Source organism: Thorsellia anophelis DSM 18579 (genome assembly GCF_900111395.1).
GTDB classification, from domain to species: domain Bacteria; phylum Pseudomonadota; class Gammaproteobacteria; order Enterobacterales; family Thorselliaceae; genus Thorsellia; species Thorsellia anophelis.
This window is the reverse complement of the sequence record NZ_FOHV01000022.1, coordinates 1-46,740: the sequence shown is the minus strand read 5'-3', so window position 1 is coordinate 46,740 and position 46,740 is coordinate 1. Positions and strand designations below refer to the sequence as shown.

The window sequence follows — 46,740 nt, the reverse complement described above, 5'->3', positions numbered from 1 at the left end:
CGAGTGCCCACACAGATTGTCTGATAAATTGTTAAAGAGCGTTCGGTATATTGACCGAAGGTGTCGGGAAGTTTTTTTCTCATCGACAGGGCGCGTATTATACTCACCCAATTTAGCGTGTCAAGTTAATTTTTAAAATTATTTTAACTTTTCTCGCTACGATTGCGTTTAAATTTTGCTATTTTATTTCACGAAACTTAAATCAACCGCTTGTTGGCTCTATTTGTTTATTCTGTTAAGAATTTGCTTAGTGGCTAACAGGCGGCGAATTATAGGCGATAATTTTTATTGCGCAAGTCTTTTTTAAAAATGAGTTCTCATTCGATTAAAAAATTTACAACTTAATCATTAAATGCTCAATTAGCTTAATTTTAGCTCTTTTATTTCGAAAAGATGATAATTATCGAGGACGTCTTTAAGTCTCATCACTTCATCATTTAGAGAAGTACAAATCGCAATATTATGATGATGACTTAATTTAAGTTCGGATTCATTCTCTAATAGCCATGCTGTTCTTCTTGCAATAGCAACTCCTGAATCTACTAAACGCGTTCCTGCAGGTAAAACTTGTAATAGTTCATCAGTAAGGAGAGGAAAATGGGTACACCCAAGCACAACTGTATCAGGCGCTTCTTTCATCAATAGCCAAGGTTGCAATATTCGTTTAAGTGCTTCTAATTCGACAGGCTTGCCATGTAATTTATCTTCCGCAATTTCTACAAGTTCTGATGTACCTAGCAGCACTATTTTAGCATCCGCAGCAAATCGCTCTATCAATTCATGTGTATACTCACGCTGTACAGTCGCTTTAGTTGCAAGTATACCAACAATATGATTGCTAGTCAGCTTAGCTGCAGGCTTAATAGCAGGAACAACTCCGACGATTGGAAATGAAAACTGTTCTCTTAATGGCGGCAAACTGACCGTACTTGCCGTGTTACAAGCAATTACTGCTAAAGATAATGGATATTGTTGCTCTACTGCAGTAACAATCTTAACAACTCTTTCTTTAATATACTTCTCTGATTTCTCTCCATATGGAAATCCCTCATTATCAAAAGCATAGATAAAGTGTAAATCGGGTAATAATTTTTCAATTTCTTGATACACAGAGAGTCCACCTACACCTGAATCAAAAATCAAAATAGTAGGTTTGCCTCGTGAATTAGAATTTGTATTCTCCACCGATAGAGAATGATCTGCCTGTTGGTTGATAGCCATACACCGTCTCTCTTTGCTGATTAAATATATCAGATATTCTACCACGAATTATAAACGATGGTGTGATTTCATGACTTAGGGCGAGATCAAATTGCTGATTTATGGGTAAAGTCACTTTTTTATTAGTGAAGCTATCGTTATCAAATGTCATATCTTCACGCTTATCTTCAACATGATAATTTAAAGTTACTTCAGTTCTATCTATAACCTTAGTAAGCTGATAATCAAGTTGTTTAGGCGCTCTTCTTACTAGGCGGTTTCCTTTATTTTTATCTTTCGCGTTAAGATAAGCCAAAGTTAAAACTTGATCCGCATAATCACTTTCAAGCTTAAACTCTAATTCACCACCTGAAATTTCGGCTCTACCTATATTAATAAACTGTTCTGTTTGATAATCAATCAGTTCAGTAATATTATTTTTATACGCTGTCACTCTAAAGCTAAATTGTTCAAATTCTCCCTCTAGGTTTATCTCTGCTTGTTTACTCTGCTCAGGCTTCAAGTTAATATTTCCACCATATTGGCTATACAATTGCATTAAATTGGGGGCTTTATAGGCATGGCCATATAACACACCTACCTTATAGTTTTCTAAAATAGGATAGCTTACACCAAAATGATAAGTCAGGTGATCACCAAATTGAGATTGATTATCATGCCTTAATGCAGTCTCAACAAGCCACTTTTCTAATTGGTATTGTGTAGTCATATAGACTGCTCGATTGTTTAAAGAAGAACGCTGCTTAGTGTTTGAATCAGATGGGGTTTGCTCAGTTATTTGTTGCTGCCATTCCCCCCCTAAATTAATTGACCCGTAGCCATAACGCCAAGTATTGATAAGCTGTATTTGATTTTGTCTAGCATCATCTAAAGAAGCGGTGATATCCTTACGCCCATTTCTATCATTATAGTTATAATCTTTTGTTTGATTATGACTTGCAATAAGTTGTATAGCATAACGATCTGTTTGCCAATACATTCTACCATCCAAATTACTACTTTCTAATGCTCTTTCATCAATTAAAGCCGTTGGATCAACATAAGAAAAAAAGCCATCATATTTATTGCGATTTTGAATGCCGAAAGCCCTAATATTTCCAGATAAGTGTTGGTTAAATTGATGTGCAATACCAAGCCAAGCAAAACGATTTTGATAGCCATCTTTATCAGGTTGCCTAATACTTCCAGCATCTGGCATATTCGCAACAGCATCGGTACCTTGACTCCTATTTAATCCAATTGCACCGTTCACTTTAGTCATTCCTTTCCCTAACTGTGCGCTAAGATCATACTGCTGAGTATCATGTGAACCTAGGGCTACTCTAGCACTTCCTAGATAATCATCGTTTTCTTCCGGGTAAGTGATAAGGTTTATCACCCCTCCGATAGCATCAGATCCATAAAGAGCGCTTCTTGCCCCTCTAATATATTCAATCTTTTGGATTAAAGAGAGTGGAATTTGGCTTAAGTCAGATGCGCCAGAGATATTCGCTTGATTCAATCTAATTCCATCAATCAAAACCAATACATGCCTAGATTCAGTTCCTCGGATAAATAAACTACTCTGCTGGCCTGTACCACCAGATTGCGCAACACTTATACCAGGCAATCTTTTAACAAGTTCAAGCACAGAATTTGCTTGTGACTGTATGATAGCGTCTCTTGTCAAGGTAATTGTAGGTGCTAAAACTGAAGATATAGGAGATAAATATCGACCTGAAGTTACCGTAATAACTTCATTATCAAGTAAATCATCATCAGATAGAACACATAGAGAAATAAGTAACATTGAAAGTAAAACTAACTTAAAAAAAAGAATAGTTGATTGGAAACGATGTGGGTTAACAGGTAATTGATCTGCTGAAGTTATTTTTTGAATAAAAAACATAAAGGAGCATCCATTGTAATGATGGATAGCGCGGTGAATCGGCAAGTAATTCGCGACTTACAATTCTATTGCGTAATCATACTGGCAGGTTTTCGGACTGAGAAGTTCAATGGCATCCCCATAGCGTAAAAAAATGACTTCCCATTTATTCTACTTATCACCGATTTAGTGTCTAAGTTTATCAAAACAGTGTCTGCGTGAGCATATTTTTTTACTTCTTACATTACCGCTGCGCGTCAGTTCTGGAATGACACCAGATTCCCATACACCAGAATGATAATATAAGCTCTCTTGCGATTAAATGCAACGAGTTAACTATCTACTTGCTTTTAAAATGGATTAGGTTTTTCTTATTTGTTGAAATAAATATTTATATGTGTTTGCTATAGCAAAATATCTTAATACAGAGGAAAAAGTGAGAATTGACCGATAAGCCGGGTTCTGTCTTGGACAATCATTCCTCTAGACCAATAATCACTCATTGGTTCAAGCAGTCTACCCGAGTTCCGTGCGGACCACACTTAACGAACTCCTATTTGACCTTGCTCCGAGTGGAGTTTACCGTGCCACGAACTGTTACCAGTCGCGCGGTGCGCTCTTACCGCACCCTTTCACCCTTACCTGATCTCTTTCGAGCCATCGGCGGTATACTCTCTGTTGCACTAGTCGTCAACCTAAGTTGCCCAGGCGTTACCTGGCACTCTGTCCTATGGAGCCCGGACTTTCCTCCCCCTTATCTGTCTCCCCTAGAGGACAACGATAAAGCAGCGATTGTCTAGTCAATTCTCATGTACATAGTAATCCATATTTGATACTGAGTAAACATAACATTCATTTTAATGAAAAACACTTATTTCTTAAGTGAGCTAAAATATTGACATCTTCCCCTTCCTAAAGGAGGGGGAGCCCAACTGCGGTTACTTTATTAACGCGATGCTCGACTTTTTTGTTACATAATTAGAAAGGAGCTGGCATTACTTACAACTAATTAAGGCTTCAATCATAATTGGGTGTAAAGTAAAGTCATGCCATCATTAGTTGATTATCTCATCTATACTGTTATTAATATAGGCGATAGCTTAAATAAAATACTGGGAGAATACGGGGAAACCTCTTAATGATTATCCGAAATCAGCATGCCAGTACATTTTAACCATACTAATATTTTATTAACTTGCTAAGCATTATAATTAGAGACTGAGTGCGTTTAAAAACTAGTCATTATACGGCTATATTTAGTGCAAATAAAATTATGGTCATCAACTCCTTAATGTGATAGTTTAGCAGAGATACTTTTTTGCGGCGGTAACCGTCGTAAAAAATAATAAACCAAAGAAAAGATTTGGTGTTTAGCAATCGTTAGTCATGCTAAGCACGAAACGATGAGAGTACCTTATAAGCGGTATACCATATCAGTTACAAAGAAATGGCTTATGGAGCAAGTGCACATGCGGTGAATAATACTATCAAAACCGATAAATTACTGCTGTTAACTACATATTTTTAAAATCAATACCCCATAAATTACTTGGGACGGCGTAGTTGCTTATATGCAACAGATGATGAATAATAGCGTGTAGATAAATAACTTCCGCCCATAGTGGTCGGTGGATTGTAAGCACTATCTATATCTGGTTTGTCGCAATATTTGTCGTTAGGAAATTCGCCTCATATCCACTTATATTCAGTGGGAAAACTTCCTTTCTGGCTTCGGAGATTGTTATTACCAGTTAAATTCAAGGGACATAGTACAACTAAACTTTGAACTGATAGCTTATCAAAAGATAGGGCGTTTGTTAAACACTATAAAAGAACTTGACCATTACACACCATAATTTTTATAATAAAGGGTGCGATTATCTAGAGCCTCAATATTGGGATTCTGTAAACTGTTTCTTTGAGTAAAAGCGTTAACTCGAATTTGATAAAGAATAAACCAAGGATTGACTGTATGCGTATTGCTAAATTACCTCTTTTAATATTTGCAGCTTTGCAGATGATTTCCGTATCTTCAATGCACGCAGTAGAAAAGGCGAGCGGTGATACGGGGCCAATTTACGGAAAAAAACCGACAGCTAACGCTGAACTAGAAATAATCAAAAATGTTGCTGGTACCGAAGTAAAAATTGCAAAAGATGAATCCAATTTGCAAACAGAACAGCCGACAACAGATTCTTCCACTGAATCACCGGTTTCACAATTAGACGAAAGCCTTAAAATCATAGATGCAAAATTAGAGCTACTGCCAAAAGATACATTAAATGATTTCACTAACTTCTTACCTAAAATCAATACAGCCACAGTTAAGGTCAATGATGCTGATTTAGATGGTTATGATGGAAGTGACCAACCTGTCAATGTGAACCTCGAATTAATCCTATCACAGGCGATTTCAGAATTAATTTTACCAGATCAAACCGCACCGAATGAAAATAGTCCAATTCAAAATTTAACTGCAACAAGTTCAAGTGAATTAGACATTCAAGATATTGCACCCACAGCACAACTTAGTGAGCTATACAAATCGATTAAATGGTTTCATGAAGATCGAACTAATCCAGAACAAATCATTGAAGAACCAATAGTATTACCTTTAACACAAGCGCTAAAAGATACCTATCCGGCTGAAACAATCAATGCCTATTTACCAAATGGTTTACCTGGAAAAGTTTGGACCGGTGAGAAAGGTGAACCTAACGAAAATGGGATCTCTCCAGTCATCTCAACACAAGGTATTCCTTTTGAGAATACAACCATACTTAAAAGTCCTAAATATCAGTTTAAAATTCCACCGCGCGCACCGTTTATTTTTGTACGTAATCCCTTTCCAATTAGTCGAGTCGCTGAACTGTATCAAAATCCAAGTTATATTAATAATTGGTGGGGAAATAATAATGGGATTACTTGGGAAAGACCACTTGAGCCAACTGCTGAGAATTGGCCCTTGAATGATTCGTTCAGAATTGGTAGCGATAATGATGTGATCAGTAATGTGTATCCATTTATTCAAGTCAAATCGATTGATCCGAATAATAAAGTCAACTTCCCAACCAACGGATTTAAAGGTGCAACATTTCGTGTTGTTACGCCGATGATGTATAAGAATTATACATGGACATCGAGTCACCCTAATTTAGCCAGTGTTGATCCAAATAGTGGCGTCGTAACGTTACTGGCACCACCCGCTAATGATAAAGTCGAAATTAAAATTACCGCTGTCCCTAAAGTACCATTAATCGATATTGATGGCATTTCACACGCACCTAATACTACCAATAATCCAACTATTGAGCATAGGTTTAGTTTGAAACGCTGGTTTATTCATTCTAGCGAAACGAGTGGTGGACAAAGAACCACGTCATTTAATGATGCCTATAATTCCTGTGTGAACTACGATTACAAAAAAGAGCAACCGTATGTTCCGCCTTTAGTGACCTCAATGACCGGTATATCACCAGAAACGGATGTAGGTAACTGGATTGATGGATATTTACCACCAAGAAATTTAACAACTGATCAGGAAAACCTAATCTCACTTTGGGAAGAGTGGGGGAATCCAGGTACGATTCCGATTAATCAAACATGGGTAACTGATGCTGAGGACTCCATTTTATATGATTTTAATCAATCAGCATTAGGCCCAGGTAAACGCATTGATTTAGCGAAATATCATGCGTACCCAGATGGCCCAAATTTTTATTATTTCCCTTTCTTCAATTCAACCCAAGGTACAGGAGTTGTTCTATATCCGGATTATTTAGACGGGTTTGCTGATTATGACTCAATACCAGGATATCCTCAGATTTATTGGGACACCGGGATTTTTCCATTTGCGGCATCACATGTTAATTTTAACAATGGTAAAGCAGGATTAAATGCTTCAGATCTCAGCCGGTTGAATTTTGTTTGTGTTAGAAATCTTAATGGCGTATTGGATACCCCTGCTGTACATGATCTTAAAGCTACCAGAAAAATAGAAAATGGGAAGACAGTTTACTCTGCAACATATAATTTCAGTGGTGTTGATAATCAATCGTTTTATGCATGGGTATCTGATGAAAATTATATTGCTCGTCCGATTCAATTATCAGATGAAGAGATTCAAACTACTAATGACATTGACGAATTGCAAAATCATCCTCTAAGTGAGTATTTTCAACAATTATTGGGATATGTAGTCACTGGGAGTGAAACTTTTGAATTCATATTAAGAAAAGTTGGCCCGAACGGTGAAATTGAACCTTATGTAGCCAAAAATCTGTCAGACAAACCACATACATTGTTTTTATTTGCTTACGATGGCGCTAAAGCGCAACAAGGACGTGGATGGGGGAATTTTATTGTTGCTGAAACTGGAGAAACGATTGAAACCGCCGAATTTGGTGCAATGATTGGTGCTAATCAATCAAGTCGAATTTATAATAGTCAGACCAACTGGCCTGATGATGCGCTAGAGTATATTCCTTGGTTTGAAGAAGCATTCTTGCAATTTTTTGGGAGAAGCAAAACAGTTTATATGAGTGATTACAACGTTGTCCCGCTAGAAGATATTGTTGTCACAGTATCATGGGATGAAGAGTACATAAGTAGGATGTCTACGGAACAAATTAACCGAATTAATCAATTAATGGGCAGTAATGTTACAAGTCCAGCACAATGGGAATTAAATCGTTTTATTGACGTTACCCTTTCTGAAGGTAATCCGCACAAAGGTGTGTTAAATGATCCAGAACGGAAACTGAGATTCCGTCAACCACCACCAATTATTCCAATTAAAGTGAGTGTAAGTTCCTCTGCAAATTATAATATTCCAAAACCGTTAGAGATTAGTTTTCTACCGAGTGTGTGGATGACAGGTGAAGGGGATATGAAGGCTAACAAAGTTGAAGCTTTAGATACATGTGAAAGAAAAGAGGATATCTTTTTCAGAGCAGGTAATCCAGAACCAAATCCTATCATTAGGGATCCATCTGTGGATTTGGCTAATTTAAGCGAAAAACAAAATGTTTACTCCGAATATTATCGATTTGGTGATGAGGGGCGTTTGTTTACCTTACCGCCAAGTATGAGACCTGAATTAGATCCGTATGTCCAAAGTTTTTATCCTTGGAAAAATGCAGCTTATCTACAACCAAACTTCTTCCTTGTCAATAACTCATCGATGGCGAAAGCTTGGTATAGCATGGCGTTATATGGTGGGAATTGGCTAGAAGCTTCAAATAGATGGGGAGGCTTTCCTGCTAATTTAAGATATTGGACGGTAGAAAACACTTATGGAGGAGTAGAAACACCTTGGGTGAGGGGCTCTTATGAAGCAACATATACAACAGAGGGGCGAGCCACAGGTTGGACAGCTTTCAATGCATTGGTGATGTGTAATGCACATATGGATAGCGACTTTAGAAAGCCTTATTTAACCGTTGCTGAACTTAAAGCAAATAATTTGTAAGCTCAAAGCTGATAAGTTACATGAGTTGTGAATGCTAAATTTAAGGTTTATTAAAATTATTTGCTTCCAGTTCATGACGTGACAACAATTTATAAAATTCTGTACGATTACGATCGGCCAATCTCGCCGCTTACGTCACGTTACCTTTCGTAATCTGGATCACCTTTCTCAAATAGTTGAGTTCAAATTGATTTCTTGCTTCTGTAAAAGTCGGCAGTGCGGTATTTTCACATTGAAGTGCTTGTTCAACTAAGGCTTCGCTAATGATAGGTACGGAGGTTAATGAGACACACTGCTCAATCACATTAACTAGTTGTCTAACACTACCCGCCCAGTTAGCTTAGGCTAGTCATGTCATCGTATCATTCGAAAACACGCGTTCTTTGATTTTGTTTGATTGAATATTTTACTTTTCGCTTATTTTTTGTATTAAATGATTAGCTAAAATTGGAATATCTTCTTCTCGTTCGTTTAATGTAAGGATTTTGAGATTGGCCACATTTAAGCGATACAACAGAGCTTCACGAAGTTCACGCTTTTCCATGACTTGATATGTAGTGATACAATTTTCTTGTAGGCAGTTATAGCTTATAATGACAATTAAATTGGAAAAATTACGATGATAGAACAAAATAAATCATGGTGCGTCGATGAAATTACACGCACATCAATATCATGATCACCACCTACCCTACCAGTCTAACTTTACGTTCTTGTAAAACCAGTAAAAGTTTGACTTTTAAAGACAAGAGTATATCACCAATTTCATCGAGAAAAAGGTATCGCCATTTGCCGCTTGGAATAACCCATCTCTTTGACTGACTGCGCCAGCAAATGCGCCTTTTGCGTGACCAAAAATTTCGGATTCAATGAGTTGTTCGGGCAATGCCCTGCAATTAATCTGATAATATTGCTTGAGCTAGCTTTGTGAATTGCTTTTGCGGGCACTTATAGATAGCTGTGGTTATTCAGCAATTTAATTTGTTAGTGCACTACAACACGAATACCATATTCTGCAATAATCTATTCAATACAGAACACCATACATTAAAGCGCAATTCTTAATTCAAGTGATTGTATTATAATTACTTTAAATTTCTCATTTCAAATTATACTCACCTTTGTACTCACTTTGGTAATTACTGGGATAATAGCCGAATGGAGCGTTTGAAAGGAGCGTTAAAACTAGATGGGTAACAAAACCTAGAAATGATAATTTAACGGTTTCTCATTAATATATAATTAATTATATCGTAAAATATTACAGTGCGATTAGGTCTCATAGTTATAATGGTGGCTTTACACCAAACAGATCTAAATAATTACATTGATAAACCTACAAGAAAGAGTCCGAAATTATTTGCCCACCACAAAACAACCTAAAGCCATCATAATGATAAGTCTGCCCCTTGTGGCATGAAACTTCATTGTTCCTTACGGAGGGTGAAAAGCATCAGTAGTAATGAGATTAATTGTAGGATCATATTTGTAGTGTTTTTCTCGTAGGGTTGGAGTTATGAAAAATTTAGGAGGGTATAAACTATATAGTGTATAATTCATTTAACAGGGCAACACTAAAGGAGTAAGCTATGTCACAAGCTAAAGTTTTTATGAATAATAACACTCAAAATGTGCGGTTACCCGTAGATATGCGTTTTCCAAAATCAGTGAGCTTAGTTACTGTAAGGGCTGTAGGAAATGAGAGAATCTTATCACCCATTGAAAATACATGGGATAGTTTTTTTCTAAATGATAAGCATGTATCAGATGATTTTTTACCAGAACGGGCAGAGCAACATCAGTCTGAGCGTGAGGGGTTTTAATGCTAAAATACCTGCTAGATACTAATATTGTTATCTATGTTTTAAAGCCCGCCCTATAGAATTGTTAGCTCGTTTCAACGCTAATACTAATCGAATGGCAATTTCTGTAATTACACTTTCTGAGTTATTGCATGGAGTAGAAAAAAGCACCTCACAGGAGAAAAACCTCCAAGTTGTTGAAGATTTTATTTCTCGTATTAGTGTTTTAGATTATGACGCTAAGGCTTCCGCTCACTATGGTCATATTAGAGCAGGGCTAGAACGAAATGGTACCCCAATTGGAATTAATGATTTACATATTGCGGGGCATGCAAGAAGTGCTGGATTAATACTTGTCACTAATAATCGCAAAGAATTTGATAGCGTACCAGGTCTCATTGTAGAAAATTGGTTAGATAATTAATTATTATACTTTAAAATTCATCACATGAAACATTTGAATGATGTGTTAATGGTTAAAACTATCAACACATCATTAAATGATCCAATCGCTACACATTAAAGTGCAACTCTCAATTCAAGTTATTGTATTATAATATCTTTAAACTTCTCTTTTTAAATTATACTCACCTTTGTACTCACTTTGGTAATTGCTGGGATAAAAGGCAAATATAACGCTTTTTTAGAAGCTGTAAAATTAAATGGGAGCGAAAGATTGGCTATGATAAGTTAACGGAAGCTCATTAAGATATATTAAATGATATCGCAAAATATTACAGGACCATCAGGACTTATGGTTATAACGGTGGTCTGGTCCCATGTAGTTCAGAACAATTGTTTAGGAAAATCTCTGAAAGAGTATTGAGCCTTAAAAATAACCTTTAGGTAATTATTAGGCTGTAGGTTATGAATAACTCTTGAGTTATAATGTTATAATTGGTATTATAAACACATGGTTTTATGTACTTTTCAACAAGGAGTGATTATGTGTTTGAACTAATTTTTCATCCTGAGGCTGAAGAAGAGATATTAAGTCTTGAGAGTAAAATGCAAGCTAAAGCTTTAGCAGCACTGGATAAACTTGAGGTGCAAGGAAATCATTTAAGGTACCCTGATACAGATACTATCCAAGATGGGTTGTTTGAATTGCGAGTAGGCAAGAAAGATATTACGCGAACATTTTTTGCTTTTGCAAAAGAAAAACGAATTTATATTTTACGTACGTTTGTAAAAAAAACGGCAAAAACGCCGAAAAATGAAATTAAATTAGCAATAAAACGATTAGAGGAATTAACAAATGAAAACTAAAGGTATCCCTTACTCTAAAGTTAAAGAAAAAGCTTTGATGAATAATGATGTATTAAACGCTTATTTAGTTGAAAAACTGGAAGAAGAAGTACAAGAGTTATTAATTTCCATGAAAAAAAGAGCAGGTCTTAATAGCACACAAGTGGCAGAAAGAATGGGAATTACACAGCCAGCGGTGAGTAAGTTAGAAAAAAATGCCAGTAAAGCAAGCATGAAAACACTGGAACGATACGCTTTAGCTTGCGGTACAAGTATAAGGCTTGTTTTGCAAGAACCGCCTCAATTAGGCTAATAAGGTTCCGTTTCCGAAATCTTATCTATGTTGAGATTAGTTTGTAAAACGCGTGTATCTTTAAGTTGAAATCGAAACTAGAAAGAAGAAATTATGGCCCTGTAACTAAATTAGTTAAGGGTCATTTCAAATCGTTATGTATAGAACACCAATAATCCATTCAATACAAATCGCTACACATTAATATGTAAATTCACAACATCACAATAAAAAATAGCCATCAAGATGCGTAGCCTAATTCATCTAAAGCCTTTCCATCAAGATAAGCAACTTTATCTTTAAGGAGTAATCGTCCATCAATAAACCACTTAATTACAAGAGGATAGATCTGATGTTCTTGATATTTAACTCTTTCAATCAACATTATTTCATCATCCCCTGGAAAAATAGGAACTTTAGCTTGTAAAATTACAGGGCCAGAGTCTAAACCACTATCAACAAAATGAATACTCGTACCATGTTCAGTATCACCATTCTCAATAGCACGCTTATGTGTATTCAACCCTGGATATTTGGGCAACAATGAAGGATGAATATTAATCAATTTACCAGTAAAAGTATGAACAAAATCGGCAGTGAGTATAAGCATATAGCCCGCTAAAACAACTAAATCAGGCTTATACTGTAGAATTTGTGCAGCGAGTTTCTTATCGAAAGCCTCTCTATCAGGATAATCCTTTGTCAATATCACTTGGGTTGGGATATTCGCATCACGAGCAAATTGCAGCCCACCAGCTTGTGCTTGATTAGAAAATACTGCAACAACTTCAGCATCTATTGGCTGAGATATTGTTTCAAGGGCAGTGGGTTTGCAATTTTCAATAATTGTCTTAAGGTTAGTACCTGATCCTGAAATCAAGACTACTATCCTTTTTAATGCGTTAGGTTGAGCTGTCATAGTTTTTGGTTATCATTCAATTAAAAAAATGCAAAGCCGCGAATACAAATGCGGCTTGAATATTGATTATATAATTGTGACTTGTTCAGTCTGTTCATCTGTACGAGCAGTAATATGGCCGATTAACCAAGCATTTTCTCCTGCTTGGTTTAATAATCTAATTGCTTCATCTGCAGATTCATTCGGCAAGGCAATGATCATCCCAACACCACAATTGAAAGTACGATACATTTCGCGAGTAGTGACATTTCCCTCAGTCTGCAACCAATTAAATATAGCAGGCCACTTCCAACTTGATGAATCTATTACTGCGCTCAGATGAGAAGGTAGAACTCTTGGTATGTTTTCCCAAAATCCACCACCGGTAATATGCACTAAAGCATTCACCTGCACATTAGCAATCAATTCCAATACCGACTTAACATAAATTTTAGTCGGTGCCATTAAATGATCAGCTAGCGGCCTGCCATCTAATTGAGTGGTATTAGGGCATGCATGACTCAGCTCTAGAATTTTACGGATTAATGAGTATCCATTTGAATGTGGGCCACTTGAACCAAGCGCAATTAAAGCATTACCCTCAGCAACCTTAGTTCCATCAATCAACTTAGCTTTTTCAACAACACCAACACAAAACCCAGCAAGATCATAATCTTCGCCTTCGTACATACCTGGCATTTCAGCGGTTTCACCTCCAACTAATGAACACCCTGCTTGTTCACAACCATAGGCAATACCTTCAATTACTTTCGTTGCAGTATCAACGTTCAATTTACCTGTTGCATAATAATCTAAAAAGAAAAGTGGTTCTGCGCCTTGCACGATAAGATCGTTAACGCACATAGCAACTAAATCAACACCAATTGTCTCATGGCGTTTTAGATCCATTGCTAACCTTAATTTAGTTCCAACCCCATCTGTACCCGAAACGAGTATAGGCTCTTCATATCCTTTAGGTATAGCACAAAGTGCTCCAAACCCACCTAATCCCCCCATAACTTCAGGCCGACGGGTACGTTTTACTGCTCCTTTAATTCGCTCGACAAGTTCATTACCTGCATCAATATCCACACCAGCGGCACGGTAATCTAATGAAGGTCTTTCAGTATTTTTGAGTTGTTCTGATTGATTTGGTGTATTCGAATGGTTCACTATGTTAGCCCTAAAAATATATAATAAAAATAACGACGGCGCTTAAAGCGCCGCCATTTTAAACTATTTTGTAGAATTAATCTCATTCCAAATTTCAGCATTTTTTATGCCTAATTTTTCAGGGTGAAAAACAGGGGTTTTTCCTGCTTTCTTTTGTGCTTCGTAATCTCTTAAAGCTTTAATTGCAGGAACGAATAAAATCAATATTGCGATAATATTCATCCACGCCATAAGACCTACACCAATATCCCCTAAGCTCCATGCGGTTTTACTTGCATAAATACAGCCTAAAAAGACAGTGACAACACTCCCAAAACGTAATAAGTTAATCCAAATTTGTGACGGTTTATTTTTAAATAAGTATGTTAAATTGGTTTCTGCCATGTAGTAGTAAGCAATTATAGTTGTAAAAGCAAAAAATAAAAGTGCTATTGCCACAAACCCCTTTCCAAAACCAGGTAAAACAGATTCAATTGCATGTTGTGCAAATGCTGATCCAGCTTCAACCCCTTGCAAACCAACATAAATAAATGCATCAGGATTATTAGGATCAACTACATTATATAGCCCTGTTGATAAAATAATAAATGCTGTTGCAGTACATACAAATAACGTATCAATATAAACTGAAAAAGCTTGCACATAACCTTGTTCTGCAGGATGCTTCACTTCAGCAACAGCAGCTGAATGTGGTGCACTACCTTGACCTGCTTCATTAGAATAAAGTCCACGCTTCACACCCATTTGGATTGCTTGCCAAATGACGGCACCTAACACAGGTCCCATACCAAAGGCACTTTCAAATATTAAAGTAAGCATACTTGGAATGGCTTTGAAATTAATTCCTATGATTACTAAAGCAACTGCAATATAAGCCAATGCCATGAAAGGTACAACCCATTGAGCAAAGCTAGCAATACGCCTAATTCCACCAAATATAATAAAAGACATCACAATTGCAAGTCCAATTGCAGTATAAATTGGCTTAATATCCCATGCAACCGTTAAACTTTCTGCAATAGCATTTGATTGTGTTGTCGGCATTAAAAAACCCCATGCCAAAACCGTAAAACCCGCAAATATTAAAGCATACCATTTTTGTCCCATCGCTTTTTCAATATAATAAGCAGGTCCACCGCGATAATAAGCGTTCTTATCCTTTTGCTTATAAATTTGTGCTAAAGTACATTCTACATAAGAAGTAGACGCGCCTAAAAAAGCAACAACCCACATCCAAAATATAGCGCCAGGCCCTCCTACACCAATTGCTAATGCAACTCCGGTAATATTCCCTGTCCCTACACGCCCAGATAAGGACATTGCAAATGCTTGAAAAGATGAGACGCCTGAATCCGAGGACTTATTTTTCAACATCAAGCGTATCATCTCTTTGATGCCTCTTATTTGCATAAATCGAGTTGCAACTGAAAAAAAGACTCCAGCAAATAAACATAATCCAATTAAAGGATAGCTCCAAACTAATCCTTGAATGGTTTCTAATATTGAGGCAATACTATTTATTATTGCTTGCGCTTCCATATAACTACTTTCTCCTTTTATCGTTTTGTCATTTCTACAAATACTCCCTACGTTTTTAAAATTGTGTATCTTAAAAACCTTTAATAACTGACATACTAAAGTGTAGCCCACTCTTTTGGGGGTAAATAATCAGTTAGTAATTCTGCTTCTTTTGAATTAGCTTCCACTTCATAACCATATGACCACTTAACTAATGGAGGCATAGACATTAAAATAGATTCAGTACGCCCACCTGTTTGTAATCCAAATAAAGTCCCTCTATCCCACACTAAATTAAATTCAACATATCTCCCTCGACGATATAATTGAAAGTCTCTTTCTCGTTCACCATAAGATAAATTCTTCCTACGCTCTAAAATAGGTAAGTAAGCATCTAAATACCCCTCACCTACCGCTTTAGTAAAAGCAAAAGATTGGGCGAAATTTGGGGTATTAAGATCATCAAAAAATAACCCTCCAACGCCCCTAGCTTCTTGCCGATGTTTCAAGTAAAAATACTCATCACACCATTTTTTGTACTTAGGGTACACTTCAGACCCAAAAGGCAAACAAATTGATTTTGCCTGGTTATGCCAATGAATTACATCCTCTTTAAATGGATAGTAAGGTGTGAGATCAAATCCACCACCAAACCACCAAACAGGCTCCGCTCCTGGCTTTTGCGCTAAGAAAAAACGAACATTTGCATGTGACGTTGGTAAGTAGGGATTTTTAGGGTGCATAACGATTGATACACCTAAAGCGTGAAATGATCTCCCCATTAATTCAGGGCGATGTGCAGTTGCTGAAGCAGGCATTGACTCGCCAAAAACATGGGAAAAATTCACTCCGCCTTGCTCAAAAATCCTACCATCTTGAATAACGCGACTTCTTCCACCACCACCATCTTCACGTACCCATTGCTCTTCTTTAAACGTTTTCTCACCATCTACTTTAGCAAGCTCCAGACAGAGCTTATCTTGTAAACTCATGAAAAAGTCTTTAATTTCATTAATTTTAATTTCAGCTTCACTTATCATACGAGTGTAATATTAGGTTGTGTTGTATGCACCATGATAATTTAATGGTAAAACAAGGTGTTATTTAATAGGTTAAGATTTAACTAGCATGGGGCCTAATGGTTTACCCCCAACAAGATGAATGTGAATATGATAAACCTCCTGTCCCCCATGTTCGTTACAGTTCATAATTAAACGATATCCATCTGTTGCGATCCCTTCTTGCTTTGCAATTTTAGCGGCAACAGTCAGCATGCGGCCTAATGTAAGCTCATGCTCAGTTTCCATATCATTAGCAGTTGGTATAAGAATATTAGGGATGATTAAAATATGGGTAGGTGCTTGTGGATTGATATCTTTAAATGCAGTAACTAATTCATCTTGAAAAATAATATCTGCCGGTATTTCTTTTCGGATAATTTTACTAAAAATAGTTTCTTTAGTTCGGTTCATTCATTTTCTCCTTCTTTAATATGTCATGATTAAAAACTGTCATTAAGCTCAGCATAACCTTCCTTAGAGTAACTTGCATTTAATTAAGTTTAAATTAAAACACAAAAAAGGATAAATGCAAAAACATATTCTAATTAATTGACTAAAAATTCAGTCTACGCAGAGAAAAGTGCATTTTTAATTATCTAGATAAGATAATTTATATGTTCTATATTGTATAAGATGAATTAATTGTTATTAGCTAAATCAAGCGTAATGGCTTCAAACTCTGCTGAAATTGTAGAGTCGTTAGGACTACCTTCAACCAATCGAATCGATTTAACTGAGTCAGGCAACCTCGGAAAAAAAAGTTGTATATCAACCTTTTCCCCCTCTATGATTTCGTACCACTCACCTTTATTACAGGACTTTATTTTACTGATTTGTTTTTCAAGCGAGTAAACCATGTTAGTATCTACGTCGATAACATGAAATGCATTACCATCGTCAATATCAGAGAGGCAATAACTTCCAGCACTAGCAGTTTCGTTCGTTACTCTCAACATAATTCTAGTTGTAGATTGTGTAGATTCGACTTCAACTAAAGATAAGTTAGGATCATTTTTGGCGTAAAGATTTTGAAATTTTTGAATTTTTGACTCAATAATAGACTGTTTTTGGCTATCTGCTTGGTCATCAATAACTGCCATTGCAGCAAAAGGAATAAATAAAGCCACCACACAGGACTTAAATAAAATAAAAAGTATGTGCTGGAGTGATTTTTGACTTCTATTTAAGGGTAAGTGTTCCACATTTATATCCTATTGAGTATATTTACACTGGCAGGGTGCATTATTACCATACCAGCGCATTAACTATCTATTCTAAAGGTAACAGAGTAATATTATTAATTGCTGTTGGGTTAACACCCTCTTCCTCTACATGCTCCACTAGCTTCATATTTATCGCAGTACTCGGTAATGCGTCAAATACTAATTTTAATTCATACTCTTCCCCATAGCTTGGGTACATGAACCTAGTATCAGGGTCTTGATCAGCACATGAAGAAATTTCACTTACTTGATCCTTTAAAATTAATTCAGCACCAGTATCAGTATCAACTAACCGAAAAGCACTTTCACTTGCAACTGGCCAAACACAAAACCCACTATAACCATCGCCGACAAGCGTTAAATTTAACTCTGTTTCAGTATCACTTCTAGTGATTGAGTTTAACTTTAGTGCGCCTGATTCATCCCATTGGCAAAAAGTTTGAGTCGTTTTTCCATTTTCAGTTGTCAATTCACCTGCTGTGCAATCAGAATAGGGCTCTGCATATGAATATTCATCTTCATAACCGCTATCATATGAGTCAGAATAGATGTCTTCAGAATGATCTGGTGAAAACAAGGTACTTGATAAACCAATAATTACGCCAAGTAAAATCATAAAATTATCCTAATAATTAAAGTAAACCGTTAATTCCATAATATGATTGTTTAAATCTATCAAAAACTAACATTTCCGATTATCTAGCGTTAAACCTAATTTAATTACAAATTCAAGTTACCTTACGCTATTTGACTTAAGTGAACAACAAATAAATCTTAAATATACATTCACAACATGACCCAATTGATACATCAATACCCTTAAACGACTACACAGATAATAATGCATCATAAGATAAATGCGTCATTTGACAAAAATTTTTAGTTGTATTTTCAGCTAAACTTTCAATTGAAATTGATTTTAAATTAGCCAAAAAAGTTGCAACATGTCTCACATTCGCAGGTTGATTCTCTTTACCTCTGAAGGGAACTGGTGCTAAATAAGGTGAATCAGTTTCAATTAACATCCTGTCTATTGGCACAAACTTAGCGACTTCTTGTAATTCACGTGCATTTTTGAATGTCACAATACCTGAAAAGGAGATATAAAGCCCTAAATCTAAAACAGCTCTTGCTGTATCGATATCCTCTGTAAAACAGTGCAACACACCTCCACAACGAGAAATATCTTCAGACTTTAACATTGCAAGTGTATCTTTGCGTGCGCTACGTGTATGGATAATAATTGGTTTATTTAATTCAGCTCCAAGTTGAATATGCTCTGAAAATCTCTGCTGTTGTAGCCTAAGTGTATCAGTCTCGTGATAATAGTCCAATCCTGTTTCACCAAGCGCAAGCACATGCTCTTTAGACGCTAACTCACGAAATTTATCCAACTCGTATTGAGCGTCTTTAACATAACAAGGGTGCACACCACATGAAAATCCAACATGTGGGTTTGCCCCAACAAGTTCAGTCATTTGCTCATACCCTTCTAATGAAGTGGCAACTGCTAACATATACCGAACTTGCTCATTAATTGCATTATCAATCACTTGATTGACATTTTGATGTGTCGTCTCATAATTTAATAAATTTAAATGGCAATGTGAATCAACTAAAAATATACTCATACTAACGTTTAGCTTCCCTAGTGAACAGCTATTCATACCTTCACTTATTATTATGATTTATTTAATCAATTTTAAACACTTTGATTTGATTGATGAGCTCATTTGCTTGTGTTTTTAAAGTGACCGTCATATTATTATTTTCGACAACAAGCTTAGAATTACCAGCCGCACTTGCATCAATCTCTTCCATTGATTGATTAACTTGCGTAATTCCTGCATTTTGTTGCCTGCTTGCTACTACAATATCTGCCATAGCAACTGAAACTTGATTTATACTATCTAAAACAGAGTTCATTGTTTCTCCTGTAGTCACTGCAAGTTCGCTACTATTTTTTATTTGAGAAACGATTTGCTCAATCATTTGCTTAATTTCATTTGCAGCTTTAGAAGAGCGATGGGCAAGCGCGCCCACTTCTCCAGCGACAACCGCAAATCCTCGCCCTTGTTCTCCTGCTCTAGCAGCTTCAATTGCTGCATTCAATGCCAATATTTGGGTTTGGAATGCAATACCATCAATTACATCAACAATACTCACGATATTTTGTGACGATGAATGTATCTGGGTGATATCTTGAACAAGTACACCAACCGCTTGCCCACTTTGCTCAGCAATCTTAGTCGCATGTGCGGCTATACTATCACAATTTTGAGCATTTTCAGTATTTTGACGAACCGTAATCATCATTTCATGTAAAGCGCTTGCTGTAGATTCTACAGCAAATACTTGCTGTTGAGTTTGTGTAAGCAAAGTTTGATTACCTTGATACATATGCTCAGAGATATCAACTACAAGATCAGTAGCATGTTTCACTCGACCTACAACTTGACTTAGATTTTCACCAATTCGGTTTAGACTACTTGCTAAGTCGCCTATTTCATCAAATCTATCTAGATGAATATGTGTTGTCAAATCTCCATCAGCTAATTTATGTGTCTCAGATGTAATATGGTTTAGTGGCTTAGTTATCATTCTTCGAATAATGAAAATCATCAGTAATCCAATAACTAATAACGAAGCAATACCTATAAGGATAAAATGCTGTTGCTGTTCTTTAATAGGTGCATTAATTTCATCTACATAAATAGAGCCAACCACTACCCACTTACGATTTTCTAAATAATTAAATGCAGCTAATTTAGGCCTTAAGGTTTTTTGAACTGGATCATCATAATCGTAAACTAAATACCCATTTTTTTGGTCAAGCATCGCTTTAATAAACTCAAATCCATTTGGATCAGTCAAAGATAATGCATTTTCCCCTTCACGATTCGGATGAATAACAAAGTTCCCTCTTTTCGCCGTATTAGAGGCATCTAATACATAAAAATAACCAGACTCACCTAATTTTATACTATTAATTTGTTGTTTAATAAACATCGTATATTGTGTGATATCTACCCCTAAAAAATAAAGCCCAATAATCTCACCTGCGCTATTTTTTAAAGGTCCGTAAATCGCCATATAATTTGATCCAAAGAGTTCAACTAAACCTGTGTATTCCTTTCCTTGCAATACTAATTCATAAGCAGGGTGCTTAACACCAAGTTTTGTCCCTAACACTCTCTTTCCATCTTTATCTTTCAAGGAAGTCGATATTCTAACAAAATCATCTCCATCTTTCACAAAGATAGTCGCAACAGATTGAGTAACATTAAAAAAATTATCAGGTATGACATTGTCATTATTGACCATTTCACCTTGTAGTTTAAGCACAGGGGTTTCAACCTCATTTACCATGACAGTGTTTTGAGGATCAAGCGAAAATTCACCAGCATAACTTCCTACAAATAAATTATAAAACCGTTTAACCGTTTCTTTAAAATTTTCTTCAGCAATAGTCATTGTACCGACAAGCAACTCAGATCGATCAATTACTCCCTGCCTAGATTGTTGTTCCATAATTTTTCCAGTTGATGCAGTCAAAACTATGGTTAACAAACACAATATAATTGCAACTGTAATTGATAAAATACTCGTTAGTTTAGTACCAAGGGATAAACTTTTACGAGAGTTAGGCGTTATACTAGTGGTAGCATTCATAATAGATATCTCAATACGCTAGGCGTAAATTTTGTAAGCAAAAAGTTATGCTCTAATAGATAAAAAGCTCGTTGTGTGTAAAATGTTACGAAGTAGTATACTAGAAATTGATACAAATATAAATAAATGTAATTAAGAGTAACCAAAAGAAATTGTAAAATAACGATTATTTATACAAGGCGAATCCACGCAACGTATATTATAGATAATTTTGTTCTAGACGATTTTGTTGCCATCTCAGCAGCCAGTTTGTAATCATTAACTCGGTATTAATACTAGGGTTATGTACGAGCGTATATCTAATATGCATAGCCTCTTGTAAATTAATAACCAACATTGTGTGATCTTGCAGGGCTAGTTCTGAGATAATATCTATTCTGTCAATATTAATAAGCGCCTCATTAAGGGCTCTACTGATATCTGGTATTTTGTGTAATGATTGATATTTCAAAGCATCTAGTAAGTAGGCAATTAAAGACTCTAAGTGAAAAAGCCAATTTTCACTTGATAAATAACTAGCGAGCTTTAAATAAGCTTTATGTTTCAGTGCGTCATATAATTCGGTATTAAATGTAATTCTATTTGCCCAATTTGATTCATTTAAAATCTCTGATGCCAAAATCGGAGCGCCATGTGCCAAACGTAATCCAACCTTTAATGAGTCATTATCAAGCTGAGTTCCCTTATCTTTTAACCATTCAATTGCAGTTATTTCTCTAGGTACCAATAATGGATAGGCAAGACATCGACTCTTTATTGTCGCTAGCAATTCGCTAGGGGCATAGGTCGTCAATAAAAAGAAAGTATTGTCTGTTGGTTCCTCTAGAATTTTTAACAATGCATTTGCTGCAGCCTCAGTCAAAATTTCTAAATTCTCAATCTCTATTAATTTAGCTCCTCCTTGGTTAGCATGCTGGTGTAATTCATTTATAACAGTCCTAATCGCATCAACCCCAATACTTTTTTTATCTTTTTCAAGTTCAATAACATGCCAATCAGGATGATTATTTGCATTAATTAATTTACAACTTGTGCAAACACCACAAGCAGTCATAATTGGTGTTTTTTGCTTAGCCTGACACAATAGAAAATGGCCTACAGATTGTATAAGTTCATGCTCGCCTACCCCTTGAGTGCTTTGAAGTAATAGAGCATGATGTCCCTGAGATGTTGCGTACATACCTGCTAATTGCTTATAAGCATCAAAAAGCCATGGTATGTTTGCTATAGATTGTGTATTCATATATTTGAAACTCAACACCAATTTTTCATTGTTCCACTAACCATCATTTACAGCACAAAAAATTGCTGTAAACAAAATTTATCTGCATTTAGAGTAAATATAGTAACATAAGGCTTAAAACACATCACCCATGATTTAGGTATATTCACTTTCAAAGACAATAAGCCACCTTAATAAAGGTTTGTTATGTAATTTTAGCGCTTCAGGTTATAATTAATAAAAGGCTATTTTGATACTTAAGAGCCTTATAAAAAATTATGCTGAGATTTAAAGAGAGTAAATTAATGAGTTTAAAAACTAGTGGTGGGAACCGTCCCCCATATCTTTACTTGGAGAGTTTATGATTATTGTAACAGGCGGCGCAGGATTTATTGGTAGTAATATCATTCACGCTCTGAATAAAAGAGGTTTCAATGATATTTTAGTTGTTGACCATCTTAAAGATGGCACTAAATTTAAAAATTTAGTCGATTTAGATATTACAGACTATCTTGATCGAGAAGAATTTTTGTCTATGATAGTTGCAGGTGAAATATTTGGTGACATTGAAGGAATTTTCCATCAAGGTGCCTGTTCTGCAACGACAGAATGGGATGGTAAATATATGATGGACAATAATTACCAATACTCAAAAGATCTATTACATTACAGTCTAGACCACCAAATTCCATTTATATATGCCTCTTCAGCAGCAACATATGGCGGAAGAACAGAACAGTTTATTGAAGATCGTCAATTTGAAACTCCTTTAAATGTATATGGATATTCTAAGTTTTTATTTGACCAGTATGTACGAAATATTTTGCCTGAAGCTGAATCCCCTGTATGTGGTCTTAGATATTTTAATGTATATGGCCCTCGTGAAAACCATAAAGGCAGCATGGCAAGCGTTGCATTTCATTTAAATAATCAAATGAATAGAGGTGAGAATCCTAAATTATTTGCCGGAAGTGAACGCTTTTTAAGAGATTTTATCTATGTTGAAGATGTTGCCAACCTCAATTTATGGTGCTTAGAAAACCAGATTTCAGGTATATTTAATGCAGGCACAGGAAAAGCGGAATCTTTTGAAGCTGTTGCAAAAGCCGTTATTAAGTACCATGGAAAAGGCACCATCGAGTCCATTCCTTTTCCTGAACATCTAAAAGGGCATTATCAAGCCTACACCCAAGCAGACCTGACGAATTTGCGTAAAGCTGGATTTGATGCGCCATTTCATGATGTTGCAGAGGGTGTTGAAAAGTATTTATCTTGGCTAAATAAAGTTTAAAGCTCTTATTTTTTTCTTAGTTATTTTATTAAGGCTATGCTATGCGAATTTTAATCATAGGCCCCTCTTGGGTTGGCGATATGATGATGTCACAAAGTCTCTATCGTACCATTAAGGCTCTTCATCCTGATGCTATTATTGATGTGATGGCACCTACCTGGAGTCATGCTTTATTGGCTAGAATGCCAGAGGTAAATAAAGGGATTGAAATGCCATTAGGGCATGGCGCTTTAGGATTAAAAGCTCGCTACCATTTAGGGAAAACCTTAAGCCAAAATCATTACACACATGCATACATTCTACCTAATTCATTCAAATCAGCATTAATCCCTTGGTTTGCTAAAATAAAAACACGTATAGGTTGGCGAGGGGAAATGCGTTATGGTCTTTTAACAGATTGTCGGAAATTAGATAAATTGGCATTTGTAAAAATGGTGGATAGGTATGTTGCACTGGCTTACTCCGCTGATAAGATTAAAACAGCTAAGGATATTCCTTCGCCAATCTTAAGACCTAAATTATACGTGACCCAATCTGAGATAAAATTGGTTCAAGAAAAGTTCCTTCCTAAAGCGGTTATTAATACCTTAGCAGAAAGAAAAAAAAACGGTTTAATTGGATTTTGCCCTGGCGCCGAATTTGGTCCTGCAAAACGCTGGCCAGATTATCATTATGCAAAACTTGCTGAAACATTAATTCAGCAAGGACATATTATTATTTTATTTGGCTCAGCTAAAGATGCTCAGATCGGAGAAGCGATTATTGAAAAATTAAGTTCGGAAGCCAAAAACCAATGCTTTAATTTAGCAGGCATAACAAGTTTGGAAGAAGCGATATGTTTAATTGCTGGTTTAGATGGGATGGTCACGAATGATTCTGGTTTAATGCACATTGGTGCAGCATTGGACATTCCACTTGTTGCATTGTATGGTCCAACTAGCCCAGAATTTACCCCACCTTTATCTGATAATGCAGTGATTATTAGACTTATTACTGGTTTTATCAAAATCCGTAAAACAGGTGGAGAATCTGGATATCACCAGAGCTTAATTGATATCACACCTGAGCAAGTGATTAAGACCTTAATACCATTACTAGAGCGCACTCATAAATCAATAACTGAGTCAAAAAGGGATGTCTGACGTGAAAATTTTATTGGTTAAAACCTCTTCTATGGGAGATATTCTACACACACTACCTGCATTAACTGATGCAAAACAATACAACCCAGATCTAATGGTTGATTGGGTAGTTGAAGAAAATTTTTCTCAAATTCCAAGTTGGCATCCATCAATTAGACAAGTGATACCTGTTGCATTACGCCGATGGAGAAAAAGTTGGTTTAGCCAAGAAACAAAAGAAGAAAAAATAGAATTTATTAAAACACTTCAATCAAATAATTATGATTTAGTCATTGATGCACAAGGACTAATTAAAAGCGCATTTTTTATTGTGCGCCATGCTAAAGGCACTAAGCATGGATATAACTTTAAAAGTGCAAGAGAAGGATTAGCCAGTTTATTTTATGATATAAAGCACCCCGTTAGTTGGGAGCAGCATGCAGTTAATCGCATCAGAGAGCTTTTTTCAAAAACCATGAATTATCCTCTCCCTACTACTCAAGGTGACTACTCAATTGCAGATCATTTTTTACATCAAGATGCTGCTAATAACCTTAATATGAACACACAACCATATTTGGTTTTTTTGCACAGCACAACACGTGATGAAAAACATTGGCCAGAGGAATATTGGACTAGTTTACTTGAGCAAGTACACACGTTAGGATTTAAAGTTAAATTGCCTTGGGGTACCAGTGCAGAAAAGGATCGAGCCAAACGCCTCGCATCCAAATTTAATCATGTAACCGTACTGCCCAAGTTATCTTTAGCTGAGGTTGCCAATGTGATTGCCCATTCTACAGCAGTGATTTCAGTTGATACTGGGTTAAGTCATTTAACCGCTGCCTTAAGTCGTCCTAATATCACATTATTTGGCCCCACTGATCCTAAATTAATTGGTGGATACGGCGAAAATCAATATTCAATTATAAGTGAAACTGGAGTGTTAAAAGATTTACACCCCTCAATTGTATTTGAAAAACTCCAAAAAATTATCCAACTTTAACCAGAAAGATTATTAGAGAGTTTTTAGGGTGACTTATGCCTTACTCATTTTGTTGATGACTACAATAACAAAACAGCGAAGGTATTCATAAAAGAAATTGATCTCATTAAAATAAAAAACCGCAAGTATACTTGCGGTTTTTTATCATATCAAAATACTATCTGATTATTTTTTCTTAGCTTTTGGATTAGGCAAATCAGTAATACTGCCTTCATAAATTTCAGCAGCTAATCCAACAGATTCATGTAACGTTGGATGGGCATGAATAGTAAGTGCGATATCTTCTGCATCACAGCCCATTTCAATCGCTAATGTGATCTCACCTAATAATTCACCACCATTAGTGCCAACAACTGCCCCACCTAAAATACGGTGAGTAGCTTTATCAAAGATAAGTTTAGTGACACCGTCAGCGCAATCTGATGCAATAGCACGCCCAGAAGCAGCCCAAGGGAAGCTTGCTGTTTCATAAGCAATGCCTTTCTCTTTTGCTTCTTTTTCAGTCAATCCAACCCAAGCAACCTCCGGCTCAGTGTAAGCAATAGATGGAATGACTTTAGGATCAAAGAAATGTTTAAGGCCTGAAATCACTTCCGCTGCAACATGCCCCTCATGCACCCCTTTATGAGCAAGCATAGGCTGACCAACAACATCCCCAATTGCAAAAATATGGGGGACATTTGTACGTAATTGCTTATCAACATGAATAAAACCACGCTCATCAACATTAATACCCGCTTTTTCAGCAGATAATTTCTTGCCATTAGGTGCACGGCCAATTGCAACAAGCACAGCATCATAGGTTTTAGTAAATGAACTACCATCTTTCGCTTCCATCGTAACATGGATCGCATCAGGCTTAGCTTCAACCTTAGTAACTTTCGTTTCTAACAACAAATTAAATTGCTTACTGATACGTTTTGTATACACTTTGACGATGTCTTTATCTGCAGCTGGAATAACTTGATCAAACATCTCAACAACATCAATTTCTGTTCCTAATGAATGGTAAACAGTTCCCATTTCAAGACCAATAATACCACCGCCCATTACAAGCAGTTTTTCTGGAACAACTTTTAGCTCTAGTGCATCAGTAGAATCCCAAATACGAGGATCTTCATGTGGGATAAAAGGTAGCTTAATTGGATGTGAACCAACTGCAATTATCGCATGTTCAAATGTAATCGTTGTTTTACTGCCATCATCTGATGTCACTTCTAACGAATGAGAGCCTGTAAAGTTAGCAGTTCCTTGAACCGTATCAACTTTACGTCCTTTAGCCATACCAGCAAGACCACCTGTTAGTTGAGTGATGACTTTTTCTTTCCACAAACGGACTTTATCAATATCAGTCTTTGGCTTTCCAAAAACAATACCGTGATCAGATAAAGATGCCGCCTCATTAATCACTTTTGCAACATGCAATAAAGCTTTAGAGGGAATACAACCTACATTCAAACATACACCACCAAGAGTAGCAAAACGTTCAACAATAACCGTTTTCATTCCTAAATCTGCACTACGGAATGCTGCAGAGTATCCAGCTGGGCCGGCGCCGATAACAACCACTTGTGTTTTAATTTCTGTGCTCATGATAACCTCAAATCTCATTATTTTTTTGGTTTGTACTACCACGAATATCGTTCATCCCTAAGTATGGCATCAAAGCTTTCTCCTCTAACGCGATACTTAGAATGATTTCCCTAAGTTTACAATTAAATATTGCCTACTTTTACATAATTAAACGACGTAAATCTGCAATCACAGAGCCTAGATAAGTGATGAATCTTGCACCATCTGCACCATCAATTACCCTATGATCATAAGATAATGAGAGTGGTAACATCAAACGAGGTGTAAACTCTTTACCATTCCAAACAGGCTTCATGGCAGATTTTGAGACGCCTAAAATAGCCACTTCAGGTGCATTCACGATTGGGGTAAAAGAAGTGCCTCCTAACCCACCTAAACTAGAAATGGTAAAACACCCACCTTGCATATCAGAAGCAGTTAGTTTACCTTCACGAGCTTTTTTAGAAATAACAGCTAATTCACGTGAAAGCTCCACTATTCCCTTTTTATTGACATCTTTGAATACAGGAACAACTAAACCATTTGGTGTATCAACTGCCACGCCGATGTTAATGTATTTTTTCAATATCAATTTTTGAGCATCTTCAGATAGCGAGCTATTAAAGCGAGGGAATGCCTCTAATGCTTTAGCTGCTGCCTTCATTAAAAAGACTAATGGTGTAATTTTAAGATCCATTTTTTTCTTTTCTGCTTCTTGATTTTGCTGTTTACGGAATGCTTCCAAATCAGTAATATCCACATCATCAAATTGCGTAACATGTGGAATCATAACCCAGTTTCGGCTTAAGTTTGCACCGCTCAATTTTTGAATTCTTGATAATTCAACCTCTTCGGTTTCACCAAATTTAGCAAAATCCACTTTTGGCCAAGGTATTAAGCCTAAACCAGCACCACTATTTGCTGTCGCACCCGATTCAACTTTCTTAATTGCATCACGCACATAAGCTTGAACATCTTCACGTAAAATACGATTTTTACGCCCTGTTCCCTTAACTTTAGCTAAATTCACTCCAAATTCACGAGCTAAACGACGCACTAATGGTGTTGCATGAACATATGCATCATTAGCTTCAAACTCATTTTTACTACTCGCTACTGATGATGCAGGTGATACTGCTGAAGTTGCCTGTGCTTTTGGCGCTTGTGCAGCTGGTTGCGATGCTTGAACTGGCGCAGTAGTGTTAGCGCTTGAAGTAACAGTAAAGATCATAATCGGCGATCCTGTTTTTACTTTATCGCCAACTTTAATCGTCACCTCAGAAACAATTCCATCACATTCTGCAGGGACTTCCATGGAAGCTTTATCCCCTTCTACTACGATAAGAGATTGTTCTTTCTTAATGCTATCACCAACTTTAACTAATACCTCTGTCACATCAACTTCATCAGAACCAATATCTGGTACAGAAATGACTTTTGTACTACTTACAGAGGTATTTTGCACCGGCGCTGCTGCCACTGCTGGTGCACTAGCTGATGCGCTAGTAATTGAGAATGCCATAATTGCCGAACCAGTTTTAACCTTATCGCCGACATTAATCGTAATAGCACTCACAACACCTGCTTTAGGTGACGGCACTTCCATAGACGCTTTATCGCCTTCAACAACAATTAAAGATTGCTCTTGTGTAATAGTATCGCCTACTTTTACAAGAATTTCCGTGACATCTACCTCATCATCACCAATATCTGGTACAAATATTGTTTCAATCACAGCAGAATTCGTTTGAGTAGTCGCCGCTAACGATGTTGCTGGTTTCTCATCAGAAGCAGCCACTCCTGCTTGTTCAAAAATCATAACCAAAGATCCAGTTTTGACTTTATCTCCAACATTGACAAGAATTTGAGCTACTTTACCAGCTTGCGGTGAAGGTACTTCCATAGAAGCTTTATCACCTTCTACAACCATAAGTGATTGTTCAAGTGTGATAGTGTCACCGACTTTAACTAACACCTCGGTCACATCAACTTCATCATCCCCAATATCGGGTACAAAAATTTCAATAGTCATGTTTTATCCTCTCATCACTTAAGCCAAACGCGGATTGACTTTCTCGCTGTTAATACCATATTTTTTAATTGCGGCAGCAACGACATCTTTGCCAATAACCCCTTTATCTGCTAATTGGCCTAAAGCAGCAATCACAACATAGTGTTCATCTACTTCAAAGTGATTTCTTAAATTATCACGGCTATCTGAACGACCAAATCCATCAGTTCCTAGAACTGCATATTGTGTTGATGGTATAAAACGACGAACTTGTTCAGCAAATAGTTTCATATAATCAGTTGATGCAACAGTCACATCTTCACTCAAAACAGTTGAAATATAAGGAGTACGAGGTGTTTCTGTTGGATGTAATAAATTCCAACGTTCACAATCTTGACCATCACGTGCAAGTTCAGTGAATGACGTCACACTGAACACATCTGAACCAATACCGAAATCATCTGCTAGAAGCTGAGCTGCAATACGAACATGACGCAAAATAGATCCAGAACCGAGCAACTGAACTTTTGCTTTCGATCCAGCAATACTTTCAAGTTTATAGATCCCTTTGCGAATTCCTTCTTCAACACCCTCTGGCATAGCTGGCATTGCATAGTTTTCATTTAGTGTGGTGATATAGTAATAAACATTTTCTTGTTTCTCACCATACATACGCACTAAACCATCATGCATAATAACAGCGACTTCATAAGCAAAAGCGGGATCGTAAGAAATACAATTAGGAACCGTTAAAGCTTGAATGTGGCTATGCCCATCTTCATGCTGTAGACCTTCCCCATTTAGGGTTGTGCGGCCTGACGTTCCTCCAATTAAGAAACCTCTTGCATGTTGATCGCCTGCTAACCAGCATAAGTCGCCAATTCGTTGGAATCCAAACATAGAATAATAGATATAAAATGGGATCATCGGTAAATCATTTGTACTATATGAGGTAGCTGCAGCAATCCAAGAAGCCATCGCGCCTGCTTCGTTAATTCCTTCTTGTAGAATTTGACCTTTCTCATCTTCTTTATAATAGGCCACTAACTCTTTATCTTGAGGCGTATATTGCTGTCCCCTTGCACTATAGATTCCAATTTGGCGAAATAAACCTTCCATACCAAATGTTCTTGCTTCATCAGCTAAGATTGGTACTAAATGCTCTTTGATACCAGTTTTAAGAAGAATATTTAATACACGTACAAATGCAATTGTTGTAGAAATCTCTTTCTTTTGCTCTTCAAACAATGGACTAAATTCACTTAATGCAGGAATATCTAATTTATGAGTTGTATTTTTCAATCTAGTTGGTAGATAGCCACCAAGTGCTTGACGACGTGAATGCAAATACTCATATTCTTCTGAACCTTTTTCAAAGGTAACAAAAGGCAATGACTCAATATCGGCATCAGATACAGGCACATTAAAACGATCACGAAAATGTCTAATATCATCCATATCCATTTTCTTGACTTGATGAGCAATATTTTTACCTTCAGCTGCATTCCCCATGCCGTAACCTTTGATTGTCTGAGCTAAGATTACAGTTGGTTTACCTTTTGTTTCCGCGGCATTTTTGAAGGCAGCATATACTTTCTTAACATCATGACCACCACGGTTAAGAGACCAGATATCATCATCAGATAAATCAGCGACCAACGCAGCAGTCTCAGGGTAACGACCAAAAAAGTGTTCGCGAACATAAGCACCATCTTTAGATTTAAATCTTTGAAAATCACCGTCTAAGGTTTCATTCATTAATTGAATTAACTTACCAGAAGTATCTTTTGCAAATAGTGCATCCCAACGCTCACCCCACAAGACTTTGACTACATTCCAGCCTGCACCTGCAAAAATACCCTCTAGCTCATTAACAATTTTACCATTCCCAGTTACAGGCCCATCTAGGCGTTGTAAATTACAGTTAATGATAAAACATAAATTATCTAATTTATCTCGCATAGCAACAGTGATGACGCCTTTTGATTCTGGTTCGTCCATCTCACCATCACCTAAAAATGCATAAACACGTTGATTTGAAGTATCTTTTAGCTCTCTATGCTCTAGATATTTTAAGAATTTAGCTTGGTAAAGCGCATTTAAAGGCCCTAGCCCCATTGATACGGTTGGAAATTGCCAAAATTCAGGCATTAAATGTGGGTGTGGGTACGATGAAAGGCCATTACCATTTAATTCTTGACGAAAATTACTTAATTGCTCTTCGGTTAAACGCCCTTCAACAAATGCACGAGAGTAAATACCTGGTGAGATATGGCCTTGGAAATAAACTAAATCTCCGCCATCTTTATCTGTCCGCCCACGGAAAAAATGATTAAAACCAACTTCATACATAGTAGCAGCTGATTGGTATGAGGATAAGTGCCCCCCTAACTCTAAATCTTTTTTTGATGCGCGTAATACCATCATAATGGCATTCCAGCGGATAACCGAGCGAATACGTCTTTCCAAATCGCTATTACCTGGATACGCAGGCTCATCTTCAACACGTATAGAGTTAATATAATCTAATGTGTTTGTTCCGGCTGCAATGTTAACTCCGCCATTTTTTGCTTTATCTATTAATGTTTCAAGCAAATATTGGGCGCGTTCAACGCCTTCTTCGCGAATGACTGATTCAATCGCTTGGAGCCAATCTTGTGTTTCGATTGGGTCTACATCATTGGTAAGATGTGTTGACATGGTTTACGTCCTCATTGGTAAAAAAATGATCACTCGCTTCAGCGAAACAGGCATGATGATAAATCAAACATTAATATTTTACTGATGCACTATCTTCTCGTTGCAAACGGCGCAATGAACGCTCACGCCGGCTTTGCTCACGATTAACTTCTAAAAGAGTTTCTTCGATAAAAGCAAGATGCCTATGAGAAGCATCTCTTGCCCCCTCAGGATCTCTTGCTAAAATTGAATTTAAAACATTCGAACGGTGTTCGTTTAATTTAGGTAAAATCTCTTGTCTAGTATAAAGCAATTTAAAATTTTTCTTTATATTAGACTCTAATATTGGCTGTAATGCATGTAGTAAATGCAACAATACCAAATTATGCGCAGCTTCAGTTACACTAATATGATATTGTAAAACAGCAGCAGCTTCAGCGTCTAGATCACCACTGTTTTGAGCTAGCTCAATGGCATTATGTTTTATTTTAAGTAAAGAAAGATCTTCATCTGTTCCTCTTAAAGCTGCATAATAGGCAGAGATTCCCTCTAAAGCATGGCGAGTTTCTAATAAATCAAACTGAGACTCTGGATGAGTATCTAAGAGCTCAGAGAGCGGATCACTCATACTTTGCCATAAATTATTCTGCACAAAAGTACCACCACCCTGCTTACGATAAAGTAAGCCTTTACCCTCTAACCTTAAAATAGCTTCCCTTAACGAAGGTCTAGAAACATCAAATAACGTAGCAAGTTCTCGCTCTGGTAATAATTTTTCACCTGGCCTGAGTGTTCCCTCTAAGATGAGTTTCTCAATTTGCTGCTCAACTGCATCGGAAACTTTAGGTTGCCGTATTTTATGATAGCTCATCGATTTTTTTACACCTTAATCTCAAATATATGTTGGATTTTGTTATAATTTTGTTATCAGCAAGTATCATTAACTGATATAAACAATTCAAAAATCTTTAAATTGGTATGACCAATTTAAAGAAAACATAGCGTACGGTAGCAAACTCTTGTTAAACTGTCTAGTGACAAGCGTTAGAAATATTAGATATTTTTACAAAAAACTAGCTAAATAGAAAATATAATTAAACAATTTTAAGCGCTTTTACTTGATAATTTATGTACAATGCAAGATGATTAGTCTAAAAGTTATCTGTATTAGTAAATAACTAAAGTAGTAAAATAATCAATTACCCTTATTTTTATTGTCGGAGAATTTATGTCTTTTATACGCCCACTTTGTATCGCAGTAAGCTTACTTTGTCTCTCTCACACTGCGGTTGCTAATGAAGCGATTGAAAAAAAATTAGGTGGGCTTGGAATGACCATCAATAAAATTGAAGATTCACCTATAAAAGGACTGAAGACAGTTACCACTGAGCAAGGCGTGATGATTGCAAGCGAAGATGGAAACTACCTTTTCCATGGTGATCTTTATGATTTAACTAGCGGACAACCGGTTAACTATATTGCAAAACGGTTAGTAGGCGAAGTCGCAAAACTCAGTGACCAAATGATTACTTATCGTGCTAAAAACGAAAAATTTGCAATCACTGTTTTTACTGATATTACCTGTCCTTATTGCCAAAAAATGCATCAACAAATGAATGAATATAACGATTTAGGGATTACAATTAGTTATTTAGCATTTCCTAGACAAGGTCCATTATCAGAAAATGCAGCTAATATGCAGTCTGTTTGGTGTATGGCGGACAAAAATACCGCTTTTGATAAAGCGGATAAAGGAGAAATACCTGCTCCTGCTACCTGTGATTTTGATATTAGAGATCATTACAAGTTAGGAAATCAAATGGGGGTAACTGGAACACCTGCAATATTGGTACCAAGTGGAGATCTTGTACCTGGCTATCTGCCACCAAAAGAAATGTTAGCAATGCTTGAAAAGCAAGCTCTATAATATTACTTTAAGGCTCATCTCAATTGAACGAAATCAATTGAGATGAGCTATAATTTAATTGTCTTCAAACCACCCTTCAAGAATAATCACCGCCGACACTGAATCAATTTTTTGCTTATTTAGACCTTTAAATCCTTTTTTATCAAATAATCGAGCTTTTGCCTCTACACTACTTAAACGTTCATCTTGGTAGGCAATTTCAATTCCAAACCGTCCATTTAAGCGGTTTCCAAAACGCCTCGCTTTTTGAGTCATTTCCTGTTCACTGCCATCCATATTAAATGGCAGTCCTATAACAAATAAATCAGGTTGCCATTCTTTGATAAGTTTTTCAACAGCGTCCCAGTTCGGTGAACCTTCTATAGCTTTTAAAGCTGGAAGAGCTGAAGCTTGGCTTGTTACAGTTTGTCCGACTGCTACACCAATACTGGTTGTACCAAAATCAAATGCTAAAATTGTTTTAGTCATTTATACCCTTAAATCAGCTTATTGAATTAATGTTAAATAAACAATCAAAATTTACCTTGCACTACAGTAACGCTCAATAGCTTCGAAAAGTTTATCAGTAATTGAAATGTCGAATGCAGATTCAATTTCTCTAATACATGTCGGGCTCGTGACATTAATTTCAGTCACTCTATCCCCAATGACATCTAATCCTACAAAAATTAACCCCTTTGATTTTAAGGTGGGTCCAATAGCACGCGCTAACGCCCAATCACTTTCAGTTAATGGTCTTGCTTCCCCTCTTCCTCCAGCAGCTAAGTTCCCTCTTGTCTCTCCTTGAGCAGGAATTCTAGCTAAGCAATAAGGCATAGGCTCACCATCAACAATTAAAATCCTCTTATCTCCATCTTTAATAGCAGGCTGATATGTTTGAACCATACAATAAGTCTGCCCAAGTTGAGTTAGAGTTTCAATAATCACTGATAAGTTAGGATCGCCTGCTTTTACTCTAAAAATAGACGATCCTCCCATACCATCTAAAGGTTTCAATATGATATCCTTATGAGTTTCATAAAATGCTTTAATTAAATCTTTTCTTCTAGTTACTAAAGTTTCAGGCGTTAAATCAGCAAACCAAGCGGTAAAGAGTTTTTCATTACAATCTCTTAAACTTTGAGGTTTATTGACTATAAGCGTCCCTTCTAATTCAGCACGCTCCAAAATATAAGTAGCATAAATATATTCAGTATCAAATGGAGGATCTTTTCGCATTAATATGACATCAAGGTCACCTAACGCAATATCTAACTCTTCATGAAATTGATACCAATTTTCAACATCATATTTAACAGATAACCGCTTAGATTTAGCACGAGCCTGGCCTGTCATAAGATAAAGATCACTCATTTCCATATAGTAAATTTGATAGCCTTTTTCTTCTGCAGCGAGTAACATCGCAAAACTAGAATCTTTTTTTATGTTAATGGCTGAGATGGGATCCATAACAATCCCCAATTTTCTTTGATTTGTATTCATAATACCTCTTTTATTTAGTTTGCTTGTTTAATCAAAACAGTTTCACCAAAAATTAAAACTCTCTTGAAAATTGTAAAGACTGACATAAAAAAATACATATAGACCGTGAATTTGATCACAAAAATGAATTTTCCTTAAAAAAAGAGTAAACTACTCCTAATATTTATTGCTAGTTAATCAAGCTAGCTTACCCTTACAGAACAAACTCAAAAAAGCGATATTTTAATGCCTAAGATAGTGAACAACCATGCAGATTATGCAATACGTGTAAAAAATGCCGCAATTATAGCAACGTCAGTAGCTATTTTGCTGTTTACATCTAAACTAATTGTTTGGTGGATGACTGGTTCTGTCACTATTTTAGCAGGTTTATTAGACTCATTAGTTGATATCAGTGCATCTGGTTTAAATTTACTTGTATTACGATTTGCCTTACTACCTGCCGATGATGATCATAGTTTTGGTCATGGTAAAGCTGAATCTTTAGCTGCTTTAGCACAAGGTATGTTTATTCTTGGATCGGCAGTATTTTTAATGTTAAATGGTATCCAGAACTTCATATCACCCAATCCAATTAAAAATCTTTCATTAGGCATCATAGTAATTATATTTTCCTTAATTACAACCCTATTTTTAGTGACTTACCAAAGGTGGGTATATAAAACAACTCAAAGCCAAGCTATTCGTGCCGATATGTTGCATTACCAAACTGACATCTTAATGAATTTTGCAATACTCATTGCACTTATTTTATCACATTTTGGTGTTCTTCGTGCCGATGCAATATTCGCTATTTTCATTAGCCTTTATATAGGCTACCACGCAATTAAAATTGGCTATGAAGCAATTCAAATGTTATTAGATAGAGCATTACCCATTGAAGAACAAGAAAAAATACTTGCAATTGCGGTTAATATACCTGGCGTATTAGGTGCACATGATTTAAAAACTCGGCGTGTTGGGCTGACTCGTTTTATACAAATGCATATTGAAATGCATGACCATTTACCTTTAGTAGAAGCACATGCAATCACTGATAACGTTGAGAAAGCAATATTAATTGCTTATCCTACCGCAGAGATATTATTACATCAAGATCCTCATTCGGCGGTAGCATTAGAAAACCAAGCAAAGAAACATTTATAGATATTTCTTTTTTTGGTATGAATAAATATCATTAAAGAATAAAAAAAATGTAAAATACAACTATAATTTATCGTTAATCAAAAGTTCTTAATACTAAATAGAAGATAATCAATCTCAACATGAGATATAGAATAAATTAAACACTTAATTATTTATTAACTAAAAGGTACTTACAAAATGATTAAAAAAATCGGTGTGTTAACTAGTGGTGGAGATTCTCCTGGAATGAATGCAGCAATACGAGGAGTAGTTAGAGCTGCTATCTCAGATGGCTTAGAAGTCTTTGGGATATATGATGGGTACTTAGGCCTATATGAAAATAGGATGAAAAAACTCAACCGATCAGATGTTTCCGATATGATAACGCGCGGTGGTACATTTTTAGGGTCAGCACGCTTCCCGCAATTTAAAGAAGAGGCTGTTAGGCTCCAAGCGATTGAAAATATGAAAGCAAACGGCATAGACGCTTTAGTCGTAATTGGAGGGGATGGCTCCTATATGGGGGCAAAATTAATCTCAGAGAAAGGTTTTCCTTGTATTGGTTTACCTGGCACTATCGATAATGATATAGGTGGAACTGACTATACTATCGGTTACTTCACAGCGTTACAAACTGTCGTTGAAGCAATTGATCGCTTAAGAGATACCTCCTCATCTCATCAACGAATTTCACTTGTAGAAGTGATGGGACGCTACTGCGGTGATTTAACAATGGCCGCTGCAATTGCAAGTGGATGCGAGTTTATGGTGCTTCCTGAAATTCCATTTAACAAAGATGAGTTAGTTCAAGAATTACAACGTGGTATCGATCATGGAAAAAAACATGCTATCGTGGCTGTAACAGAGAAAGTATGTGATATTTATGAGCTTGCTAAGTACATAGAAGAGAAAACTAAACGTGAAACAAGAGCTACCGTTCTTGGCCATATCCAGCGTGGTGGTTCACCTGTTGCATATGATCGTGTTTTAGCTTCACGCATGGGGGCATTTGCCATAGAACTATTATTAAAAGGTGTTGCAGGCCATTGTGTTGGAATTCAGCGTGATGAGCTTGTGCATCACGAAATTGAAGAGGCAATTACAAAACTAAAACGTCCTTTTAAAGCTGACTGGCTAAAAACAGCTGAAAAATTATACTAATAAAGTATAATAGTAATAAAAAAAGCGATGACATTAACATCGCTTTTTTTATTCATCAATATCACTTGGCTCTAATTAGCCATTTGCTTTTCACGTATTTCAGCTAATGTTTTACAATCAATACATAATTCAGCTGTCGGACGAGCCTCTAGGCGCCTAATGCCAATTTCCACACCACAAGAATCACAGTACCCAAAATCACCATCTTCAAGTTTTTTTAGTGTTTTTTCAATCTTTTTAACTAGCTTGCGCTCTCTATCACGATTACGAAGTTCTAAGCTAAACTCTTCTTCTTGAGCTGCTCTGTCAACAGGATCTGGAAAATTAGCGGCTTCATCCTGCATATGAGAAACGGTCCTACCCACTTCATCTCTTAATTGATTTCTCCAAGCTTCTAAAATTTTACGAAAATGCGCTAATTGCGCATCATTCATATATTCTTCATCTGCTTTTGCTTGATAGGGTTCAACCCCTGCTGTTGCTAATAAACTCAACGATGACTTTTTATTTTGAGTATCTTGCATGTAAATCCTCCTAGTAACTAGATAGTCATGCAACAATTAATTACATAATAACTTATTATCAATAATAAACAATAAATCAGAAATTAATACGTTTTCACTATTTAATAGCACTTCATAAAAAAGGCGAAGACCTTACCAGAACAAATCAATTGGTGCAACATAAAAATGATATAGTGTAACAAAAGATTAATGAAAAAGTGTATTGCTCGTTTCCCAAATCTGTTCAGCTATCACTTTTGCTGGTTCCTCTCTTAATGTGCATAACGCTTGAAAAATTTCAATCAAGCATTCACTCCGATTAACTTTCCCTTGTCTACCATAAACAGGCATATCTGGTGAGTCAGTTTCTAATAATAAGCTCTCTAAAGGGAGCTTGGAGATAGCTAATCGACTTTTATTTGCTCTCGGATAAGTAATTATTCCTCCCACACCAATTTTATATCCTAACTTAATAAATTCTAATGCTTGCTCTAAACTTCCAGAAAAACCATGAATGACACCTCCCCTATGAACCGTAATTTTTTTTAATATAGACAATAACACATGATGTGTTCTTCTAGAGTGCAAAATAACGGGTAGGTTGTATCGATTTGCCATCTCAAGCTGTTTCTGCAGAAAGTCTATCTGTTTTTTAAATAGCTTTTCTTCAGAAAGATGCATTAAAAATGCATCTAATCCAATTTCTCCAATAGCTTTAATTTGGCTATTATCTTTAGTACATAGGAGAGTTTCTAAATAATCAAGATCAGAGAGCGTATGCGATTGTATGTATAAAGGATGTAATCCCAATGCAATAGTATAAACATTGGGATTAGATGCAGAAATATTGATTAAACGATCAAATTTATCTCGAGTTACAGCAGGGATCATAACCTGCTTTATACCTGCATTTAAAAAAAGATCAATGGTACGTGGCATATCATCAGTAAAAGGCTCAAAATCTAAATGAGCATGTGTATCATAAAATTGATATTTACTTATGCCAATCATCCAATTAATGTTCTCGGGTTTTAAAGAAAGTCACCTCTGGATAACGCTCCTGAGTTAAATTTAAATTCACCATAGTCGGTGCAATATACGTTAAGTTATCTCCACCATCTAAAGCTAATTGACTTTCGGCTTTGCGTTTAAATTCCTCAAATTTTTTCGTATCATCAGATGAAACCCATCTTGCAGTTGCAACATTAATCGGTTCATAAATAGCTTCTACGTTATATTCATTTTTTAGCCTTGAAACAACCACATCGAATTGTAATGTACCAACTGCACCAACAATTAAATCATTACTAATTAATGGTCTAAAAACCTGAACAGCACCTTCTTCAGACAACTGTACAAGCCCTTTAAGCAATTGCTTTTGCTTTAAGGGATCTCTTAGCCGTATTCGCCTAAATAATTCTGGGGCAAAGTTAGGAATACCTGTAAATTTAAGTGTTTCGCCTTGAGTAAAGGTGTCGCCGATTTGAATCGTGCCATGATTATGAAGACCAATAATATCACCTGCATAAGCTTGTTCAATATGCTCCCTATCACCAGCTAGAAAAGTTAGCGCGTCTGAAATGACAACGTCTTTATTAGTCCTAACTTGTCTCATCTTCATACCACGTTCATATTTACCAGAAACAATTCTTAAAAAAGCCACTCTGTCACGATGCTTTGGATCCATGTTTGCTTGTATTTTAAATACAAACCCACTAAATTTTTCATCTGCAGCAGTCACAACTCGCACATCACTATTTCTTGGTGATGGTGAAGGTGCCCAGCTAACTAGTCCATCGAGCATTAGATCAACACCGAAATTACCAAGTGCCGTTCCAAAATATACTGGAGTCAGTTCACCTTGTAAAAATGCTTCCAAATCGAACTCATGAGATGCACCTTTAACAAGTTCTAATTCATCCCGCAATTGAGCTGCTAAATCCTCCCCGATTTCTTTATCGAGTTCAGTATTATTTAACCCTTTTATAACTCTTTTTTCTTGAATCATATGCCCCTTACCTGTCTGATAAAGGTATACCTCATCTAAATGGAGGTGATAAACTCCTTTAAAAGATTTACCACAACTAATTGGCCAAGTAATAGGTGCACAAGCTATATTTAACTCCCTTTCTACTTCATCCATAACTTCCATTGGATCACGGATTTCCCTATCCAATTTATTCATGAACGTTACGATAGGTGTATCTCTTAGCCTAGTTACTTCCATCAATTTTCTCGTTCTATCCTCAACACCTTTTGCTGTATCAATAACCATCAAACAACTATCAACAGCAGTTAATGTTCTATAAGTATCTTCTGAGAAGTCTTCATGCCCTGGGGTATCTAACAAGTTAACTAGATATTCTTGATAAGGGAATTGCATTACAGAGGTTGTAATAGATATACCACGCTGCTTTTCCATTTCCATCCAATCAGATTTTGCATGCTGATCAGAACCTCTACCTTTTACTGAGCCTGCACGCTGAATTGCTTGTCCAAGTAATAATAGCTTTTCTGTAATTGTTGTTTTACCGGCATCAGGATGTGAAATAATCGCAAATGTCCTGCGTTTGTTAACTTCTGTATGTAATTCTTTAGTTATCATATTCATATATTCTGTTAAATATTAATAGTATTAATTCAATGAAATAAATTATTTTTAAAACCATATCTATACTCAGCACAAATCAAAAAGCAGATTTTGGTCTCTACTTAAGTTCTACTAAATTATTTTTAAAGTAATATAACTTATCAAAAATAAAAGTAATTTTTGCTTCAAACCAACCTTTCAATAACAAGAATTTAATTTAGTAAACTAAAAACAAATAAAGATTAATTCAGCCCTAATTTATGCTCAATAGCAGATAATATTTCAGGAGTGACAAAAGGTGATATATCCCCATTATGCCTTGCAACTTCTTTCACAATAGTTGAAGAGATAAACGATAAGTTTTCACTAGGTAATAAGAATAAGCTTTCAAGTTCAGGGTATAAATGACGATTCATTTGAGCTAATTGCCATTCATATTCAAAATCAGACACAGCTCGCAAGCCTCTAATCAAAATATTAGCCTTTTGAGTTCTAGCAAAAGCCGCTAATAAAGTATCAAATCCAATTACAGAAACATTCTCAAGTGATTCACACGCTTTTTTAGCTAAATTTACTCGCTCTTCTAATGTAAACATCGTTTTCTTATGAGGGCTTGCTGCTATTGCAAGTATCACCTCATCAAAACGTAATGCTGCTCGAGTTAATAAGTCAAGATGCCCTAATGTTAATGGATCAAACGTACCTGGGTAAATAGCCTTTTGGTATTTTAAATTTTTCATCATCTGCTATTTTCCGATTTATTTATCCAGAGGATTGTATATTTATTAAATGTGTAATTTGCATTAACAAAAGAAAGTAATAGGCCTTGTTTGCCATCCAAAAATCCACATTTTATAAAATATGTTTTAAAGAAAGCAGCAATTGTATGAATCCATATCGAAGAGTAGTTGCAACGTTTATGAGCTATAGCTCTTTCTGAAGCCCAGATTTGTGCATAATGCAGTTGTTTTTTTTGAAATTGGAACAAATCCCTGCATGTTAAATGAGTAAAATATCCCTTAAGTTTTTTTACCTTTGCATCACCAAAATTCAAAGATTCATGTACTAAATCATCTTTGTACCGGAAATGCTCTCTGCTATATAAGCGTATAACATAATCAGGAAACCAGCCTGAATATTTCATATACCTTCCTAAGAAGAAATTTAATCTCGGTATTGCATAAACTTCATTAACCGGTAATCCACCATTCAAAATGCATTTAATTTCTGATTGTAATTCACTAGATATACGTTCATCTGCATCTATCATTAAAACTAAGTCACACGTTGCATAATTTTGGATTTTTTGTCTTTGCTTTCCGAAACCTTCCCATTCTTTATCAATATAAACCTTTGCACCAAGCTCTTTAGCTATTTCAGGGGTAGAATCTATGCTGCCTGAATCTAAAAGGATAATTTCATCAGCAAATTGGCAACTCAGCAAACAATCTGAAATCAATTCTGCTTCATTTTTAGTAATAATTAATATAGATAATGTTAATCGTTTTAATTCCATAGAGTTATCTTCTTCTTTGAGGTAAATAGGGCTCTAAATGCTCAAGTAATTTATCTAATGCACCATGATTTTTATCTAATACCTCAACAGCATTACGACCAAAATAACGCCTGTAATCCGCATCGTTTAATAGCATAGATACCTTATCAACCAATTCAACTTCATCTTGCACTGTTAAAAGCGCTTGAGCCGCCGTCAATTTTTCGCATATTGCTTTAAAGTTGAAAGTATAAGGTCCCATAATGACAGGTAGTGCATGAGCAGCAGCTTCTAATGGATTATGGCCACCTACATTCACAAAACTACCTCCAACGAAAGCAATATCTGCAACCCCATAAAGCAATAACAACTCACCCATTGTATCTCCAATTACCACTTGAGTTGAATCACTTGGAATACTACCAGATTGACGGGTGATGATTTCAAAGTGCATAGAAGAACTCAGCGCACCTACTTCAAGAAAGCGCTCTGGGTGTCGTGGCACCAAAATTAATAATAAATTTGGATACTGAAGTAATAGTTTTTTATGTGCTGATAAAATTATTTCATCTTCCCCAAAATGAGTGCTTGCCGCTATCCAAACAGGCCTATTAGGAGCCCATTGCCTTCTAAGAGTAACAGCTTTAGCCGCAAGATCGGGTGTTACTGTAATATCAAATTTTAAACTACCCGTAATTGCTAATTGAGAACGTCTTAACCCAAGCTCTATAAATCTTTCACCATCTTCTTGATTTTGTGCAGCAATCAGTGAAATTTTTCTAAGTAACCTTTTCATTAACGGTTTAATTTTTAAATACCCCTTAGCAGAACGCTCAGAAAGTCTAGCATTTGCAATAATTAAAGGGATCTTTCTTCTATTTAATTGATGAACTAGATTAGGCCAGAGTTCTGTTTCCATAATGATCATAATTTTAGGATCAGTTGCACTTAAAAATCGTCTGATACTACCTGCTAAATCATATGGTAAATAAACATGTGATACATCATCACCAAATGCAGAAAGCACTCGCTCTGAACCAGTTGGTGTCATGGTTGTAATTGTGATAGGTAAATCTGGGTATCTCATTCTTAAGGAACGCACCAAAGGCACTGCAGCTAATGTTTCGCCCACAGAAACTGAGTGCAAAACAATTCCCTTAGGAATGACTTTAGAGTGACAATATCCATAGCGCTCTGCCCATCGTTTACGATAAGCCGGATTTTTAATACTACGATAAAGCAATCTCAGCCAAATAATTGGCTGAATAAGATAAAACAATATTTGATATAATAGAAAAAAAAACATAATAAGATGTGAACGCACTTTGAGTTAAAAGGTAATTCATCATACCATAGTTGCTCAAATTAAGGCAGATATCCGCACGTTTATTTTATATTATTTAGCGGGTAAATAGATATAATTAAAGTAAGTTGTTATTAAATAACATAGTGCCTTAATTTAGATTGACTTCTCTAATCAAATTAAAAGTATCACCTAACTTTTAGAGCCATTTCACCTGTGTATTTAAGGGGTTGCTTACACTTGTTACAAATATAATTCGCTTTATTTTCCTCTACCTTATTGTGCCTAACAGCAGTCAAAGAAAACTCATTACATCCACAAATATAGGTAAACGTTTTTACTTTCCGCTTAGGCACTTCGTAATTATGTGTACGTTTAGAGGGCAAGTTGAATATTTTATGCATAACTTCCTGCCACTCTAATCCATGAGGTTTAATATTCTTTTTTTTAAGGTCTCTAATAAAATAACGATATACAATAAGATGAGCTAATTCATGGGGAATAACTTCATCAATAAACGCAATCGAATTTTCGCTCATCATAAGCCGGTTAATTCGAATTTTCCATTCTTGTGGATAAGCTAATCCGGCAGCTCTTCCTCTCAAATCATACTCTATTAAAGGCATTGGATAATTTACACCTAATACCTTATTTGACAATTCTAATGATTGAGATAGCTTATTATTAGCTATTTCAATTAATTCGTCTAAACTTAATTTCATAGATTATTTATTAACGAGTGCCAAAAACAACAATCGTTTTACCATGAGCTGAAATTAACCCTTGATCTTCTAACATTTTTAAAATTCTTCCCACTGTTTCTCTTGAGCACCCAACAATTTGGCCAATTTCTTGGCGAGTAATTTTGATTTGCATGCCATCGGGGTGGGTCATTGAGTCAGGCTGCTTAGCTAAATTTAATAATGTTTGAGCAATTCTTCCCGTTACGTCTAAAAAAGCAAGATTACCCACCTTTTTTGAAGTGCTCTGTAGTCTATTAGCCATCTGAGCAGACAGTCTCATTAAAATTTCAGGATTAACCTGTATCAATTGTTTGAATTTTTTATATGAAATCTCAGCAACTTCACATGATGTTTTAGCTTTAACCCAAGCTGAACGAACTTGTCCTTCTTCAAATAAACCAAGCTCACCAATAAAATCCCCTTGATTAAGATAAGAAAGAATCATCTCTTTACCATCTTCATCTTTAATCAAAACGGCTACAGATCCTTTTACTATATAATACAAAGTCTCTGATTTTTCGCCTTGATGAATTAATGAGCTTTTAGCAGCGTACTTGTGTATATGACAATGTGATAAAAACCACTCTAAGGTTGGATCCGGTTGCGGTTTTACTATAGCCATGATTTTCCCTCATTTTCTGTTTTATTTTTAGAGATAATTTAAACCACTTAATTTAACTTTCCATTATTTAACCTAAGAATACTTGGAAACTAGTCTACATTTATGTCAATTACGTAGACTATCAAGCTAAATCATTTATAAACCTAATTCACTTCTATTTATATCATTAATTTGCAATTATTACATCCATAATTTTTGCCATAATCTTTCTAAAAATTTAATCATAACGTAAAAAGATTAAATTTCAACAATGCTATGAAAAATTCAACTGTAGTATCTACTTTGATAATTCAAGCATGCACATTATATTATTTCATGCATACTATAACACATTTATATTAAAGACATCTTAGTGGCAAGTTATAGGTAAAAAAAAGGAGCCATAAGGCTCCTTTTTTAAAAAGTTTCTTGTTAAGCAATAACTTTTGCAACAACACCTGCACCAACAGTACGGCCACCTTCACGGATTGCGAAACGTAAACCGTCATCCATCGCGATAGGTGCGATTAATGTCACAACCATCTTAATGTTATCACCAGGCATAACCATTTCTACGCCTTCTGGTAATTCAACTGCACCTGTTACGTCTGTTGTACGGAAGTAGAACTGTGGACGGTAACCTTTGAAGAATGGAGTATGACGACCACCTTCATCTTTACTTAACACATAAACTTCTGATTCAAATTTTGTATGTGGCTTGATTGAACCTGGTTTAGCCAATACTTGACCACGTTGTACATCATCACGTTTTGTACCACGTAATAATACACCAACGTTTTCACCTGCACGGCCTTCGTCGAGTAATTTACGGAACATTTCAACACCAGTACACGTTGTTTTAACTGTATCGATAATACCGATGATTTCAACTTCCTCACCTACTTTAACAATACCACGCTCAACACGACCTGTTACTACTGTACCACGACCTGAGATTGAGAATACATCTTCAATTGGTAGTAGGAATGGACGGTCAATTGCACGCTCTGGCTCTGGAATGTAGCTATCTAACGCTTCTGCTAATTCAATAATTTTTGCTTCCCACTCAGGAACGCCTTCAAGTGCTTTTAATGCTGAACCGCGGATGATTGGTGTATCATCACCTGGGAATTCGTATTGTGAAAGTAACTCACGTACTTCCATTTCAACTAATTCTAATAACTCTTCATCATCAACCATGTCACATTTGTTTAAGAAAACAAGAATGTAAGGTACACCTACTTGACGACCAAGTAAGATATGCTCACGTGTTTGTGGCATTGGACCATCTGTTGCCGCAACAACTAGAATTGCACCATCCATCTGTGCTGCACCTGTGATCATGTTTTTAACATAGTCAGCATGTCCTGGGCAGTCAACGTGCGCGTAATGGCGAGTTGGTGTGTCATATTCTACGTGTGATGTATTAATTGTAATACCACGTGCTTTTTCTTCTGGTGCAT

General features: G+C 36.1%; 37 protein-coding genes, 1 other RNA gene, 2 pseudogenes and 1 riboswitch. Of the genes and pseudogenes, 11 read left to right on the top strand and 29 right to left on the bottom strand.

Annotated elements, in window-relative coordinates; all coding sequences use genetic code 11:
* Window positions 1–360 precede the first annotated feature (360 nt).
* The 3 genes from murI to rnpB all read right to left on the bottom strand — a co-directional run bounded on the left by murI (window position 361) and on the right by rnpB (window position 3,896).
* Window positions 361–1,221: a glutamate racemase gene (gene murI / locus BMW37_RS11200; RefSeq protein ID WP_093321058.1), complete on the bottom strand. Its 861-nt coding sequence runs from the start codon at window positions 1,219–1,221 to the stop codon at window positions 361–363.
* Entirely contained in the window at window positions 1,166–3,109 is a 1,944-nt protein-coding gene (locus tag BMW37_RS11195; protein WP_093321056.1) for a TonB-dependent receptor domain-containing protein, read from the bottom strand. Before BMW37_RS11195 ends, murI begins: the two co-directional genes overlap by 56 nt.
* Window positions 3,110–3,175: 66 nt before the next feature.
* Window positions 3,176–3,397: riboswitch (cobalamin riboswitch) on the bottom strand.
* 126 nt (window positions 3,398–3,523) lie between these two features.
* Window positions 3,524–3,896: RNase P RNA component class A (rnpB, locus tag BMW37_RS11190), an RNA gene on the bottom strand.
* A gap of 1,164 nt (window positions 3,897–5,060) precedes the next feature.
* Here rnpB and BMW37_RS11185 point away from each other — a divergent pair.
* The gene (locus BMW37_RS11185) at window positions 5,061–8,558 is read left to right on the top strand and encodes a hypothetical protein (RefSeq protein WP_093321053.1); all 3,498 of its coding nucleotides are present in this window, start codon (window positions 5,061–5,063) and stop codon (window positions 8,556–8,558) included.
* A gap of 40 nt (window positions 8,559–8,598) precedes the next feature.
* Here BMW37_RS11185 and BMW37_RS14950 read toward each other — a convergent pair.
* A pseudogene (locus tag BMW37_RS14950) lies at window positions 8,599–9,474 on the bottom strand (sigma 54-interacting transcriptional regulator); the annotation flags it as partial.
* A gap of 673 nt (window positions 9,475–10,147) precedes the next feature.
* On the opposite strand from BMW37_RS14950, the gene vapB reads away from it, so the two are divergent.
* From vapB to BMW37_RS11155, 4 genes and pseudogenes are all read left to right on the top strand, one after another.
* Window positions 10,148–10,381: a type II toxin-antitoxin system VapB family antitoxin gene (vapB, locus tag BMW37_RS11170; protein WP_093321052.1), complete on the top strand. Its 234-nt coding sequence runs from the start codon at window positions 10,148–10,150 to the stop codon at window positions 10,379–10,381.
* Window positions 10,381–10,784: pseudogene (gene vapC, locus BMW37_RS11165) on the top strand (type II toxin-antitoxin system tRNA(fMet)-specific endonuclease VapC). The gene vapB and the pseudogene vapC overlap by 1 nt, the downstream one beginning before the upstream one ends.
* Before the next feature lie 524 nt (window positions 10,785–11,308).
* Window positions 11,309–11,629 (top strand): type II toxin-antitoxin system RelE/ParE family toxin, encoded by a 321-nt coding sequence (locus BMW37_RS11160; RefSeq protein WP_093321049.1) that lies wholly within the window; start codon window positions 11,309–11,311, stop codon window positions 11,627–11,629.
* On the top strand, window positions 11,619–11,921 hold the full coding sequence (locus BMW37_RS11155) for a helix-turn-helix domain-containing protein (protein WP_093321047.1): 303 nt from the start codon (window positions 11,619–11,621) through the stop codon (window positions 11,919–11,921). Before BMW37_RS11160 ends, BMW37_RS11155 begins: the two co-directional genes overlap by 11 nt.
* Before the next feature lie 220 nt (window positions 11,922–12,141).
* Here BMW37_RS11155 and purN read toward each other — a convergent pair whose 3' ends face one another.
* The 10 genes from purN to BMW37_RS11105 form a co-directional block, all read right to left on the bottom strand.
* Window positions 12,142–12,819, bottom strand: coding sequence for a phosphoribosylglycinamide formyltransferase (gene purN / locus BMW37_RS11150; RefSeq protein WP_093321044.1), 678 nt, complete (start codon window positions 12,817–12,819; stop codon window positions 12,142–12,144).
* Between the two features lie 66 nt (window positions 12,820–12,885).
* Complete coding sequence (gene purM / locus BMW37_RS11145) at window positions 12,886–13,971, bottom strand: phosphoribosylformylglycinamidine cyclo-ligase (protein WP_093321042.1); 1,086 nt, start codon at window positions 13,969–13,971, stop codon at window positions 12,886–12,888.
* Between the two features lie 63 nt (window positions 13,972–14,034).
* A complete protein-coding gene (locus tag BMW37_RS11140) occupies window positions 14,035–15,510 on the bottom strand; it encodes an alanine/glycine:cation symporter family protein (protein WP_218139528.1) in 1,476 nt (491 codons plus the stop codon).
* A 95-nt stretch (window positions 15,511–15,605) separates the two neighbouring features.
* Window positions 15,606–16,529 carry an oxygen-dependent coproporphyrinogen oxidase gene (gene hemF, locus BMW37_RS11135; RefSeq protein WP_093321039.1) on the bottom strand — a complete coding sequence of 308 codons (924 nt, stop codon included), beginning with the start codon at window positions 16,527–16,529 and terminating at the stop codon, window positions 15,606–15,608.
* A 72-nt stretch (window positions 16,530–16,601) separates the two neighbouring features.
* Window positions 16,602–16,961 (bottom strand): purine nucleoside phosphoramidase, encoded by a 360-nt coding sequence (gene hinT, locus BMW37_RS11130; protein WP_093321036.1) that lies wholly within the window; start codon window positions 16,959–16,961, stop codon window positions 16,602–16,604.
* Window positions 16,962–17,188: 227 nt separating this feature from the next.
* Complete coding sequence (locus BMW37_RS11125; protein ID WP_093321034.1) at window positions 17,189–17,752, bottom strand: hypothetical protein; 564 nt, start codon at window positions 17,750–17,752, stop codon at window positions 17,189–17,191.
* Window positions 17,753–17,819: 67 nt separating this feature from the next.
* On the bottom strand, window positions 17,820–18,389 hold the full coding sequence (locus BMW37_RS11120; RefSeq protein WP_093321030.1) for a hypothetical protein: 570 nt from the start codon (window positions 18,387–18,389) through the stop codon (window positions 17,820–17,822).
* Window positions 18,390–18,600: 211 nt separating this feature from the next.
* Entirely contained in the window at window positions 18,601–19,398 is a 798-nt protein-coding gene (locus BMW37_RS11115; protein ID WP_093321069.1) for a YchF/TatD family DNA exonuclease, read from the bottom strand.
* A gap of 67 nt (window positions 19,399–19,465) precedes the next feature.
* Window positions 19,466–21,445, bottom strand: a complete 1,980-nt coding sequence (locus tag BMW37_RS11110) for a methyl-accepting chemotaxis protein (protein ID WP_093321027.1) — start codon at window positions 21,443–21,445, stop codon at window positions 19,466–19,468.
* Between the two features lie 199 nt (window positions 21,446–21,644).
* Window positions 21,645–22,688, bottom strand: a complete 1,044-nt coding sequence (locus BMW37_RS11105) for a DNA polymerase III subunit delta' C-terminal domain-containing protein (protein ID WP_093321025.1) — start codon at window positions 22,686–22,688, stop codon at window positions 21,645–21,647.
* 340 nt (window positions 22,689–23,028) lie between these two features.
* Between BMW37_RS11105 and rfaD the strand changes: the two genes are divergently transcribed.
* The 3 genes from rfaD to rfaC are packed head-to-tail and all read left to right on the top strand — an operon-like array spanning window position 23,029 to window position 26,085.
* Complete coding sequence (gene rfaD, locus BMW37_RS11100) at window positions 23,029–23,958, top strand: ADP-glyceromanno-heptose 6-epimerase (protein WP_093321022.1); 930 nt, start codon at window positions 23,029–23,031, stop codon at window positions 23,956–23,958.
* Between the two features lie 41 nt (window positions 23,959–23,999).
* A complete protein-coding gene (gene waaF / locus BMW37_RS11095; protein ID WP_093321020.1) occupies window positions 24,000–25,100 on the top strand; it encodes a lipopolysaccharide heptosyltransferase II in 1,101 nt (366 codons plus the stop codon).
* 1 nt (window position 25,101) lies between these two features.
* On the top strand, window positions 25,102–26,085 hold the full coding sequence (gene rfaC, locus BMW37_RS11090) for a lipopolysaccharide heptosyltransferase RfaC (protein WP_093321017.1): 984 nt from the start codon (window positions 25,102–25,104) through the stop codon (window positions 26,083–26,085).
* Window positions 26,086–26,250: 165 nt separating this feature from the next.
* On the opposite strand, the gene lpdA is transcribed toward rfaC, so the two are convergent.
* The 4 genes from lpdA to pdhR all read right to left on the bottom strand — a co-directional run bounded on the left by lpdA (window position 26,251) and on the right by pdhR (window position 33,218).
* Window positions 26,251–27,678 (bottom strand): dihydrolipoyl dehydrogenase, encoded by a 1,428-nt coding sequence (lpdA, locus tag BMW37_RS11085; protein ID WP_093321014.1) that lies wholly within the window; start codon window positions 27,676–27,678, stop codon window positions 26,251–26,253.
* 139 nt (window positions 27,679–27,817) lie between these two features.
* On the bottom strand, window positions 27,818–29,689 hold the full coding sequence (aceF, locus tag BMW37_RS11080; RefSeq protein WP_093321012.1) for a pyruvate dehydrogenase complex dihydrolipoyllysine-residue acetyltransferase: 1,872 nt from the start codon (window positions 29,687–29,689) through the stop codon (window positions 27,818–27,820).
* A gap of 18 nt (window positions 29,690–29,707) precedes the next feature.
* Window positions 29,708–32,368, bottom strand: a complete 2,661-nt coding sequence (aceE, locus tag BMW37_RS11075) for a pyruvate dehydrogenase (acetyl-transferring), homodimeric type (RefSeq protein ID WP_093321010.1) — start codon at window positions 32,366–32,368, stop codon at window positions 29,708–29,710.
* A gap of 70 nt (window positions 32,369–32,438) precedes the next feature.
* Window positions 32,439–33,218 carry a pyruvate dehydrogenase complex transcriptional repressor PdhR gene (gene pdhR, locus BMW37_RS11070; protein ID WP_093321008.1) on the bottom strand — a complete coding sequence of 260 codons (780 nt, stop codon included), beginning with the start codon at window positions 33,216–33,218 and terminating at the stop codon, window positions 32,439–32,441.
* Window positions 33,219–33,584: 366 nt separating this feature from the next.
* Between pdhR and dsbC the strand changes: the two genes are divergently transcribed.
* Window positions 33,585–34,274, top strand: coding sequence for a bifunctional protein-disulfide isomerase/oxidoreductase DsbC (gene dsbC / locus BMW37_RS11065; protein WP_093321066.1), 690 nt, complete (start codon window positions 33,585–33,587; stop codon window positions 34,272–34,274).
* A 54-nt stretch (window positions 34,275–34,328) separates the two neighbouring features.
* Here dsbC and ruvX read toward each other — a convergent pair whose 3' ends face one another.
* A complete protein-coding gene (gene ruvX / locus BMW37_RS11060; RefSeq protein WP_093321005.1) occupies window positions 34,329–34,742 on the bottom strand; it encodes a Holliday junction resolvase RuvX in 414 nt (137 codons plus the stop codon).
* Window positions 34,743–34,793: 51 nt separating this feature from the next.
* Window positions 34,794–35,756, bottom strand: a complete 963-nt coding sequence (gshB, locus tag BMW37_RS11055; protein WP_093321001.1) for a glutathione synthase — start codon at window positions 35,754–35,756, stop codon at window positions 34,794–34,796.
* 225 nt (window positions 35,757–35,981) lie between these two features.
* Here gshB and BMW37_RS11050 point away from each other — a divergent pair, with 225 nt between their 5' ends.
* Window positions 35,982–36,902: a cation diffusion facilitator family transporter gene (locus BMW37_RS11050; RefSeq protein ID WP_093320998.1), complete on the top strand. Its 921-nt coding sequence runs from the start codon at window positions 35,982–35,984 to the stop codon at window positions 36,900–36,902.
* A 177-nt stretch (window positions 36,903–37,079) separates the two neighbouring features.
* Window positions 37,080–38,042, top strand: coding sequence for a 6-phosphofructokinase (gene pfkA, locus BMW37_RS11045; protein ID WP_093320996.1), 963 nt, complete (start codon window positions 37,080–37,082; stop codon window positions 38,040–38,042).
* Between the two features lie 71 nt (window positions 38,043–38,113).
* Here pfkA and dksA read toward each other — a convergent pair whose 3' ends face one another.
* The 9 genes from dksA to tuf form a co-directional block, all read right to left on the bottom strand.
* Window positions 38,114–38,566 (bottom strand): RNA polymerase-binding protein DksA, encoded by a 453-nt coding sequence (dksA, locus tag BMW37_RS11040; RefSeq protein WP_093320994.1) that lies wholly within the window; start codon window positions 38,564–38,566, stop codon window positions 38,114–38,116.
* A 186-nt stretch (window positions 38,567–38,752) separates the two neighbouring features.
* Complete coding sequence (locus BMW37_RS11035; protein ID WP_093320992.1) at window positions 38,753–39,556, bottom strand: TatD family hydrolase; 804 nt, start codon at window positions 39,554–39,556, stop codon at window positions 38,753–38,755.
* A 4-nt stretch (window positions 39,557–39,560) separates the two neighbouring features.
* A complete protein-coding gene (prfC, locus tag BMW37_RS11030) occupies window positions 39,561–41,150 on the bottom strand; it encodes a peptide chain release factor 3 (RefSeq protein ID WP_093321064.1) in 1,590 nt (529 codons plus the stop codon).
* 227 nt (window positions 41,151–41,377) lie between these two features.
* On the bottom strand, window positions 41,378–41,878 hold the full coding sequence (coaD, locus tag BMW37_RS11025; protein ID WP_245711060.1) for a pantetheine-phosphate adenylyltransferase: 501 nt from the start codon (window positions 41,876–41,878) through the stop codon (window positions 41,378–41,380).
* Entirely contained in the window at window positions 41,875–42,651 is a 777-nt protein-coding gene (locus BMW37_RS11020) for a glycosyltransferase family 2 protein (RefSeq protein WP_093320989.1), read from the bottom strand. The genes coaD and BMW37_RS11020 overlap by 4 nt, the downstream gene beginning before the upstream one ends.
* Window positions 42,652–42,655: 4 nt before the next feature.
* A complete protein-coding gene (gene waaA / locus BMW37_RS11015; protein WP_093320987.1) occupies window positions 42,656–43,936 on the bottom strand; it encodes a lipid IV(A) 3-deoxy-D-manno-octulosonic acid transferase in 1,281 nt (426 codons plus the stop codon).
* 185 nt (window positions 43,937–44,121) lie between these two features.
* Window positions 44,122–44,655: a SprT family zinc-dependent metalloprotease gene (locus BMW37_RS11010; RefSeq protein WP_093320984.1), complete on the bottom strand. Its 534-nt coding sequence runs from the start codon at window positions 44,653–44,655 to the stop codon at window positions 44,122–44,124.
* A 10-nt stretch (window positions 44,656–44,665) separates the two neighbouring features.
* Window positions 44,666–45,298 carry a cAMP-activated global transcriptional regulator CRP gene (gene crp, locus BMW37_RS11005; RefSeq protein ID WP_093320982.1) on the bottom strand — a complete coding sequence of 211 codons (633 nt, stop codon included), beginning with the start codon at window positions 45,296–45,298 and terminating at the stop codon, window positions 44,666–44,668.
* Window positions 45,299–45,709: 411 nt separating this feature from the next.
* Window positions 45,710–46,740: elongation factor Tu (gene tuf / locus BMW37_RS11000; RefSeq protein WP_093320980.1), on the bottom strand; the 1,031-nt coding region annotated here is incomplete at its 5' end.

Excerpts from the sequence above, each read along its gene's own strand:
- murI (WP_093321058.1), bottom strand. The coding sequence starts at position 1,221 with ATGGCTATCAACCAACAGGCAGATCATTCTCTATCGGTGGAGAATACA.
- BMW37_RS11195 (WP_093321056.1), bottom strand. The coding sequence starts at position 3,109 with ATGTTTTTTATTCAAAAAATAACTTCAGCAGATCAATTACCTGTTAAC.
- BMW37_RS11185 (WP_093321053.1), top strand. The coding sequence starts at position 5,061 with ATGCGTATTGCTAAATTACCTCTTTTAATATTTGCAGCTTTGCAGATG.
- vapB (WP_093321052.1), top strand. The coding sequence starts at position 10,148 with ATGTCACAAGCTAAAGTTTTTATGAATAATAACACTCAAAATGTGCGG.
- BMW37_RS11155 (WP_093321047.1), top strand. The coding sequence starts at position 11,619 with ATGAAAACTAAAGGTATCCCTTACTCTAAAGTTAAAGAAAAAGCTTTG.
- purN (WP_093321044.1), bottom strand. The coding sequence starts at position 12,819 with ATGACAGCTCAACCTAACGCATTAAAAAGGATAGTAGTCTTGATTTCA.
- BMW37_RS11140 (WP_218139528.1), bottom strand. The coding sequence starts at position 15,510 with ATGGAAGCGCAAGCAATAATAAATAGTATTGCCTCAATATTAGAAACC.
- hemF (WP_093321039.1), bottom strand. The coding sequence starts at position 16,529 with ATGATAAGTGAAGCTGAAATTAAAATTAATGAAATTAAAGACTTTTTC.
- hinT (WP_093321036.1), bottom strand. The coding sequence starts at position 16,961 with ATGAACCGAACTAAAGAAACTATTTTTAGTAAAATTATCCGAAAAGAA.
- BMW37_RS11120 (WP_093321030.1), bottom strand. The coding sequence starts at position 18,389 with ATGATTTTACTTGGCGTAATTATTGGTTTATCAAGTACCTTGTTTTCA.
- BMW37_RS11110 (WP_093321027.1), bottom strand. The coding sequence starts at position 21,445 with ATGAATGCTACCACTAGTATAACGCCTAACTCTCGTAAAAGTTTATCC.
- BMW37_RS11105 (WP_093321025.1), bottom strand. The coding sequence starts at position 22,688 with ATGAATACACAATCTATAGCAAACATACCATGGCTTTTTGATGCTTAT.
- rfaD (WP_093321022.1), top strand. The coding sequence starts at position 23,029 with ATGATTATTGTAACAGGCGGCGCAGGATTTATTGGTAGTAATATCATT.
- waaF (WP_093321020.1), top strand. The coding sequence starts at position 24,000 with ATGCGAATTTTAATCATAGGCCCCTCTTGGGTTGGCGATATGATGATG.
- lpdA (WP_093321014.1), bottom strand. The coding sequence starts at position 27,678 with ATGAGCACAGAAATTAAAACACAAGTGGTTGTTATCGGCGCCGGCCCA.
- aceF (WP_093321012.1), bottom strand. The coding sequence starts at position 29,689 with ATGACTATTGAAATTTTTGTACCCGATATTGGGGATGATGAAGTTGAT.
- aceE (WP_093321010.1), bottom strand. The coding sequence starts at position 32,368 with ATGTCAACACATCTTACCAATGATGTAGACCCAATCGAAACACAAGAT.
- pdhR (WP_093321008.1), bottom strand. The coding sequence starts at position 33,218 with ATGAGCTATCATAAAATACGGCAACCTAAAGTTTCCGATGCAGTTGAG.
- ruvX (WP_093321005.1), bottom strand. The coding sequence starts at position 34,742 with ATGACTAAAACAATTTTAGCATTTGATTTTGGTACAACCAGTATTGGT.
- gshB (WP_093321001.1), bottom strand. The coding sequence starts at position 35,756 with ATGAATACAAATCAAAGAAAATTGGGGATTGTTATGGATCCCATCTCA.
- BMW37_RS11050 (WP_093320998.1), top strand. The coding sequence starts at position 35,982 with ATGCCTAAGATAGTGAACAACCATGCAGATTATGCAATACGTGTAAAA.
- pfkA (WP_093320996.1), top strand. The coding sequence starts at position 37,080 with ATGATTAAAAAAATCGGTGTGTTAACTAGTGGTGGAGATTCTCCTGGA.
- dksA (WP_093320994.1), bottom strand. The coding sequence starts at position 38,566 with ATGCAAGATACTCAAAATAAAAAGTCATCGTTGAGTTTATTAGCAACA.
- BMW37_RS11035 (WP_093320992.1), bottom strand. The coding sequence starts at position 39,556 with ATGATTGGCATAAGTAAATATCAATTTTATGATACACATGCTCATTTA.
- prfC (WP_093321064.1), bottom strand. The coding sequence starts at position 41,150 with ATGATAACTAAAGAATTACATACAGAAGTTAACAAACGCAGGACATTT.
- coaD (WP_245711060.1), bottom strand. The coding sequence starts at position 41,878 with ATGATGAAAAATTTAAAATACCAAAAGGCTATTTACCCAGGTACGTTT.
- BMW37_RS11020 (WP_093320989.1), bottom strand. The coding sequence starts at position 42,651 with ATGGAATTAAAACGATTAACATTATCTATATTAATTATTACTAAAAAT.
- waaA (WP_093320987.1), bottom strand. The coding sequence starts at position 43,936 with ATGTTTTTTTTTCTATTATATCAAATATTGTTTTATCTTATTCAGCCA.
- BMW37_RS11010 (WP_093320984.1), bottom strand. The coding sequence starts at position 44,655 with ATGAAATTAAGTTTAGACGAATTAATTGAAATAGCTAATAATAAGCTA.
- crp (WP_093320982.1), bottom strand. The coding sequence starts at position 45,298 with ATGGCTATAGTAAAACCGCAACCGGATCCAACCTTAGAGTGGTTTTTA.